47 protein-coding genes and 2 rRNA genes (1 of these 49 cut by a window edge) are annotated in these 57671 nt (G+C 61.1%); 6 read left to right on the top strand and 43 right to left on the bottom strand.

Annotated features, from left to right (window positions below):
* Positions 1-96 precede the first annotated feature (96 nt).
* The 5 genes from CORGL_RS01015 to CORGL_RS00995 all read right to left on the bottom strand — a co-directional run bounded on the left by CORGL_RS01015 (position 97) and on the right by CORGL_RS00995 (position 8322).
* A 23S ribosomal RNA gene (locus CORGL_RS01015) occupies positions 97-3090 on the bottom strand.
* Between the two features lie 415 nt (positions 3091-3505).
* Positions 3506-5016 (bottom strand): 16S ribosomal RNA (locus CORGL_RS01010).
* The 16S and 23S rRNA genes sit together here, the layout of an rRNA operon.
* A 435-nt stretch (positions 5017-5451) precedes the next feature.
* The gene (locus tag CORGL_RS01005) at positions 5452-6852 is read right to left on the bottom strand and encodes a phosphohexomutase domain-containing protein (RefSeq protein WP_013708066.1); all 1401 of its coding nucleotides are present in this window, start codon (positions 6850-6852) and stop codon (positions 5452-5454) included.
* 87 nt (positions 6853-6939) lie between these two features.
* Complete coding sequence (locus tag CORGL_RS01000) at positions 6940-7869, bottom strand: homocysteine S-methyltransferase family protein (RefSeq protein WP_013708065.1); 930 nt, start codon at positions 7867-7869, stop codon at positions 6940-6942.
* Positions 7870-7896: 27 nt separating this feature from the next.
* Positions 7897-8322 (bottom strand): metal-dependent transcriptional regulator, encoded by a 426-nt coding sequence (locus CORGL_RS00995; protein WP_013708064.1) that lies wholly within the window; start codon positions 8320-8322, stop codon positions 7897-7899.
* Between the two features lie 165 nt (positions 8323-8487).
* Here CORGL_RS00995 and pepT point away from each other — a divergent pair, with 165 nt between their 5' ends.
* The gene (gene pepT / locus CORGL_RS00990) at positions 8488-9738 is read left to right on the top strand and encodes a peptidase T (RefSeq protein ID WP_013708063.1); all 1251 of its coding nucleotides are present in this window, start codon (positions 8488-8490) and stop codon (positions 9736-9738) included.
* Positions 9739-9754: 16 nt separating this feature from the next.
* On the opposite strand, the gene murA is transcribed toward pepT, so the two are convergent.
* The 24 genes from murA to CORGL_RS00870 all read right to left on the bottom strand — a co-directional run bounded on the left by murA (position 9755) and on the right by CORGL_RS00870 (position 33846).
* Positions 9755-11038 (bottom strand): UDP-N-acetylglucosamine 1-carboxyvinyltransferase, encoded by a 1284-nt coding sequence (gene murA, locus CORGL_RS00985; RefSeq protein WP_013708062.1) that lies wholly within the window; start codon positions 11036-11038, stop codon positions 9755-9757.
* Between the two features lie 88 nt (positions 11039-11126).
* Positions 11127-11519, bottom strand: coding sequence for an ATP synthase F1 subunit epsilon (gene atpC / locus CORGL_RS00980; protein ID WP_013708061.1), 393 nt, complete (start codon positions 11517-11519; stop codon positions 11127-11129).
* Between the two features lie 11 nt (positions 11520-11530).
* On the bottom strand, positions 11531-12985 hold the full coding sequence (atpD, locus tag CORGL_RS00975; RefSeq protein ID WP_013708060.1) for a F0F1 ATP synthase subunit beta: 1455 nt from the start codon (positions 12983-12985) through the stop codon (positions 11531-11533).
* Positions 12982-13893, bottom strand: coding sequence for an ATP synthase F1 subunit gamma (atpG, locus tag CORGL_RS00970; protein ID WP_013708059.1), 912 nt, complete (start codon positions 13891-13893; stop codon positions 12982-12984). Before atpG ends, atpD begins: the two co-directional genes overlap by 4 nt.
* Positions 13894-13898: 5 nt before the next feature.
* Positions 13899-15611, bottom strand: coding sequence for a F0F1 ATP synthase subunit alpha (atpA, locus tag CORGL_RS00965; protein WP_013708058.1), 1713 nt, complete (start codon positions 15609-15611; stop codon positions 13899-13901).
* Positions 15604-16089: a F0F1 ATP synthase subunit delta gene (locus CORGL_RS00960; protein ID WP_049777652.1), complete on the bottom strand. Its 486-nt coding sequence runs from the start codon at positions 16087-16089 to the stop codon at positions 15604-15606. The genes atpA and CORGL_RS00960 overlap by 8 nt, the downstream gene beginning before the upstream one ends.
* Positions 16079-16681, bottom strand: a complete 603-nt coding sequence (atpF, locus tag CORGL_RS00955; protein WP_013708056.1) for a F0F1 ATP synthase subunit B — start codon at positions 16679-16681, stop codon at positions 16079-16081. The genes CORGL_RS00960 and atpF overlap by 11 nt, the downstream gene beginning before the upstream one ends.
* 40 nt (positions 16682-16721) lie before the next feature.
* Positions 16722-16916: an ATP synthase subunit c family protein gene (locus CORGL_RS00950; RefSeq protein ID WP_013708055.1), complete on the bottom strand. Its 195-nt coding sequence runs from the start codon at positions 16914-16916 to the stop codon at positions 16722-16724.
* Positions 16917-17017: 101 nt separating this feature from the next.
* Complete coding sequence (gene atpB / locus CORGL_RS00945) at positions 17018-17815, bottom strand: F0F1 ATP synthase subunit A (protein WP_013708054.1); 798 nt, start codon at positions 17813-17815, stop codon at positions 17018-17020.
* A gap of 46 nt (positions 17816-17861) precedes the next feature.
* Positions 17862-18233, bottom strand: coding sequence for a hypothetical protein (locus CORGL_RS00940; RefSeq protein ID WP_041738464.1), 372 nt, complete (start codon positions 18231-18233; stop codon positions 17862-17864).
* A 105-nt stretch (positions 18234-18338) separates the two neighbouring features.
* On the bottom strand, positions 18339-18992 hold the full coding sequence (gene upp, locus CORGL_RS00935) for a uracil phosphoribosyltransferase (protein ID WP_013708052.1): 654 nt from the start codon (positions 18990-18992) through the stop codon (positions 18339-18341).
* Positions 18989-19480 (bottom strand): ribose 5-phosphate isomerase B, encoded by a 492-nt coding sequence (gene rpiB / locus CORGL_RS00930; protein ID WP_013708051.1) that lies wholly within the window; start codon positions 19478-19480, stop codon positions 18989-18991. Before rpiB ends, upp begins: the two co-directional genes overlap by 4 nt.
* A gap of 80 nt (positions 19481-19560) precedes the next feature.
* Positions 19561-21132: a glycerol kinase GlpK gene (gene glpK, locus CORGL_RS00925; protein WP_013708050.1), complete on the bottom strand. Its 1572-nt coding sequence runs from the start codon at positions 21130-21132 to the stop codon at positions 19561-19563.
* Between the two features lie 13 nt (positions 21133-21145).
* The gene (locus CORGL_RS00920) at positions 21146-21847 is read right to left on the bottom strand and encodes an L-threonylcarbamoyladenylate synthase (RefSeq protein ID WP_013708049.1); all 702 of its coding nucleotides are present in this window, start codon (positions 21845-21847) and stop codon (positions 21146-21148) included.
* Between the two features lie 186 nt (positions 21848-22033).
* On the bottom strand, positions 22034-23047 hold the full coding sequence (locus tag CORGL_RS00915; RefSeq protein ID WP_013708048.1) for a N5-glutamine methyltransferase family protein: 1014 nt from the start codon (positions 23045-23047) through the stop codon (positions 22034-22036).
* 101 nt (positions 23048-23148) lie between these two features.
* On the bottom strand, positions 23149-24990 hold the full coding sequence (locus tag CORGL_RS00910; protein ID WP_013708047.1) for a magnesium transporter: 1842 nt from the start codon (positions 24988-24990) through the stop codon (positions 23149-23151).
* A 158-nt stretch (positions 24991-25148) separates the two neighbouring features.
* Positions 25149-26474: a polysaccharide deacetylase family protein gene (locus CORGL_RS00905; RefSeq protein WP_013708046.1), complete on the bottom strand. Its 1326-nt coding sequence runs from the start codon at positions 26472-26474 to the stop codon at positions 25149-25151.
* A 154-nt stretch (positions 26475-26628) separates the two neighbouring features.
* Positions 26629-27963 (bottom strand): polysaccharide deacetylase family protein, encoded by a 1335-nt coding sequence (locus CORGL_RS00900; protein ID WP_245526921.1) that lies wholly within the window; start codon positions 27961-27963, stop codon positions 26629-26631.
* A 117-nt stretch (positions 27964-28080) separates the two neighbouring features.
* Entirely contained in the window at positions 28081-28827 is a 747-nt protein-coding gene (locus CORGL_RS00895; RefSeq protein ID WP_245526920.1) for a PRC-barrel domain containing protein, read from the bottom strand.
* 38 nt (positions 28828-28865) lie between these two features.
* Positions 28866-29258 carry a YtxH domain-containing protein gene (locus tag CORGL_RS00890; protein WP_013708043.1) on the bottom strand — a complete coding sequence of 131 codons (393 nt, stop codon included), beginning with the start codon at positions 29256-29258 and terminating at the stop codon, positions 28866-28868.
* 258 nt (positions 29259-29516) lie between these two features.
* Positions 29517-30128: a hypothetical protein gene (locus CORGL_RS00885; protein ID WP_013708042.1), complete on the bottom strand. Its 612-nt coding sequence runs from the start codon at positions 30126-30128 to the stop codon at positions 29517-29519.
* 74 nt (positions 30129-30202) lie between these two features.
* A complete protein-coding gene (locus tag CORGL_RS00880; protein ID WP_013708041.1) occupies positions 30203-31576 on the bottom strand; it encodes a hemolysin family protein in 1374 nt (457 codons plus the stop codon).
* 164 nt (positions 31577-31740) lie between these two features.
* Positions 31741-32553 carry a PAQR family membrane homeostasis protein TrhA gene (gene trhA, locus CORGL_RS00875; RefSeq protein WP_245526919.1) on the bottom strand — a complete coding sequence of 271 codons (813 nt, stop codon included), beginning with the start codon at positions 32551-32553 and terminating at the stop codon, positions 31741-31743.
* A 54-nt stretch (positions 32554-32607) separates the two neighbouring features.
* On the bottom strand, positions 32608-33846 hold the full coding sequence (locus CORGL_RS00870; protein ID WP_013708039.1) for a DUF362 domain-containing protein: 1239 nt from the start codon (positions 33844-33846) through the stop codon (positions 32608-32610).
* A 208-nt stretch (positions 33847-34054) separates the two neighbouring features.
* Here CORGL_RS00870 and CORGL_RS00865 point away from each other — a divergent pair, with 208 nt between their 5' ends.
* Complete coding sequence (locus CORGL_RS00865; RefSeq protein WP_013708038.1) at positions 34055-34516, top strand: GNAT family N-acetyltransferase; 462 nt, start codon at positions 34055-34057, stop codon at positions 34514-34516.
* Between the two features lie 8 nt (positions 34517-34524).
* Here the strand turns inward: CORGL_RS00865 and CORGL_RS00860 are convergent, their stop codons facing one another.
* Genes CORGL_RS00860 through CORGL_RS00850 form a run of 3 tightly spaced genes read right to left on the bottom strand, consistent with a single transcriptional unit; the run spans position 34525 to position 37846 of the window.
* Positions 34525-35721 (bottom strand): ABC transporter permease, encoded by a 1197-nt coding sequence (locus CORGL_RS00860; RefSeq protein WP_013708037.1) that lies wholly within the window; start codon positions 35719-35721, stop codon positions 34525-34527.
* Positions 35708-36865 (bottom strand): ABC transporter permease, encoded by a 1158-nt coding sequence (locus CORGL_RS00855; protein ID WP_280985030.1) that lies wholly within the window; start codon positions 36863-36865, stop codon positions 35708-35710. The genes CORGL_RS00860 and CORGL_RS00855 overlap by 14 nt, the downstream gene beginning before the upstream one ends.
* Positions 36866-36907: 42 nt before the next feature.
* Positions 36908-37846 carry an ABC transporter ATP-binding protein gene (locus tag CORGL_RS00850; RefSeq protein WP_013708035.1) on the bottom strand — a complete coding sequence of 313 codons (939 nt, stop codon included), beginning with the start codon at positions 37844-37846 and terminating at the stop codon, positions 36908-36910.
* 174 nt (positions 37847-38020) lie between these two features.
* Here CORGL_RS00850 and CORGL_RS00845 point away from each other — a divergent pair, with 174 nt between their 5' ends.
* From CORGL_RS00845 to CORGL_RS00835, 3 genes are all read left to right on the top strand, one after another.
* Positions 38021-39226 carry a sensor histidine kinase gene (locus tag CORGL_RS00845; protein WP_013708034.1) on the top strand — a complete coding sequence of 402 codons (1206 nt, stop codon included), beginning with the start codon at positions 38021-38023 and terminating at the stop codon, positions 39224-39226.
* A complete protein-coding gene (locus tag CORGL_RS00840) occupies positions 39223-39903 on the top strand; it encodes a response regulator transcription factor (RefSeq protein ID WP_013708033.1) in 681 nt (226 codons plus the stop codon). The genes CORGL_RS00845 and CORGL_RS00840 overlap by 4 nt, the downstream gene beginning before the upstream one ends.
* Positions 39904-40076: 173 nt before the next feature.
* Positions 40077-41633, top strand: a complete 1557-nt coding sequence (locus CORGL_RS00835) for a Mur ligase family protein (RefSeq protein ID WP_013708032.1) — start codon at positions 40077-40079, stop codon at positions 41631-41633.
* A 15-nt stretch (positions 41634-41648) separates the two neighbouring features.
* Here CORGL_RS00835 and asnB read toward each other — a convergent pair whose 3' ends face one another.
* The 11 genes from asnB to CORGL_RS00780 all read right to left on the bottom strand — a co-directional run bounded on the left by asnB (position 41649) and on the right by CORGL_RS00780 (position 56715).
* On the bottom strand, positions 41649-43529 hold the full coding sequence (gene asnB, locus CORGL_RS00830; protein ID WP_013708031.1) for an asparagine synthase (glutamine-hydrolyzing): 1881 nt from the start codon (positions 43527-43529) through the stop codon (positions 41649-41651).
* 189 nt (positions 43530-43718) lie between these two features.
* On the bottom strand, positions 43719-45125 hold the full coding sequence (locus tag CORGL_RS00825) for a PTS transporter subunit EIIC (RefSeq protein WP_013708030.1): 1407 nt from the start codon (positions 45123-45125) through the stop codon (positions 43719-43721).
* A gap of 113 nt (positions 45126-45238) precedes the next feature.
* Complete coding sequence (locus tag CORGL_RS00820) at positions 45239-46651, bottom strand: family 1 glycosylhydrolase (protein WP_013708029.1); 1413 nt, start codon at positions 46649-46651, stop codon at positions 45239-45241.
* A gap of 232 nt (positions 46652-46883) precedes the next feature.
* Positions 46884-47795, bottom strand: coding sequence for a MurR/RpiR family transcriptional regulator (locus CORGL_RS00815; RefSeq protein WP_013708028.1), 912 nt, complete (start codon positions 47793-47795; stop codon positions 46884-46886).
* 364 nt (positions 47796-48159) lie between these two features.
* Positions 48160-49197, bottom strand: a complete 1038-nt coding sequence (locus CORGL_RS00810) for an ABC transporter ATP-binding protein (protein WP_013708027.1) — start codon at positions 49195-49197, stop codon at positions 48160-48162.
* Entirely contained in the window at positions 49194-50312 is a 1119-nt protein-coding gene (locus tag CORGL_RS00805; protein ID WP_013708026.1) for an ABC transporter ATP-binding protein, read from the bottom strand. Before CORGL_RS00805 ends, CORGL_RS00810 begins: the two co-directional genes overlap by 4 nt.
* A gap of 5 nt (positions 50313-50317) precedes the next feature.
* Positions 50318-51334, bottom strand: a complete 1017-nt coding sequence (locus tag CORGL_RS00800) for an ABC transporter permease (protein WP_013708025.1) — start codon at positions 51332-51334, stop codon at positions 50318-50320.
* A gap of 5 nt (positions 51335-51339) precedes the next feature.
* On the bottom strand, positions 51340-52416 hold the full coding sequence (locus tag CORGL_RS00795) for an ABC transporter permease (RefSeq protein ID WP_245526918.1): 1077 nt from the start codon (positions 52414-52416) through the stop codon (positions 51340-51342).
* Positions 52417-52513: 97 nt separating this feature from the next.
* On the bottom strand, positions 52514-54154 hold the full coding sequence (locus CORGL_RS00790) for an ABC transporter substrate-binding protein (protein WP_041738459.1): 1641 nt from the start codon (positions 54152-54154) through the stop codon (positions 52514-52516).
* Positions 54155-54380: 226 nt separating this feature from the next.
* Positions 54381-55256 carry a class C sortase gene (locus CORGL_RS00785; RefSeq protein ID WP_172633501.1) on the bottom strand — a complete coding sequence of 292 codons (876 nt, stop codon included), beginning with the start codon at positions 55254-55256 and terminating at the stop codon, positions 54381-54383.
* Between the two features lie 7 nt (positions 55257-55263).
* Entirely contained in the window at positions 55264-56715 is a 1452-nt protein-coding gene (locus tag CORGL_RS00780) for a SpaH/EbpB family LPXTG-anchored major pilin (RefSeq protein ID WP_013708021.1), read from the bottom strand.
* Positions 56716-57357: 642 nt separating this feature from the next.
* Here CORGL_RS00780 and CORGL_RS00775 point away from each other — a divergent pair.
* Positions 57358-57671 carry the 5' portion of a hypothetical protein gene (locus CORGL_RS00775; protein ID WP_156789747.1) on the top strand. It continues 22 nt past the right edge of the window, so 314 of the gene's 336 nt are visible here — the first part of the coding sequence; its start codon is at positions 57358-57360; its stop codon lies off the right edge, out of view.

The raw sequence follows: 57671 nt of genomic DNA, 5'->3' as shown, positions 1-57671 counted from the left end.
GGGCCGCACAGCACATGAGAAGGGAGACCCGATCGGGGATCTGATGGTGTATCGCGGCACCCTCGGGCGTGGCGCCCTCGGGGCCCTTGTGAGGGATGCGGGTAAGAGCTCGGGCGATTAGTGCCGCTCGGCTGAGGGGCTCGCGCCCCTTGCACCTGCGGCCTATCGACCAGGTGTTCTGCCTGGGCCCTTACCATAAGGAGAACTCATCTCGGGAACGGCTTCCCGCTTATATGCCTTCAGCGGTTATCCGTGCCGGACGCGGCTACCGGGCGATGCCGTTGGTCGACAACCCGTGCACCGGAGGTCCGTCCACCCCGGTCCTCTCGTACTGGGGGCAGCCTCCCTCGATTCTCCTGCGCCCGCGGAGGATAGGGACCGAACTGTCTCACGACGATCTGAACCCAGCTCGCGTACCGCTTTAAGCGGCGAACAGCCGTACCCTTGGGACCTGCTCCAGCCCCAGGATGCGATGAGCCGACATCGAGGTGCCAAACCTTGCCGTCGATGTGGACTCTTGGGCAAGATCAGCCTGTTATCCCCGGAGTACCTTTTATCCGTTGAGCGACGGCCCGCCCACATGGGGCCGCCGGATCACTAGAGCCTGCTTTCGCATCTGCTCGACGTGTCCGTCTCGCAGTCAGGCCCGCTTGCGCTCTTGCACTCTCAAGGACGGTTGCCGACCGTCCCGAGCGGACCTTCGCGCGCCTCCGTTACTCTTTAGGAGGCGACCGCCCCAGTCAAACTGCCCACCTGGCACGGTCCCTGCGCCGGATCGCGGCCGCAGGTTAGGACGCCGGGCGCGCGGGGGTGGTATTCCAAGGGCGGCTCCGCCGGGGCTGGCGCCCCGGCATCGATGCCTCCCACCTATCCTCTACGCGCGCGCTCGGCGGCCAATGCCAAGCTGCAGTGAAGGTTCACGGGGTCTTTCCGTCCTTCCGCGGGAAGGTCGCATCTTCACGACCAGTGCAATTTCACCGGGACCATGGTCGAGACAGCGCCCAAGTCGTTGCGCCGTTCGTGCAGGTCGGAACTTACCCGACAAGGAATTTCGCTACCTTAGGACCGTTATAGTTACGGCCGCCGTTTACCGGGGCTTGGCTTCGGGGCTTCGCGCTCGCGCGCTGACCCCTCCGCGTGACCTTCCGGCACCGGGCAGGCGTCAGACCCTATGCGTCGCCTTTCGGCTTGTGCAGAGTCCTGTGTTTTTGGTAAACAGTCGCTTGGGCCTCTTCACTGCGGCCGCCTCTCGCTCGGGGGGCTGAGCCCCTCCACGATGACGCGGCACCCCTTCTCCCTAGGTTACGGGGCCATTGTGCCGAGTTCCTTGACCATGGTTGACCCGATCGCCTCGGTATGTTCTACCCACCCACCTGTGTCGGTTTGCGGTACGGGCGCGCGCGCGCCTTCCTTAGGGGTTTTTCTCGGGACCCGGGCTCGCTCGCTTCACTCAGTCGCTTCGTCCGGAGCCTCGCCCTCATGACGGGGGGATTTCCCTCCCCGTCGGGCCGCGCTCCATCACGGGGACGTCCAGAACCCCGCCGAGCTACCCCGATCCGTCGCCCCGTCGGTCACGCGGCGCGCGCGCGGTGCAGGAATATTCGCCTGCTGCGCATCGGCTACGCCTTCCGGCCTCGCCTTAGCCCCCGACTGACCCTGGGAGGATTAGCCTCGCCCAGGAAACCTCGGGTTTACGGCGGACGAGTTTCTCTCTCGTCTCTCGCTACTCATGCCAGCATTCTCGCTCCCGGGCGGTCCACCGGCGGTCGCCCGCCGGCTTCGCCCCGCTCGGGACGCTCCCCTACCACGACGCCACGTCAGTGGCGCCGTCCGCCGCTTCGGTTCCCGGCTTAGCCCCGTGTATTGTCGGCGCATGTCCACTCGACCAGTGAGCTGTTACGCACTCTTTCAATGCGTGGCTGCTTCTGAGCCAACATCCTGGTTGTCTGCGCGGACGCACATCCTTTGCCACTCAGCCGGGAATTGGGGACCTTAGCGGGCGGTCTGGGCTGTTTCCCTCTCGAGCGCGCGGCTTAGCCCACGCGCTCTGACTGCCGCGCTCGCGGCCGCCGGCATTCGGAGTTCGGTTCGGCTCGGCAGGCGGTGAGGCCCCCTCACCGATCCGGTGCTCTACCTCCGGCGGCGATCGCGCGACGCTAGCCCTAAAGCTATTTCGGGGAGAACGAGATATCTCCGGGTTTGATTGGCCTTTCACCCCTATCCGCGGGTCATCGCCGCCGTTTTCAACCGACGTGCGTTCGGCCCTCCACGGGGTCTTACCCCCGCTTCAGCCTGCCCGCGGATAGCTCACCCGGCTTCGCGCCTGCGGCGCGGGACTTCACGGTCGCCCTGTTCGGACTCGCTTTCGCTGCGGCTCGCTTCAAAGCTTCGCCTCGCCCCGCGCCGGCAGCTCGCTGGCTCATTCTACAAAAGGCACGCCGTCACGGCTCCCGAAGGGGCCGCTCCGACTGCTTGTGGGCGCACGGTTTCAGGTGCTGTTTCACTCCCCTCCCGGGGTGCTTTTCACCTTTCCCTCACGGTACTCGTTCGCTATCGGTCATAGGGGAGTATTCAGGCTTGGATGGTGGTCCACCCAGATTCGGACCGGGTTTCACGTGCCCGGCCCTACTCAGGGACCGCGTTCGGGGGACATCCGAGGGTGCGCCTACGGGACGTCTAACCCTCGTGCCGTCGGCCTTCCCACTGCCGTTCGGCTCCCCTCGATGCCTCCCCGGGCAGGGCGGAAGGCCCTGCCGCGCGCGGCCCTGCAACCCCCGGGGCGCCGGGCCCCTCCGGCCCGTCGGCGCTCCCAGGTTTGGCCTAGGCCCCCGTTCGCTCGCCGCTACTTGGGGGATCTCGAAATTGATTTCCTCTCCTCCGGGTACTTAGATGTTTCAGTTCCCCGGGTTGTCCTCCCGGGCCCTATGTGTTCGGGCCCGGGATGCATGGACTGCTCCATGCGGGTTCGCCCATTCGGAGATCCGCGGGTCGCAGGGCATGTGCCCCTCACCGCGGCTTATCGCAGCTTGTCGCGTCCTTCGTCGGCTCCCTGTGCCAAGGCATCCGCCGTGCGCCCGTGACATCTTCCCGTCCCTCGGACGGGCCCTGGCCACGTTCGCGCCATCATCGGCGCCTCGTCTCGTCTCTCGGCCGGCTCCCGCCGGCCGCTCAATCGAATTCGTTGGGCGCCCCTCGTCGGGGCGCCCGGGTGTCGCATACCGCACCCCCTCTCGGGGGCGCGATCAGATCTCTCTCAATTCCTGATGAATCATAAGTCGAAGATGATCTTCCACTCGCTTTTCAAAAAAATGGAGAATCGATCGGGTCCGATGCCTCTCGGGCATCGGCCCTTCTCGTGCTATGCGGCTCTCAGGGTGCGCGGGGTCGACCCCCGGGGACCGGACACCGCGAGGATGCTGCCAGGACAGAACCGGCCGGGCGCGCTGCGCCGAGAAACGGTCCTGAGTATCGAGTATCTGTCTTCTAGTTCGAGGTCTCTCCCTAGAAAGGAGGTGATCCAGCCGCACCTTCCGGTACGGCTACCTTGTTACGACTTCACCCCCCTCGCCCTCCACACCTTCGACGCGTCCCCCCATCGCTGGTCGGGCCCGCGGCTTCGGGTGCAGACGACTCGGGTGGTGTGACGGGCGGTGTGTACAAGGCCCGGGAACGCATTCACCGCGGCATGCTGATCCGCGATTACTAGCAACTCCGACTTCACGGGGGCGGGTTGCAGCCCCCGATCCGAACTGGGGCCGGCTTTGTGGGATCCGCTCCGGCTCGCGCCATCGCATCCCGCTGTACCGGCCATTGTAGCACGTGTGCAGCCCAGGGGCATAAGGGGCATGATGACTTGACGTCGTCCCCGCCTTCCTCCGGCTTGACGCCGGCGGTCCCGCATGGGTTCCCAGCCATTACCTGATGGCAACATGCGGCGGGGGTTGCGGCTCGTTGCGGGGACTTAACCCAACATCTCACGACACGAGCTGACGACAGCCATGCACCACCTGCGCAGCCTCCTTCCGGCCACCGGGTCTCCCCGGCTTCAGCTGCATGTCAAGCCCTGGTAAGGTTCTTCGCGTCGCTTCGAATTAAGCCACATGCTCCGCTGCTTGTGCGGGCCCCCGTCAATTCCTTTGAGTTTTAGCCTTGCGGCCGTACTCCCCAGGCGGGACGCTTAATGCGTTGGCTGCGGCACGGGGGGATCGTCCCCCCACACCTAGCGTCCATCGTTTACGGCTGGGACTACCAGGGTATCTAATCCTGTTCGCTCCCCCAGCTTTCGCGCCTCAGCGTCGGTACCGGCCCAGAGGGCCGCCTTCGCCACCGGTGTTCCTCCCGATATCTGCGCATTCCACCGCTACACCGGGAATTCCACCCTCCCATACCGGACCCGAGCCGGGCGGTTCCGGGCGCGAGCGGGGGTTGAGCCCCCGGATTTGACGCCCGGCCTGCCTGGCCGCCTACGCGCGCTTTACGCCCAATGAATCCGGATAACGCTTGCCCCCTACGTATTACCGCGGCTGCTGGCACGTAGTTAGCCGGGGCTTCTTCTGCAGGTACCGTCTGATCTCTTCCCTGCTGAAAGCGGTCTGCGACCCGAAGGCCTTCCTCCCGCACGCGGCGTCGCTGCGTCAGGGTTCCCCCCATTGCGCAAGATTCCCCACTGCTGCCTCCCGTAGGAGTCTGGGCCGTGTCTCAGTCCCAATCTGGCCGTTCGGTCTCTCAACCCGGCTACCCGTCGTCGGCACGGTGGGCCCTCGCCCCGCCGTCTACCTGATGGGCCGCGACCCCATCCCGCGCCGCCGGAGCTTTCGCCGGGCCGCCATGCGGCGGTCCGGCGCATCCGGTATTACCCGCGGTTTCCCGCGGCTATTCCGGAGCGCAGGGCAGGTTGGTCACGTGTTACTCAGCCGTTCGCCACTCGCTTCCGCCCGAGGGCGGGTGCCGTTCGACTTGCATGTGTTAGGCGCGCCGCCAGCGTTCATCCTGAGCCAGGATCGAACTCTCCGTCCAATGAGCGGCCCCCGAGGGGGCCGCGATTCGGCGAGGCGCCCGACCGGCCAGCGATGAGTTCTCGCTGATCGGATCCATCTCGTAAAGTCTCATCAGTCCCTGGAAAGGAATCGTTGCGGGGCCGCCCCGTGGGGCGGCTCGCAAAGATCTTCTCACAGTTCATAACATTTGAACAAAATGGTCTGTCTGTCCTGGCGGGACCGGCATCTCGCCGTGTCCCACCTCGCAGTATCCGGTTCTCAGGGTACCCGCCGCGGTCTCCCTCGCGTCAAGCTCGGGGCCACGCGGCAAGGAGATATAATGCCAGACTCGAGACCACAGAACAGCGTGTATTTTCGTGTTCACAAGTGCTCCACAAACAATCCCACCCGAAGGGTCCCCTGGGATTGCCTCCCGCGCGCCGATTCAGTGCTCCATACGAGCGAATCGGCGAGATCACGCGTCCAGATCACCCCGTGCGAGGTCGCATCCGACCTCTAGAAGCTCATCGCGCAGCTCGATGGTCGCGGCCTCAGCGTATACGCGAACGACCGGTTCGGCGCCACTCGGGCGGAGCAGCAGCCATGACTCGTCATCGAACTCAAGACGAAGGCCATCCATATGGCTGACATGGATCGGTGCCCTCCCCGCGACGCGCTTCGGGTTCAGCCCCGGAAGCAACGTGCGAAACGTCTCTATCACCTCCGCTTCGAGCCTCAGATCGCGGCGGGTGTAGAATGTGCTTCCGTAGACGCCCTCCATCTCCTCGACGAGCGCTCCGAGCGGCTTGTGGCTCATTGCCATCATCTCGCACAGCAGAAGGTTCACGAGAAGCCCGTCGCGCTCCGGCACATGCCAGGGGATGCCGATGCCCCCGGCCTCCTCCCCGCCGATCAGGACATCTCCCTTTCGCATCTCCTCGTATATATATCTGAACCCGACCGGCTTTATGGTCACACGACATCCGAGCGCTCGAGCGACTCTGCGCGTGAGAGCGGAAGCGGAGAGATTCAGGACGACCCTGCCGCTCTCGTTGCGATTTCTCACCAGGTGCGTGGCGAGCAGGGCGATGATCTTATGGGGGTTCACGAAACGGCCCCGCTCATCTATCGCGCCCACGCGATCGGCGTCACCATCGTTCACAAGGCCCGCATGCGCACCGAAGCGCAAAACGGCCTGTTCGCAGTCGTCGACCCACGGCTCGATCGGATCGGGATGAACCTCATCGACCTCATCATCGTTCTCCCCGTGGATCTCGGCGACCTCCACCCCGAGCTCGCCGAGAACCCGCGCTAGATAGCCGCGCGCTGATCCGTACATCGGGTCGCATACGATCTTGAGGTTCGCCCGCGAGATCGCATCGTGGTCCACGAGCCTCGCCAAGCTCTTCAGATACGGGGTCATGATATCGGCGCGACCGATGGGCCCGCGTCTCTCCGTGGGCTCGACCTCGATCATGCTCTCGAGCTCATCTGTGTTGTCGGAGGCCGCCGTGCCGCCATCGGCGTGACGCAGCTTTACCCCCAGGTAGTCTACCGGGCTATGCGAACCCGTGATCATGAAGCCGCCGCAGGCTCTGAGGTCATGCGCGACGGTCCAAGACAGGGCAGGCGTCGGAGCGCACCTATCGCTGACCTTGACGGCAAGTCCATGGCCTGCCAACACCTCTCCCGCCAGGCATGCGAAGCGCTCGGCACCCGGTCGCGTGTCAAAACCCACATAGGTAATGGCACCGGGAGCGCAGCGCGCCCAGAGTCTGCCGGCGGCATCCGCGATGCGCACGAGATTATCATCGTTGAAGTCGCCGTCGAGGCGAGCGCGCCAGCCATCTGTTCCGAAATGGATCATTGCACCCATAGAGCAAGCACCCCTCAAGCGATCCGTTCACCGTGCCGGATATCGAGCGCCGCGCCCGCGACCGCGCGGGACGCGAGGCGCGAGGCCTCATCGTCCGCGATCGAGAGCCTCCGCCAGCGAGGCGGTCGTTCGCGCGGTCGTGCCGCAGCAGCCTCCGATAAGATGCGCACCGCCCTCGATCCAACCTCGGCAGGCTCGTTCAAACGCCTCTGGATCCTCGGCCCAGATCAGACCCTTGTCATCGTCTCGAACGGGAACATCTCCGCCGGGACGAACCATGATCGGAGTTCGGGCAGCCCGGGCCATGCGACGAACTGCAGCGTTGGCGGCGTCGATCGAACAGCTGTTCACGCCTACAGCGGAGGCGCCGTGCTTCTCTGCAAACAGAATCGCGCCCTCGATGCTGAGACCGTCGCCCACCAGGTCCGCGGAACCGTCGATCGCGAAGCTCACGAGCAGCGGCATCCCATCTGCGACGTCACCCGCACCGAGAAGCGCGGGCTCCAAGTCCCGCACGGAGGTGAACGTCTCGAGCATGAGCGCATCGACCCCGCAGGCCAGCAGCGCATGCGCCTGCTCGCGATACGCGTCGCGCGCCCGACGGAACTCAGCCGATCTGACGGTCAGCCAATCGACTCCGCACGGTCCGATCGATCCGGCGAGATGCTGTGGGCACGCGACGCGCGCGCAATCGACTGCAGCACGATTGACCTGCTGCGCCGACGACGAGATCCCCGCGCGTCCGAGTGCGGGGGTGCTCGCCTGAAAGGTGTTCGTGATGAGTAGTTGAGCACCTGAGGCTGCGTAGAGCTCATGGATGCGCGAGACCTCTTGGGGCTCGACCTCATTCCAGTACGCAGCCGGAACATCCGAGGCGCCCTCCTCGCTCATGAGAACGCTGCCCATGGGGCCCTGAGCGAGCAGGACCTCATCCACAAGACGGGACATGAGCTCCTCCGCGCCTGAACGATTGTAGTAGGCCGTCTCGAAGTCGGCCTGAATCTCTGTGCTCGGCATGATGGGAATGCTCCTCATCTCCCTCGATCAGCTATCGACAACCACGATACCCTGTCTCTCGAGATAGCCCAGCCATCTGTCCATGGTATCCTCTGAAAGCGCATGCTCCATGAGGCACGCCTCCTCGTCGGCCCGCTCGAAGGAGACGCCGAGCTTTTGCGTGAGGAACGTTCGAAGCAGGCGATGACGGTACCATACGGCGCGACCGATGGCGCGACCCTGCTCGGTGAGCATGACCTTGCCGTAATGCGACTGCTCGACGAGCCCTTGCGCTTTGAGAGCGGCGACGGCCTTGTTGACCGAGGCCTTCGAGACATCCAGACGCAGCGCGATATCGACGGATCGGACCCCGTCCGCAGCAGAGCCCTCCTTCTCGATTCTGACGATGCACTCCAGGTAGTCCTCGTTGGCCATAGTCAGATTCAGCTCGTGCGAGCGCTCGGTGGTATCCATGAAAACCTCTTTCGTTGCGACTCAGATGATTCTACCTCAATAGCGAGCCGGGGGTGGCGCAGCCGGGCAGGCGCGCGCCGTCGTACCGAGTCCTTCGCGCTCCACAACTCACTCGTCTCGTGCTAGAGTAGCTAGCTGAACCCCTTTCAACGAAACGGAGAACCAATGAGCGACGCAGCCTCTCAGCAACCCGATGTTCTCGAGCGCTTCTTGCGATACGCGAGGATCGACACCCAATCAGCGGAGGAGCACAGCGATGAGGTGCCCTCGACTCCGGGTCAGTTCGAGCTGGCCCGCTTGCTCGCGCAGGAGCTGCGCGATCTCGGCGCTGCCGATGTCCGCGTGTCCGATCATGCCTACGTGACCGCGGCGATCCCGGCGAGCCCGGGTGCCGAGGCCCAGCCCGGCCTCGGCCTCGTCGCGCATATCGACACCTCTGAAAGCGCCCCCGGCGCGAACGTGTCACCTCACATCGTCAGGTATGAAGGCGGCGAGCTCGTGAGCGGCGCGGTCGGCAGCGATGTCATCTCGATCGGACCCGAGGAGGTCCCCGGACTGACCGAGCTCATCGGCGAGGATATCGTCGCGAGCGACGGCGCGACGCTTCTGGGGGCAGATGACAAGGCGGGCGTCGCCGAGATCATGGCGCTGGCGGCACGACTCATCGCGGAGCCGACCCTGCCTCACCCGCGCCTCGGCATCTGCTTTTGCCCCGATGAGGAGATCGGCCATGGTGCGAGCCTTCTGGACATCGAGGCCTTCGGATGCGCGTGGGCCTATACCGTGGACGGCGGGCCGATCGGCGAGCTCGAATGGGAATGCTTCAACGCCTGCAAGGCGACGGTCACGTTCCAGGGTCGCTCGATCCACCCCGGCGATGCAAAGGGAAGCATGGTCAACGCTTCCAACCTGTTCGTCGACTACCACAACCTTCTTCCGGTCGCGCAACGGCCCGAGCACACTGAGGGACACGAGGGATTCATATTCTTACGAGGCGTCTCCGCGACCTGCGAACACGCTGTCGCCAGGTACGAAGTGCGCGATCACGACGCGAAGCTGCTTGAGCGCAAGGTCGATCTGATGCGGCGCGCCGCAGCGTTCATAAACGAGCGAGAGGGCGAGCAGCGAGTGAGCATCTCGGTCGATGCTCAGTACCGCAATATGGCCGAGGTCATAGGAAAGCACCCCGAGCTGATAGAGTTGGCGAAAGAGGCGTTTGCGGCAGCGGGCGTCGAGGCGCGCGTCATCCCCGTTCGCGGAGGCACCGATGGGGCGCAGCTCTCCTTCCGAGGACTGCCCTGTCCCAACTTGTCAACGGGCGGTTACGCCTTCCACGGCGTGAACGAATTCATCCCCGTCTCGTCGCTCGTCAGAATGGTCGATGTGCTCACCGAACTCGTCGGGCGCTTCGCCTGAAGTGATCGCTCGCGCCTCATCCCTCGACGGGATCGGGAACCGTGGTGCGTGCGACCGCGGCACCGAGTGCCGCGAGCTTCTCGGTGAAGTGCTCATAGCCGCGGTCGATATGGTGGATCGATGAGACCTCGGTCGTACCCTCCGCAACAAGACCGGCGACGACCAAGGCGGCCCCACCGCGCAGATCGGGAGCGACGACTTGGGCCCCCGAGAGGTTGCCGACCCCATGGATGACGGCGTGATGGCTCTCGATGCGAATGTTTGCACCCATCCGCACGAGCTCTGAGGCGAACATGAAGCGGTTCTCGAAGATGTTCTCCGTTATGACGGACCCTCCACGTGCAAGAGCGGACAGGATCATGACCTGCGCTTGCATATCGGTCGGAAAGCCCGGGTAGGGCAATGTCTGAATGTCGACCGGTTCAAAGGCGGATGCACGTCGGATGCGCACGCCGTGATCGCAGCGGCGGTAGCTCACACCCATCAGCTCGAGCTTCTTGAGGACCATTCCGAGATGAGTCGGATTGAAGCCGACCACCTCGATGCCGGCTGCATCGGCCATGAGCGCGCCAGCGACGAGAAACGTACCCGCCTCGATCCGATCTCCGATCACGCGATGCTCGACAGGATGAAGCTCCGAGACTCCCTCGATCGTGACGACAGGCGTTCCCGCGCCCCTTACGCAGGCGCCCATCTCGTTCAGCATGGTAGCGAGATCGGTGATCTCGGGTTCGCACGCCGCATTGTCGATGATGGTCTCGCCTTTTGCACGTACAGCTGCCATGATCAGATTCTCGGTGGCACCGACGCTCGGAAAATCAAGAGCTACCGACGAGCCGACAAGGCCCTCCGTGGCTCTTGCGTGAATATAGCCGTGATCGGTGTCAAATGAGACACCAAGGGTTTCCAGACCCAGGATATGAAGATCGATCTTGCGCGCTCCGAGATTGCAGCCGCCTGGCATGGCGATCTTCGCCCGACCGAAGCGTCCGAGCAGGGGACCCATCACCGCTGTCGAGGCGCGCATCTGCGCCACGAGCTCATAGGGCGCCTCCCATGAATCGACCGCAGAGGTATCGATCTCGAGTGTGTGCTCGTCTATGACATCGATCTTGGCGCCTATTCCTTTTAGGACCTTGCCCATCACATGCACATCCGCTATATCGGGAACGTTGGTGAGCGTGGTCCTTCCGCAGGTGAGCAACGTGGCCGCCATGAGTTTGAGCGCAGAGTTCTTGGCACCCGATACCGAGACGGTGCCCCCGAGGGCGTGGCCGCCCTCTACGCGAATGATATCCAACATCTCTCCTTGTCGCCGCGCTGCGTCAAACCCTGTGACGTGACCGACGCTGAGCGCGGAATAGGCCTTCAGGCGGTGCGGGCGGCATCTAGGATGCCAGAAGGAGCTTGCACCATGAGATCTTATTATAGAGGTAGGCACGGTGGGCGTCATCGCTTTCGAGCCCGTCCAGCTGATCCTCAAAATCGCGAAGATGGGCAGAGACATCATCCTTGTCGACGGTCGCCAGATCGACTGCGCGATCGGCGAGCACGATGATCGCGTCATCGGCGATCTCGACGTATCCGCTCAGCACCGCGAAGGTATGATCGATCCTCCCCATCGTCTCATCAGATACGCGAACGTAACCCGCTCTGATCGTCGCGATCTCGTTGGAGTGACTCGGCAGCACGCCGATCTCGCCATCCGAGGCCGGAACGGCGACAAAGGCCGCATCGCCCTCGTAGATGAGCATCTCGGGCCCCACGATTCTGATTCTCATGGCGCGATCCACTACTTCGCCCCCATCTTCGCAGCGCGCTCGCGCACGTCATCAAGGGTGCCGGCGAAACGAAAGGCTTGCTCGGGAAGATCATCGACATCGCCGTTGACGATGGCGGCAAATGAGTCGACCGTGTCTTCGACGCGAACGTAGACTCCGGGGTTGCCGGTGAACTTCTCCGCGACATGGAACGACTGCGAGAGGAACTGCTGAATCTTGCGTGCGCGGTTCACGGTCGTGCGCTGCTCATCGGACAGCTCATCCATACCCAAGATCGCTATGATGTCCTGCAGGTCGGCGTATTGCTGCAACAGCTCCTGGACCTTGGAGGCAACGCTGTAGTGGCGCTCCCCGACGATATCGGGATCGAGCGCGTCGGAAGTCGAGGCCAACGGATCTATCGCGGGGTACAGACCGAGCGATGCGATATTGCGGGAAAGCACGGTTGTGGAATCGAGGTGCGTGAAGGTCGTTGCGGGCGCGGGATCGGTGAGATCATCGGCCGGGACGTAAACGGCCTGAACCGATGTGATGGACCCCGTCTTCGTGGAAGTGATGCGCTCCTGGAGATCTCCCATCTCGGTCGCGAGAGTCGGCTGGTAGCCCACTGCGGAGGGCATCCGCCCCAACAGGGCGGAGACCTCCGAGCCAGCCTGCGAGAAACGAAAGATGTTGTCGATGAACAGCAGAACATCCTGTCCCCGGTCACGGAAGTATTCCGCGGTCGTCAGGCCCGCGAGCCCCACTCGAAGGCGCGCTCCCGGCGGCTCGTTCATCTGCCCGTACACAAGGCAGGTCTTGTCCAAGACGCCGGATTCCTTCATCTCGAGATATAGATCGGTGCCCTCGCGCGTGCGCTCTCCGACGCCGGTGAACACCGAGGTTCCACCATGCTGCTGCGCGAGATTGTAGATGAGCTCTTGGATGAGCACCGTCTTGCCTACTCCCGCGCCGCCGAACAAACCGGTCTTGCCACCGCGAATATAGGGCTCGAGCAGATCGACCGCCTTGATGCCGGTTTCAAAGATCTCCATGTTCGTCGTCAGCTCGTCGAAGGTCGGAGCAGCGTGATGAATCGGATAGCGCTCCTCTATCTGCCCGGCGGGTTTTCCGTCAACGGGCTCTCCGAGCACGTTCCAGATCCTGCCCAGCGTGGCCTGACCGACCGGCATCTTCATGGGTTCTCCGGTGTCCTGCACCCGCAAGCCGCGACGCAGGCCATCGGTCGAGGTCATCGCAACCGTGCGCACGACGCTACCGGGCAGCTGCATCTCGACTTCCAAAACGGTGCTGATATGCCCGATCGGCGTGTCCGCGTCGATCGTGAGCGCATTGTAGATCGTTGGAACCACGTCGTCGAATTTGACGTCGACGACAGGCCCGATGATGCGAACGATCCGCCCCTCCCCGGCGGTGCGTCGCACGCCGGCATCCTTGATCGCGGTCTTGACGGTAGTATCGGTCATTGCTGCTCCTCCAATGCTGAGGCCCCGCCGACGATCTCATTGATCTCGGTGGTGATCGAGGCTTGGCGCACGCGGTTGTAGGTATGCGACAGCGTTGAGATGATCGCTGTGGCGTTCTCTGTAGCCGAGTGCATCGCCGTGCGACGAGCCCCCTGCTCTGCCGCTGCGGAATCGATCAGGGCCTGATGGACAACGGTCAGGACGTACGAGGGGATCAGCTCCCCGAGCACGCGCTCCGCTGAGGGGACGAATGTAAACGACGCCTGGAGACGCTTGGGGCCCTCGTTGGCGTTCTTTCTGGGGCCGTGCGCCATGGCGAGCATCTCAGGATCAAGCGGCAGCAGCCGCTCGCAACGAAGCTGCTGGACGACGCGGTTGCGAGCATGATGGTAGACGACCTCCACCTGATCTATCTGCTCCGAGGCGTACCCGTCGCAGATATAGCTGGCAATCATGCGCGCCTGCTCAAGCGTCGGGTCAGCCGAGCTGCCCGTGAAGTTCATGACGACATCAGCCCGGGAGCCGAAGTACTCGCTCGGCTTGCGGCCGCAGGTGATGATCTCTGTGTCGATGCCGCGCCGACCCCAGTCGCTCATGATCTGCTCGACCGAGCGCACGACGCCGACATTGAATCCGCCCGCGAGACCGCGATCCGATGCGACGGCGACCACAAGACCGCGCTTGACGGATTCACGCGGACGCATCAAGGCGTTGTTGCCCGCACTCTGCGCGTCTTGGGCGACCGTGAGCATCACGTCGGTGAGCGCCTTCTTATAGGGCTCGGCTCGCCGGGCGCGGTCGAGCGCGCGACGGATCTTCGCGGTGGAGACCATCTCCATCGTACGGGTTATCTGCATCGTGCTCGAGATCGAGGAGATGCGCTTCTTTATGTCGCGGAGGTTCGCCATGAGCCCTAGCTCTTCTCGGAATCTGCATCGGCCGAAGCGTCCTTTTGCACGCGACCGGATTCTGTCCGAGCGCTCCCATCCGCGGACCCACCTTGCGACTCGGCGGCGTGCTTCGAGCAGAAGTCCTTCTTGAAGTCGGCGATAGCCTGTTTGAGCCGATTCTCCAGATCCCCTTGGATCTTTTTATCTCGCAGCTCGTTGAGCAGCGGACCGAAGGCGGCATCCAGGTGCCTCACGAGATCATCGCGAAAGCTCGTCACCTGAGCGATGGGCAGATCGTCAACAAAGCCCTCGTTACCGGCAAAGAGCGCGGCGATCTGGTCAACGACATCAAGTGGCTTGAAGCGGGGCTGCTTGAGCAGCTCGGTCATGTGCGAACCATGCGTGAGCTGCTTTTGCGTCGCGCTATCGAGATCGCTTCCAAACTGCGCGAATCCCGCGAGCTCCTGATAGGAAGCGAGATCGAGTCTGAGCGAACCCGAGACCTGCTTCATGGCCTTCGTCTGCGCGGCTCCGCCGACACGCGACACCGAGATGCCGACATCCACTGCCGGCCGCTGCCCCTGGTGGAACAGCTCGCTTTGCAGATAGATCTGACCGTCGGTGATCGAGATCACATTCGTCGGGATATAGGCCGAAACATCGCCATCCTGCGTCTCGATGAGCGGAAGCGCCGTCATGGAACCGAAGCCGTTCTCCTCGGAAAGCTTGCAGGCGCGCTCCAGCAGACGGGAATGCAGATAGAAAATATCACCGGGATACGCCTCGCGTCCGGGTGGACGACGCAGGGTCAGTGACATCTGACGGTAGGCGACCGCCTGCTTGGACAGGTCGTCGTAGATGATGAGCACGTGTCCGCCATGGTTATCCGCCGAAGCGGGCCTGTCATCCTCACCGTTGTACATGAAGAACTCACCGATTGCAGCACCGGCCATAGGGGCGATGTACTGCATCGGAGCGGAATCAGCCGCCGTGGCCGAAACGATGACGGTGTAATCGAGAGCATCATGGGCCGCAAGCGTCGCTCGGATGTTGGCAACGGTCGATGCCTTCTGACCGATGGCGACGTAGATGCAGATCATATCCTTGCCGCGCTGATTGATGATCGCGTCCACGGCGATCGAGGTCTTGCCGGTCTTGCGATCGCCGATGATGAGCTCGCGCTGCCCGCGACCGATGGGAATCATGGAGTCGATTGCAAGCAGACCGGTCTGAACGGGTTCGGAAACCGGTGTGCGCGCGATGACGCCGGGCGCCTTGAACTCGATGGGACGCCGATGGGTCGTCACGATATCGGGACCGCCATCGATGGGCTGGCCGAGCGAGTTGACGACGCGGCCGAGCATCGAGCGGCCGACCGGGATATCCATGATCCTGCCGGTGGTGCGGCACTCATCGCCTTCGCGGATGAGGGAGACCTCGCCGAACAGGACGGCGCCCACCTCGTTGCGATCGAGGTTCTGCGCCAGACCGAAGACCGTCTGTCCGGTCTCATCGCTCTTGAACTCGAGCAGCTCGCCTGACATCGCGCTGCGAAGACCCGATACCCGCGCGATGCCATCCCCGACCTCGTCGACGACCGAGACCTCCTGAGTATCGACCGCCGCGGTGAGCGTGTCGAGTCGCTCGGAGAGCTCGCGTGCGATCGTCTCGGCGTTGATCTTGCCTGTGTTGACGCTGCTCGCATCAATGCTTTTAGCCTTCATGGAATCAGGCATGCTCAGCGTCACCTCCGTTCTTCGATTTGGCGCCGCCGAGAATACTTCGAGCGGCGCGAAGCTGCGTTCTCACCGAAATATCGCGTCGCTCTCCGCGTGCCTCGATGACGATGCCGCCGATGATCGAGGGATCGATCTTTTCGATGAGATAGACCCTCTTGCCGAAATCTTCCTCGCACTTCTTCGTGATGATCGCGCGAAGATCGTCATCGATCTCGATGGCCGTCGTCACCGTGACACCGACGATGTCGACCTCCTCCTCTGTCATGGAGCGATACATCTCCGCGACACGGGGAAGAAGATCGAGCTGATCGCGGTCGAACATGGCACCGACGATAGCGAGCACCTCGCGCGAGGCGCCGGCGAGCACCTCGAGTTCATGCAGATCGCGAAATACGTGATCTTCCGCCTTCGCCGCCTCGATGAGCGAGCGCGCGTAGGTCTCGAGCACCCGATTCTCCATACGGCTAGTCGGCATTCAGGCTACCCGCTTCCTTGATGTAGTGCTCGATGAGCCGGCGCTGCTCGCCGTCCTCATCGAGCGTCCTGCCGACGATCTTGGATGCGACCGAGACGGACAGCTCGGCTATGGAGTCCGCAGCGCTCGCATAGAGGGCGCCTCGCTCCTCCTCGGCGTTCGCATGCGCCTTGGCGATGATGTCTTGCGCCTCAGCGTGCGCCTGCGCCTGGATGCGCGCTCGCTCCGCCTCGGCGTCCCTGCGAGCCTCGAGTACGATATCGGCCGCTTGGCGGCGGGCGTCGACGACAAGATCATCGGATGTCTTCCGGTCGGCGATCGCCTTCTGCTTGGTCTTCTCCGCCTCATCCAAGCTCGCTTTGATGCGCGCGCCGCGCTCTTCCATCATGGAGAGGATCTTCGGCCAGGCGAACTTGGCGAGCGCGATCCAGATGACAAGGAAGACGAACAGCGACGCGAAGAACTCCGCAGGCTTGGGAATGAGGATGTCAACCTTGTCGGAGGACTCCTCCGCCCAAGCGGACGCCGGCATCGCGCATGAGAACCAGCTCAAAGCGACTGCGACGGTCATGACGCGTTTCATGAATTTCATGTTCTGCTCCTTCTGGAACAACATACGGATTCCGTGAGGATCAGCGCACGATGAGCGCTACGACGAAGCCGATGAGGGCCAGCGCCTCGGTGAACGCGGATGCCAGGATGAAGACGGTGAAGACGCGTCCTTGCACCTCCGGCTGACGAGCCATCGCGCTCGCGGCACCCATAGCCGCAAGACCGATCGCGATGCCGGCTCCGATGACGCCGAGACCAAATCCGATTACTCCCACGATTCCTCCTTTGACGTGCGCTGTCGCGCATGCTTCTCCGAAATATCGCCAAAACGCACAGCCCTGGGCGGCGCGTCCTGAACACAACCTGACAGGCGAACTCAGTGCTCGTCTGCTTCCGCGATCTGAATGTAGACGGCGGAGAGCACGGTGAACACGTATGCCTGAACGAACGCAACGATGAGTTCCACAGCGTAGATGATCAAAAGAATGGCAAGCCAACCGATGCTTGTAAGCGACCAGCCGGCGACTACCAGACTGAAGTGAGTGAACACGGGCTCGATGAACAGGGATGCGAGTATCGCGAAGGATCCCATCACGACATGGCCGGCAAACATATTGCAGAACAGTCGGACAGCGAGCGTGACGAGCCGCAAGATCAATGAGAGCAGCTCGATGACCCACACGAGCAGGTTCATGGGAAAACCGACGCCGGCTGGAGCAAGGCTCTTGATATAGCCCCAGACGCCATGCTTCTTCACGCCGAAGTAGATGAAGTAGACAAACGAGATGAGCGCGACTGCCGCGGTGCAGCCTATGGCACCGGTGCCGGGCTTGGCACCCGGAATGAGCCCTATGAAGTTGTTGACGAGGATGAAGAGAAACAGCGTGGCGAGAAACGGAAAATGGTGACGCCACGTGGAGCCGACGACGCCTTTGGCCACATCGTTCTCAACATACTCCACGATGGACTCGACACCGTTGACGAACACGCCCTTCGGGACCAACGTCTGCTTCTTCAAAAAAACCGCGACGATGATGACGAACACGGCCGCTGAGACAAGGAGCCAAAACGAGTACTGGGTCAGACCTACATCCAGATTCCCGACGACCGGCGTCGACGAGAACTCGGAAACCAGCTGAGAAATCTCACCGGGCAACTTGGTAAGTGCATCCAAGATTCCACCTCTCCCGCGCTTCGAGCGAACCCCGTCGCAGCGCTACCTAACCTTTGCGAACCATCACCCACGCGGCGGCACATGCCCAACAGGCGATAAACCCAACGAGCTCACCGGCCACGAACGCGAGTATCTGTTCTTCGAACAGCGAATACCCGAGAAGCGTCGCGATGACGAGCATGGCTGTCGACAGGCAAATCACCAAAAGACCCCTGCCGATTCGGGCGGTGCCACCACCGAGCGCTTCGCGAATCTCCCGCAACAGCGGGATGAACGCGCAGACACCCGCAACGACCCCGGCGCAGCCGAGACAGCCGCACCCAATGAGATCACAGGCTGCCACAGTACCAACGATCATGACGACCTCGGATCTCCGAGCGATGAGAACGGTGCCGACGGGTATGTACGCGTCGCTCAATCATTGTAGGCGTCCCGCACAAAATTTCAATCCTTTAGATGCCCATCCGAAGCGTCGAGATGGTCAAAATGCATAAAACGTCATTGGACCAGCAGGTGAGATCGGTCATAGCGTTCCGAATATGCGGTCTCCGGCATCCCCCAGACCCGGAACGATATAGGCGGAGGCGTTCAGCCCGTCATCGACTGCACATGTGAATATCCTCACCTCCGCGTCAGCTTTCAGTACGGCGTCAAGACCCTCCGGGGCTGACACGATCGAAAGCAGCCGCACGTCTTGGACGCGCTGCGCTCTGAGGTACTCGAGAGCGGACAGCGCCGAGCCGCCGGTTGCAAGCATGGGATCGACGAGCAGGCATATTCTTTGCTCCACGTCAGCGGGGAGCTTGCAGTAGTACTCATGAGGCCTGTGCGTTCGCTCGTCGCGATACATGCCGATGTGACCGACACGCGCCGCAGGGACCAGCTCGAGCAGGCCGTCGACCATACCGAGGCCGGCGCGCAGGATCGGGATGATCGCGAGCTTGCGTCCCGTGAGCCGGCGACACACCGCCTGGCAGATAGGTGTCTGTATCTCTGTCTGCTCCAGCGGGAGATCCCGGGTCGCCTCGTAGCCCTCGAACATGGCGAGTTCCCGGACGAGGTCGCGAAACTGCTTGGTTCCCGTCGCCGTGTCGCGCAAGATGGAGAGCTTGTGCTGGACCAGCGGATGATCGATCAGCGTCACCCGAGAGCGGTCGTAGTCGATGACGTCGCTCATGCGTCGCACCGCCTGTTGCCCGCGGCTGAGCCCGCACCCCTTTTGCCGGTCTCATCGATTCGCATGATCTTGTCGACTCGCTCGGCGTGGCGGCCTCCCTCGAAATCCGTCTCGAGAAAGACCTTGACGATCTCCTCGTTCACCTCGAGATCGATGAAGCGGCCTGAGAGACCTATCACGTTGCCGTCGTTATGGCGACGGAACAGAGCGGCGAACTCGGGTGTGGTGATCGAACTCGCGCGGATGCCGGCGACCTTATCGGCTGCGAGCGCGACGCCGATACCGGTGCCGCACAGCAAAACGCCGCGCTGCGCCTGTTCAGACGCTACGGCGCGCGCGACCTTCTCTGCGAAATCGGGGTAGTCCACCCTCTCCGCGGTCTCAGGGCCGAGGTCGACGACGTCGCATCCGAGCTCCTCCGACAGATACCTGTGAAGGGCCTGCTTCTGATCGAATCCAGCGTGATCGGACGCAAGGGCTACGCGCATAACGGTTCCTTTCATCGATGGGCGGACGGCGGGGCGCATCGCGATGCACATAGCAGCGAAGAGCTCCGAGGCCCACTCTACTACAGTTGCGATGCGGACGCACGCTCCCGCGCCCCGTCAGGCGATCCCGCCGCCTTGGCGACCGCAGCGTGCCATCCCGCGAGATCGCGAGCGCGGCTTTCATCAGCTTTCGGCTCGAAGCGCTTAGAGGCGCCGCAGCTCTGCTCGAGCTCCTCGCGATCCTCCCAGTAGCCGACTGCGAGCCCAGCCAGAAAGGCCGCGCCGAGCGACGTGGTCTCGATCGATTCGGATCGCACGATCGGTATTCCGAGGAGATCCGCTTGAAACTGCATGATGAAGCCATTGCGAGATGCCGCGCCGTCGACGGACAGGCTGCTCAGCCTGATGTCGGCGTCCGCCTCCATGGCGCGCAGCACATCATAGCTTTGGTAGGCCATCGACTCGCATGCGGCGCGGACCAGGCATGCGCGATCCGAAGCGGACGTGAGTCCCCAGATGAGCGCGCGGGCATCCGGATCCCACCAGGGCGCACCGAGACCGGTGAACGCCGGAACGAGGTAGCATCCATCATTGGACTGTCGCGATCTGGCGATCATCTCGGTGTCGGCAACGTCGGAGATGATCTGAAGCCGGTCGCGCAGCCACTGCATCACCGATCCGGCATGGAAGATCGAGCCCTCCAGCGCATAGCTCACCGACCCACCCTGAGCGATGCCGATCGTCGAAACGAGGCCGTGATTTGACTCGACGACCTGCTCGCCGGTATTCATGAGCATGAAGCATCCGGTACCGTAGGTGTTCTTCGTCTGGCCGGGCGCGAAGCAGCAGTGGCCGAACAACGATGCCTGCTGGTCTCCGGCGACCCCGGCGATAGGCGGCGTATGGGTCATGATGTCGCTGCAGACGCGCCCGAACTCCCCGGCGCTCCAGCGGACATCAGGCAGCATGCAGCGGGGGATATCCATGATGCGCAGCAGCTCGTCATCCCAATCGAGCGTATGAATGTTGAACAGCATCGTGCGGCTCGCGTTGGTGTACTCCGTCGCGAAGACCTTCCCGCCCGTCAGATTGTAGATGAGCCAGGTATCGATGGTCCCGAACATGAGCTGACCGGCTTCGGCGGCCTCCCGGGCACCCGAAACGTTCTCGAGGATCCAGGCGATCTTCGTGGCAGAGAAGTAGGCGTCGGGACGCAGGCCGGTTTTCTTTCGGATCATGTCCTCCATGCCGTGTTCTTTGAGCGCCTCGGCGATCGGCGCGGTCCGGCGGCACTGCCAGACGATGGCGTTGCAGATCGGCTGAGCGCTGTCGCGCTCCCACACCACGGTGGTCTCACGCTGGTTCGAGATCCCGACGGCAGCGATGCCGTCCGAGTGGATACCGCTTTTGAACTGGACCTCGATCATCACCGCAAGCTGAGAGGCAAGAATTTCAGTGGGGTCTTGCTCCACCCAGCCCGGATGGGGATAGCTCGTCTTGACAGCGCGCGACGCCGCGGCGACGATGCAGCCGTACTGGTCTATGATCGATGCCCGCACCGAGGTGGTTCCGCAGTCGAGCGCCATTATATAGGAGCTCCCCGTCGCGCAGGCGCTGTCGACCAGATCAAGGTCATTGAGGGTAAACATCATGTGTCCGGCCCTTTCAGCTCTCTTTCGGAGATCGCAGGTGCACGTGGCGGCTACCGAGCGCATCCTCGATCGCACGAGACGGCAGAGCGCCCTCTCGCAGCACCATCGGGGCCCCATCCGAGATTCGGATAACGGTTGATGCGTCTGCGCACGGCGTCGGTCCCGCGTCGATCGCCACGTCGACACCATCCAGAATTCGAGGTTCAACTTCAGCGAAGGAGGCTGGCGCCGGCATCGCGTGGGTGTTTGCGCTCGTTGCAGCAAGAGGGCAACCGCATGCATCGATGAGGTCGCCGACGGCCGGCGAAGAGGATGCGCGCAGCGCGATCGTTCCGTCTGCGGCGCGCATGAATGCGGGCACGCGCTCAGCGGCGTCTACGACAAGGGTCAGCGCGCCCGGCCAGAACCTCTCGGCCAGACAGCGGGTCTGCGAATCGATATCGAGCCCGAAGCGATCGAGATCGGCTGGCCCGGATACGAGAAGGGGCAGCGTCTGGACGAGATCGCGTCGCTTGAGCGAGAAGATGCGCCGATATCCCGATCCGGGATCGGGAAGCATCGCGCCTGGTCGAGCGAAGGCCGAAATCGCAACCGCGATCCCGTAGACGGTCTCGGTCGGGATCAGAGCCACCCCGCCTGCGGTCAAGACGGCTGAGCCGGCCTCCACGGCGCATCTTCGCTCGGATGCGCTCCCATATCGATACGTGCTCGGCATCGTGTGTGCCCGTCCCTCCTATCTTGAACCCCTCATAGTGCGCAACCGCTGTGAGTATGCGACGCGAGCGAGCTGAGAAGCCATCGCCCTCGACGCGCAGATTATGCAAGCATAGCCAAATCCTTGATCAAACGAGCGGACGCGTCGGCAAGGGGCTGCCCGCGGCAGCCAGATGGCGCATACGGCTCAGCGTCCCGTCGACAGAGACCGGGCCGGGGCGTGGGCGAGCAGGACCCGGGGGCGCCCCGCAAGATCCTCGACGATGCTCACATCGACGAGATCGGCGCCGCGCGCGAGCTCTGCCGCCTCCTCGAGCGATTCCTCGTACAGTTCGCAAGCGAGGAGACCACCGGGGCGCAACGCCATGGAGGCGAGCCGCAGCAGGCGCCGGTAGATCTGAAGACCGTCCGCGCCCCCGTCGAGCGCGAGCTCGGGCTCGAACGCCGAGACCTCGCGCGGCAGATCCGCCATGACCGCTCGCGGGATATACGGAGGGTTCGAGACGAGAACGTCGAATCCTGCGAGCTCATCAGGGGCGACCGGTTCCGCCAGATCTCCTTCTCGGAAGCTGATCGTCTCCTCATCAAGGCCGAGCGCGACTCTGTTGCGCTGCGCGAGCGCAACAGCACTCGGGTCGATATCGGTAGCGACGATCTTCACCTGTCCGGGGCGCTCCGAGGCGATCGCCAGCGAGATGCAGCCGGTGCCGCATCCGATCTCCAAGATGCGAGCCGCGTCACGCGGGACGGTCTGCGATGGGTTCGGCATGCCCTGCTCGTCCGTGGAAGATCCCACCTCATCGTTCCACGGAAGCTCCACGCGCTCACGGTGCGCGAGGACCTCGGGAGCCCGTTCGTGATCAAGAAAGGCGAGAACCTCTCCGACCAGCACCTCCGTCTCCGGACGCGGTATGAGCACACCGGGCTCGCATGCGATGGCGATCGTGCGAAACATAGCCTGCTCAGTGATGTACTGAAGTGGCTCGCCGGTCGATCTGCGTGCGACGAAGCGATGCATCACGTCGAGCTCGGAGGCACCAAGCGGCCTGTCGAAACTCATGTACAGCTCGATGCGGGCAAGACCGGTCGCCGCGCTCAGAAGCCATTCGGCAGCAAGGCGCGGACGCTCCTCCCCGTGGGCGGCGAGAAACCGCTCCGTCCAATCCAGGCACCGCTTGATCGTCCATGTCTCGGCCGCCACGCAACCCTCCTCGCGTCCCCTGTTCGATCTCTTTGACACACTCGATTCTACTGCAACAAGTCCGCGGACGCCTCCGGGGACGGGTCTCGTTTCGTCATGGCTCACGCCATGGCGATAACGGCGGCGATCGAGATCGCTGTGAACAGCACCGCCGATATCAGCGTGGAGATCACGCCGAGTGCGGTGCCCGACGTGTTGAGATCGTGCTCATCGCGCCAGCGCAGCAGTCTCAGGCATCCGATCGCACCGACGGCGCTGAGAAGCGTCACCGCGGCGGCGGCTGCGAAGCAGGCCAGGAAGAGATCCCGCTCGGCCTGAGTGGCATCTGGGAGCGCGATATCGTCGACAAGGTACGCGCACGCCAGAACAAGTGCTGCAAGAACAACGCCGACCACCGTGGTCTTCAAGAGAAACGCACCGTATGCGCTCTGCGTGCCCTCACGGTCGTCGTGCTCGAGAAAGTAGTTCTTCACGAACGAGACCATGCCGCCGGAGGCGAGCAGCGCCACGGGCATGGCGCACATGGGGTACAGGATCAGCGCCGGATCTGCATCGAGCGCCCCGAGGGCGGCGGCTCCTGCAGCGGATGCCAGCGCCCAAATGAGCACCCAGTACTGACGTTGAGCGAACCAGACCAGCATATGCGTCGACTCGCCGGTCGCGTTGTCGCCCCTGCCGATGCCGGCGATCCTCAGATCTTCGTCGTGCTCCTCGGCGATGACATCGAGGGCATCGTCGACGGTCACGATGCCCAGGATGCGACGATCCCCGTCACAGACGGGAACCGCGACGAGATTGTACTTCGTCATCTCGTCTGCCACGTCCTCCTGATCGAGCTGCGGAGCGACCCAGACCAGATCGCGAAAGGCCAGATCCTGCAGACGATCGCTCTCCTGGGCTGAGATGAGCGTCCTGAGCGAGAGAACGCCGGTGAGCGCACCCGCTTCGTCCACCGTGTACACATAGTAGATGCTCTCGAAGTCCTCCTCGAGCCTGCGGATCGCTGCGAAGGCATCGCAGACCTTGGCATATCCCGGCAGCGCCACGAACTCCGACGTCATGATCCGGCCAGCTGTGTTCTCCTGATAGCTCAGCAGTCTTTTGATCGCGTGCTCATCTCGCTCATCCATGAGCTGCAGCAGGGCGTCGCCTCGCTGCTGATCGAGGTCCCCGATGAAAGCTGCGGCGTCATCAGGATCCATATGCGCGAGCATGGCGGAAATCTCGCCGTCCGCCACACCTTTGAGCAGCTCTTCGAGAAGGTCCTCATCATCGATCTCGGCGATCGTCTCGGCCGCCTGCGCGGTATCGAGCTGAGCGAAGATCGCGCATCCCGATGCCGGATCGACCTGTTCGATGATATCTGCGATGTCTGCCGGGTGAAGCTCGTTGATCGTCTTGTGCGACACCGAAGCGCGTATCTCATCGATGTTGCGATCGAGAAGATCCATGTAGGACCACGCGACGATTCTCTCGGTGAGCGGCTTGCCCACCGATGAGCAGATTCGGCAGGCGATTCGCTCGACTGCGGGACTGAGGGCGCGGAGAAGTCCCGAAACGCCGATCTCGGCACCGAGAAGCCGCAACTGTCTGGGACCCGATTGCGACAGCTTGAGATCGTTCGCGCGTGCGACCTTCACGGCCTGCGTGTCCACGAACTGCTTGTTCAGAATGTCACGGGCGAGCAGAACCTGTGCCTCCTCCCGTTCCGCCGGCCTGATCTCGTCGGCCGTCACGGCGAGGTGGACGCCTTGAGCATCCACATGATCGACGCACCCCTCCCAGCACACGACTGCAGCGGCCTCCTTCACCTTGTGGAACACGATTGAGGTGACATGGGGGAACACCTCGGCAGGGGCGACTCCGAGATCCTGCAGAACCCCGAGATTCTCGCCGTGGCTGTCCAGAACGGGAAGGTCGATCATTTCAGAGAAGTATTTCATCGGGCTCCCTTATCGCCAAGTCCTGGACTCGCACACATGATCAGCCAGCTGAGACACGCGAGACGCATCGCGGCGCACGGCTCAGCTCATCGCCTCGCAGGAGCCCTCGGCGCACCAGCGTGACGCAACGAAATCCACTATAGCATCCGTCGAGGGCGCTAGGAGTCGGGCATGCCGCAATCATCAGGCAATCTGGTTGTGCCCCCCACAACCGCATCAGGGATCCTGCCGTCGAGTTTCATCATCTCGGGCACCGTGACGAAGGCAAATCCCCTCTTGTGCAGCTCGTCGATGATACCGGGCAGCGCCTGTACGTCTTGAGAGCGGTCCCCGCCTCCATCGTGCATGAGAATGATCGATCCGTTCTTCGCGCCGTCGAGCACCGCCCCGGCGATCTTGTTCGCCCCCGGTCGCGTCCAGTCCCTGGTATCGATGTTCCACAATATGTTGGATCCGATGAGATCGCCTGATCGCGCCCATTCGGCTGCGGTAAAGGCACCGTAGGGCGCTCTGATCATCTGCGGCGAGGCGCCGGTCCCCCTCAGGATGTCAGCGGAGCGCGAGATCTCGCTTCTGAGCGTGTCGCGGTCGACCGTCGTCAGATTCATATGCGTCATCGTGTGATTGCCGAGTGCGCAGCCGGCATCCGTGATGGCGCGGGCGGCAGCGGGGTCGCGCATCACGTTGGCACCCAAATTGAAAAATGTGGCCTTCACGCCTTTCTGAGCCAGGATGTCGAGCACCTTCGGTGTGAACGAGCTGGGACCGTCATCGAAGGTGAGGGCCACACAGGGACGATCGGCCTTCGGCTCGAGATTGATCGAGCGCACGATCATGTCAACAGGGAGTTTCGTGATCTGTCTATCGATCACCTCTTTGGACCTCCGACCGGTCCATACGGTCTTCACGCCCGCCTTTCCCCATCGGGACACGAACTGCACGGCGCCGCCGCGATCCATCTGTATGCCCGGGGGGACATCCACCGTGGTCTCGATGTGGCCCTCTTGCACATCCTTGCCATCATCCACCGTGAGCTCGTCTCCCTCGTGCAGACGGTATGAAGCGATCTGGGCGGGATCCAGCTGCGCTCCACCATATGTCACGGAACAGGAGTTTCCGCCATCTTCCGAGAGAACGTTGCCTCCGATGGAAAGCAGCTTGCCGGGCTTGGCCCCGAAGTATGCGTTCTGCTCGAGGAGGTCTCGGATCGGTGTGGCGATGCGGACGATCCGCTGCCGGCCGTTGACGGTCACGGGCACTTCGCGCCACAGGAGGCACCAGCACACCACGAGTCCGAATGATATCAGCGCATATGCTGCGAACATGCAAGACAGCTCTGAGCGCCTGCGTCCTCTGGAAGCATTCGCGTGGGGACGCTCGGCGACTCGCGCTCTGGCTGACACCGCTGCAGCTCGATCAGACCGGTTCGGTGCGCTGTCCGCCTTCGATGCGATCGCGCGCCCATCCAGCTCGGATCTGCTCATGGCCTGCCCCTCCCCTCGGACTTCGGCTCGATGCGAACAGGCCGCTCGATCTTTGACGCACCCCTCATGTGTAGCCTAGCCGTCTCGACGCGCGCAGGCAAACCCGAATGCGCTCAGCGATCCTCGCGAGAGATTTCAGATGAGTGCGCGCGTCTCATTTGCGACCTTGCTCGGCGGGCACCCGGGGCAATACGGCATCCTCGGGCTTGGATACCTGAGACAGGTCGAGACCCGCTGCGAGCTCTTTGTCCGTGGCCACGAGATCGGAGAGGGTGAGCAACTCATAGCCCTGAGCCTTGAGGCCGTCGATGAGCGCCGGCAGCGACGCTGCTGTCTGCGCTGAGACGCTTGAGTTGTCTGTCAGAAAGATAATGCTGCCGGGTTGCACCGATCCGATGACCGTATCGGTGACGCTTTTCGCGCCCTTGAGCAGCCAGTCGCCCGAGTCGATGTTCCACCCGACCATCGCAGACACCATATCCATCGAATCTGCCCAGTTCTGGGCCGAAAATGAGGCGTACGGCGCGCGCAGCAGGGCGCACTTCTCGCCTGTCGCCGACTCGATGGCATCGAACCCGCGCGACAGCTGAGATCGCAGAGCATCCCCCTTGAGCTTGGACAGGCGCTCGAAGGCATATGAGTTGGATCCGATCTCGTTGCCCGAATCGGCGATCGCCTTCGCCGCGTCCGGATTGGCCTCGATCCCCTCGCCTGTGAGAAAGAAGGTGGCCTTCGCGCCTTGTTGCTCCAAGATATCCAACATCTGACGGGTATGCGCGCTCGGTCCTTCGTTGAAGGTCAAGGCGACGCATTTGCGCCCGTTATCAGGTTTGACCGATACGCATTCGACCTCGCAGTTCACCGGTTGCTTGACGACTCCGCGATCCGCTCGCCTGCCGGACTCCTTGCCCGTCCATATCTCAGAGCGCCCTTTGACGCCCCATGTCTTGACGTATTGGACCGGCCCGTCCCCGGTCATGCTCAACGTCGGTTCGATATCGCTTGCCGTGACGTCATGCGCCTCATAGATATCTGCGCCATCGCTGACCTTGAGTTTCTCACCGCCTGAAAGCTTTGTCGAAGCGACATCGCCGATCGCCAGCGTGGAGCCGTTGAGCTCGACGCTGTACGCGTCGCCTCCTCCCTTTTTGAGTACCGAATCATCGACTGCGAGCAGGTTTCCCGCCTTGAGCCCATCTGCGAGCTCTTGATCGTCGATCAGCTGCTCGACGGTCTCGCCGACGCGAACGGTCGTGCTCTCGCCGTTGAGAGTGATTTCGACTCCGCGATTGGCATACCAGATTATGCTCGCGACAAAGAACAGGAACGCGCAGCAGACAGCGATGAGCGCATACGGTGCGCGCGAGCCGTTCCCAGCGGGACGCGATTTGCGAAAAGAGCGCTTCGGACGATGAAGATACGCCTCCCCGTGACGCCTGCGACGGGATCCGGCAGCAGGCGAGCGGAATGCCCTGGCCTGCTTTAACACTGCGCGGGTGGAGCGCTTTCGGTGGGGGCGGGAGATGGCAAGATTCAACAACAGTTCTTCTCCTCGGTTTTCAGAAGTCAGCCGAGCGGCCGGCGACGGCGCACGTGCTCGATCGCGTCATCGCTTGCGCTTCTGGTTACCGGCCGCCCTGTTGTACTCATGCTTGAAAGCTTTGAACATACCTCGTGTTCGGCCGAGTTGCCTGCCGAGTGCCACCGAGCCCTTCGAGACGGCTGCGGACCCCTTGTCATCGACGATCTTCGCCCCTTTTTTGACTTTCGATCCGATGACGGTCTTCGCCTCGGCGGCCCTCGTGCCGATGACCACGCTTGCCTCGGCTGCCCTCGCCGCAGCTCCACCAGAGAGCTCGAGGTCACGAACAACATCGTCTACCAGCATGGCTCCATTGCGATAACCGACCAGATGATCGGCGGACATTCGAATCGAGCCCACCAGCATTTTTGAAGCGGTTCCCGATATGATGAGAAAGCACGACACCGTGCCCGATGCTCGGTCGAACTCCGCATCGCAGCAGTAACCGAGATCGCACCCGGAGACGGTGCGGACATCCATTCCGGTCCAGATCAGGCAGCGGTCGAGATCGACCCCCAAACGCGCTGCCGCAGCGGCGTCGAAGGAATCCCGTTTGCTCGCAACGCAGAGGGCTCCCTCATAGGTTTCCAAGGCATCCAGAGCGACGAAGCGATCCGCCTGCTTGATCATGCCGGCAACATCACGCTGTTTCACCATGAAACCGATGACCCGCCGTCCATCGGCGGTGAACACGGGGAAATGGATCGAACCCAGCCTTGAGGGGCGACGAGGCGTTCCGTCTCTTCGGATCCTGCGACCCTCAGGCGGCATGCGGTACACCTTTCGGCCCTGAAACTCTTGGACCAGCATTATGCCCCAGCGTTTGCCTTCGCCTCGGCAGCTGCAGCCGCGCAATCAGCCGTCTCGACCACGACATCGGCAGCCGGTTTCACCGAGCCGCCCGACACCGCCTCGTTGAGCGACTCCCGCAGACGATCCATCCGCTCGCGCGCTAAATCGACTTTCTCGCGCAGCTCATCCGTCTTGCTGTCAACCATCGGACCGAAATCGTCAACGGTCTCGCGCACCTGCTTGGCACCCTGCTCATACAGATCGCGCGCGCTATCCCATGCATCGTTTGCCATGTCGGAAGCCATGGCGCGCGTCTCGGCCCCCGCGCGGGGAGCGACCAGAATACCTATCGCGGTGCCCGCGGCCGCACCTATCAGCGAACCTGCGATGAACCCTAGCGATTTACCCATGATTCTGCTTCCTTTCAAGAGGGGATGCCATCATTTGCAGTACACCATTATACCCGCAAGCCGGCTGTTTCGTCGTGGGTTCCGTGCTGCATCTGTCGTCTTCGCAGATCGCCTTCGCAACAGGTGGTCCGCGGGCTCACGTGCGCACATCCTGAAGCACCGCCGACCGATAGCGGCTGAGACGCATCGGGGCAGCCCTTGAAAGCCGGCTCCTCGCAAGGTCGCTCCCGAACAGAGTCGCGTACGCTCATCGCCTGATCAAGACATCGCGTCATCCCAAGCTGAGCCGTCGCGTTCGCGCCCATCGTCCGCATCGAGTGCCGCGTAGCGGACATCGGTGGCGTCCGCAGATTCACTCGCGTCGGCGGCGGAGACGACCGGCGGCGCGCTCTCACCCCTCAAGCTCGAAACGAGCTTGGCGAGCGCTGAGACCGTGCCCGCGAAATCCGGCGGCGTCTGGTCGGCATGAAGATAAGCCCATTCCATGATGTGGGAGGCTGAGGACAGCGCACCGATCGCCAGGATATCGTCTGGGCAGCTCAGTTCTATATCGAATAGACGCGCCTTACCGGCGACCCCATGCGTTCTGCCACATGAGATCCTGCCTGCGAGACCCGTTTCGTTCATGATCTCGACTGCCAGGTGCTCCAGCAGATGCGCCACCTCCGTATCGCCCATGCAATCCTTGAACTCCCCTGCCGTGTCACCCAGACAGACGTGGGAGGCTATCGCGGGAGCAAGATAGTAGACGCGGGCGGTCGCCTCGATATCCCCAGAGGTCATGAGAGGCATTCCCGGGTTCACGAGCACGCGCGCGCACAGCTTCTCCGGACCAACCGTGATCTTCATGATGTTAAATAGCTCTGCCATGCGAAATCCGTTTCTCGAAAGCCGTCTGTTTCCGATGCGATCCCTAGATGTTACCACGCGCGCGCGGCGAAGCGTCAACCGTCTGAGCCGCTCCCCTGGGCCGCGGTCGCCTCGGCAGCCGCTTCGGCGCTGGCCGCCTCGTCCTGTTCGACCCCGGGCTTCCTCGCAGCCCGAACCACGCGAATGAGCGAGATGCGCTGTCCGCGCATCGATTGAATCTTGAACTTGTACCCGTCCACCTCGAAAACCTCACCGATATCGGGTACCGAGCCGCACATCTCCAGAATCCAGCCGGCAACGGTCTCATACTCGTCGCTCTCTTCGATGGGCCAGCCCAGATCTGCGGCGTCATCACATGGGAACCGACCATCCACGAGCCATTCGGTCGACGAGAGCCGCGTGAGGTACTTGTTGTCGGGATCGAACTCGTCTTCGATTTCGCCGACGATCTCCTCGACGATATCCTCTATCGTGATGATGCCGGCCGTGCCACCGTATTCGTCGACGACCACGACGATCTGATCATGAGCTGTCTGCATCTCCGAGAGCAGCGGCAAGATGTCCTTTGTGTCGGGCACGAAATCCGCGTCACGCAGATGTTCGCCGACCGGCGCATCGCCCTGCCCGTTGAGAGCATATCTGATAAGGTCCTTGATATGGGCGATTCCGACGATTCGGTCCGGGTCGTCACGATAGACCGGTATGCGGCTGTAGCCGGTTCTGCGCATGGCCTCCATGACATCGTTGATGGTGTCCGTGTCCTCAGCCATGGTGATATCCACGCGCGGAACCATGACTTCTCGAGCAACCGAGTCTCCGAGATCGAAGATCTCGTGAATCATGCGCTTCTCTTCGTCGAGCAAGGTCGCCTGCTCGGATACCATGTACTTGATCTCGTCCTCGGAGACCTTCTGCCGGTCGTCGGGACTTTTGACGCCCAGCACGGAGCACACCGCGTTCGCCGAGATACCGGTCAGCCAGACGAACGGTCGCGCGATCTTCTGAAAGACGGTGACCGGTCCCGCGACGCGCTTGGCGACGCGCTCAGCATCGGCCAGAGCCATGCGCTTCGGCACGAGCTCGCCGACGACAATAGAGAGATATGACACGATGATCGTGATGATGATCGGTGCAGCCGCCGGCGCGATGAACGTGATCGAGCTGTTGTCAAACGATTGCAGCCAGGCGGTGAGCGGCTTGGAGAGATTCGTCGAAGCGACCGTCGCCGAGAAGAAGCCGACGAGTGTTATCGCCACCTGAATCGTCGACAGAAAGCTCGTGGCATCCGATGACAGCTCAAGCGCGCGCTTCGCACGCGGATCACCGGCGTCGACATCTCGCTCCAGAGCGGCGCGTCTAGCGCTCACCAGCGACATCTCGGACATGGCGAAGAAGCCGTTCGCAACAGTGAGCAGCAGCGTTGCGAGAATACTGATGAAGATTTCCATGGGATGAAATCGAACCTCCCGGTTGCGTGTAAGTCAAAGGAGCCGTATGCGCTGATCGCTTGATGCTTCCTCTGATACCCCAAAGACTATTCCACGAGAATCGGTGAGGCGCCATCGAGCGAAGGGACCGATTCCCACAGCTGCAAGAGCCAATGCGTCGTCCATCAGATCACGAACAGGACCACGGCCATGAACTGGAAGATGCTTCCGGCGAGCACCCACAGGTGAAATACGCTGTGCATGTAGGGAATGCGCTTCATCAAATAAAACGCCGTCCCGATCGTGTAGGAGATACCGCCGGCGACGAGAAGCGCCACGGCGGCGGAATCGAGCAGCGCGAGCAGCTGCGGCAGGCGAAACACGATGATCCAACCCATGACAAGGTAGATCCCGGTCGTGAGCCAGCGGGGCTGCCGCTCACGCATGGCGACCTCGAACACGATACCCGCAAGAGCAGCCAGCCAGATTACCGCGAACATGACGATTCCCCCGTCGGAGGCGAGCGTGACGAGTAGAAACGGCGTGTAGGATCCCGCTATGAGCAGGTAGATGCAGCTGTGATCGATGACGCGCAGGACGCGCTTGGCTGCGGGTGCCGTGATGGCGTGATAGAGCGTCGAGGCGAGATACTCCGCAATGAGCGTCGAGCCGAACACGGCTGCAGAGACCACGGCTTGCGCGTGCGCGCCATCTGCGGCGGCCTTCACGATGAGAAGAACCAGGCCCGCGATGGAAAGAGCGGCCCCGATGCCATGTGTGATCGCGTTCGCGATTTCCTCGCCGATCGTGTAGCCGAACAGATCGTGGGGATTTCTCGGCTTTCCCACGTCATCGGGTGCCGATGACCGAGGACGCTCGCACTGCGGCGCACAGACCGCTGATCCGTCGCCGCAAGCAGTGCCGTCAGCCACGGAGCCGCCCTGCTGAGCCTCGGAGGTTCCGCTCGGACCGTTCATTTGATGGATGATGCCTCCCAAGAATAGTTGGAGCATACTATAGCAGAAGAGGCGCACTCTTCACGCCATCGCGCTCTATTTCACCTCGATGAGCTCATAGCGGCTCGTGCCCAGCCCGATCCTCTCGGCGTGCTCGATGCAGCTGCGCCAGTCCGTGTCCGGATGGGTCATGAAGAAGTGGTCGTGCGAGCGCTCCTCGTCAAGGTCCGCGCCCGTCGCCTCAAGTATGTCGCGCATCTCGGTGAGCACCGTGTCGGGAAGCGCCGGCTGCGCGAGCACGGCATCGATGCACGCCTGATCGATCGCGACGGGATCGAAGCTCGCGAACATGCCGATGTCGCCGACGATGGGCGTGTCGTTCTCCGAATGGCAGTCGCAGTTGGGAGAGATATCGAGGGCCAGGGAGATGTGAAAACTCGGACGATCCTGCACGACAGCCTTCGTGTACTCGGCGATCTTGCAGTTGAGGACCGCAGCGGCCTGATCGTAGTCCGGCACGATCGCGTCTTGGTTGCACGCGCCGATGCACCGCCCGCAACCGACGCAGCGGGTCTGGTCGATGCCGGCGACCTGGATCTGCCGGGTGGCGCCGCCCGCCAGCGCGCGCTCCCGGGTCTCGGTGAACGAGATGGCGTCGAAGGCGCAGACGCGCGCGCAGGCCCGGCAGCCGATGCAGCCGGCCGACGACACGCTCGGTTTGCCGGCGGCGTGCTGCTCCATCTTGCCGGCGCGCGAACCGCCGCCCATGCCGAGGTTCTTCATGCAGCCGCCGAATCCCGCCTGCTCGTGCCCTTTGAAATGGGTGAGCGAGATCACGATGTCGGCGTCCCTGAGCGCTCGTCCGATCTTGGCGCTGCGCACGTACTCGCCGCCCTCGACCGGCACCTCCACCTCGTCGGTGCCCTTGAGCCCGTCGGCGATGATGACATGGCAGCCCGTCGAGAACGGCGTGAAGCCGTTCTCGTACGCCGAGTCGATATGATCGAGTGCGTTTTTGCGCCCGCCGACATAGAGCGTGTTGCAGTCCGTGAGAAACGGCCTGCCGCCGAGCTCCTTGACGACATCGGCGACGGCCTTGGCGTAGTTGGGGCGCAGAAACGAGAGGTTGCCCGGCTCGCCGAAGTGAATCTTGATGGCGACGTATTTGTTCTCGAAGTCGATCTTGTCGATACCCGCGTGCCTCATGAGCCGCTTGAGCTTGTCAAGCTGACTCTCGCGGCCGTGCGTGCGCAGATCGGTGAAGAAGACAGGTGCCGGCTCGGCGCTCGCGTGTCCGCCTGCGGATGCGGAGCCCGTCTCGATCTCGTTGCCCATGGCTCGATCCCCTCTGCTCGCTCGATGATCCGGATGGTGATGCGGAATAACACTCCCATCGTATGCCCTGCGGAGCATACGAAGTCAAATCAACACGAATCCTATCGCCATCAAATCGAGGATGGTCCCGATTTCGAATTTGATTCGAAATCTGAGATACTGCTATATGTTTCTGAATCGCAGCTCATGTGAGCAGAAGGAGCCTTCGATGAAGCTCTGCCCTTGGACCGATCGCTATTCCGATGAGGTCACCAGCTGGAGATATCCGCCCCCGTATGACCTCTACAATCTTCCCAGCCTATCTGAGATGGTGAGCGCCTCGCTCGGGTTCGCAGACCCCGGTCAGCGCCAGAATTTCACAGGTGTCGAGTGCGACGGGGCGCTTGTCGGGTTTTTCAACCTCCAAGACTGCGGCGACACCGTGTTTCTCGGCATTGGGGTGCGCCCCGATGCGTGCTCGAAGGGGTACGGCACCGTCATCATGCGCGCAGCGATCGAGGAGAGCCGCCGACGGTTCGCGACAAAGCCCATCGAGCTGGATGTCCGCGAGTGGAACGAGCGCGCCATTCGCTGCTATGAGAAGGCGGGGTTCACCGCCGTGGGCAGTGTCTCGCAGGAAACCTATGCGGGCGAGGGCGTCTTCGTCCGCATGAGATACGAGTTCGGCTGACGCTCGGATCACGCGGAGCGCTCACGTTGCCGGACATGTCCCACCGCCAGCCCAACCGCCGCGATGGCGCAAGCGATGAGCACTGTGAGACCGATGTCGACGCCGACGCGAGAGAGCACGTCGGCTGAGAGCGAGGGTGCGCCGATCGCGGTCGTGATCGCCTCATTCATCCAAAACGTCGGCATGAGGTGCGCCACCGCCCGCGTGACTCCGCCCATGAAGGAGACCGGCATCCATATGCCGCCCAGCAGCGGCATCAGAAACGAGACGGTGTTGCCGGCCGCATTGAGGCCGAGCTCCGAAACGCCGAGCTGCGCGAGCAGAAACGCGATCGCCAGCGGCGTCAGCGAGAAGGCGAACAGGGCGCTGAGCGCCAGAGCGATCTGAGCCGGACCGGCGGTGTCGGCACCAACACCCGGACCGAACGGTCCCAAGATGACGAAGCTGAAATACGCGCAGATCATCACGGTGACGAGAGCGCACGCCAACAAGGAGAACGCGCTCAGGCGCGCCGGACCCACGGGGGCTGCGCACATGCGCTGCCGCACACCCCTGCGGCCGAGCGTGACCAACGCCAGCCCCCCGCACACGATGACCGCGGCGGATACGGCAAACGAGATCGATGAGAGCTGATTGACCGGGGCGTCATCGCCGTCATGTGAGACGGCGCGCACCTCATGCACGTCGGCATGGGCCCGCGCAGCATCGGACGCCAGATCGGAAATCTCCGAAACGCTCGCACCCGGGCGCAGCGACAACGAGGCCGCAGCGAGCGAGAGCCAACGGGAGACGCCTTGGGAGACCAGAGAGCCGACTTGGGGGAAACTTCCATAATCGGCCTCGACCTCGGGCAGATCATCTCCCTGACGCACGGCACCGGTGAACGCCTTCTCGAAACCTTTCGGCACGATGATGACGCAGTCGATGAGCTGCGTGGCGATCGCGTCCTGAAGCTCGAACGGATCATCGGCAACGGAAACGCGCGTGCACATCCGGCCGATGTGACGGATAAGACCGCGTGAGAGGGCCGAGCCGTCGCGATCGACCACAGCCACCCGCGCCTCGAGGTTGGTGGGACCCGCCGTCTTGGATGCATCCGACGAAGAGTATTGAACCATGACCAGGATTGCCAGAAAGCCGGCGTACACCATCAGGTAGATCTTATGGCGCATCACGATGCGCAGCGCGCATCTAAAGATGTTCATAGCGCTGCCTCCTGAAAAATCGAGTTGCCGCCACGAGCAGCACGACAGCCCAGCCCAAGCATGCGATCAGACGCCAGGTGAACGGTGCGAGCGCGTCATAGCAGTACAGGGAGTAGAACACATCCGAGATGAGCTTCACCGGGTTGAGCCAGGCGGCGAGCGGCACCGCTCGGGCGACTCGATCGGCGAACGCCATCGTCGAATCTCCGTAGAGTCCGGTGAAGGCCGAGAGCAGCAGCGTGACAGCGGAGATGACGGCCTCGCGCGCGCCGCGGCCCCCGGGTATGGGCAGAGAGCCGAGCAGCCCTCCGACGGCGCTCGCCACGAGCGATCCCACCCCGACCGCCACCAGACAAAGCGCATCCCGACCGCCGAAATCGACACCACATACCAGCCGAAGATAGCCGACGAGCACCCCGCCGCATAGAAACGAGACCGTCCAGGCACCCAGGAGCGCCCCGATGAGCTGTCGGGCCCGCGAGATGCCGCCGATGCCGCGGCGTGCCCCGAGCCGCGAGATATTGGGCTGAGCCTCGCCCACCGCGCTCGATGCCAGCTGAGCAGCCAGCATCGTCGCCATCGCCAGCAGGGCATAAAAATAGCGCGCCGCTGGATCGGGAGCGACATGGGTGAGCGAGACGCGTCTGATGGAGGCGCGGCTCTCCAGCGCATGGCGCGTCTTCGCAAAATCGGCGAGGGCGGCGGGATCCTGCGCCGCGATGCCGCGCAGAAGCCACGCGTGCTGCACGTATGAGCTCGCCAGCATCTTGAGGATAGCCGTGTTCAAATCAGAGACGCTCGGGGAGCCCGACGATCCCGAGGATGGGCCGATCGTGAGCGTCGGCTCACCGGTGCCGTCCACCTCGAAGACGCCGTCGACCTCGCCGGCGCGCAGGAGCCTCGCACCCGCTGCCGCGTCACCGACCTCGCGCACCCCGAGCAGACCGGCCCCCGACAGTTTCGTCATGCCGTCGATTACCTGCGCGAACGCAGAGCCGTCCCACCTCCCATCCCGGACGATGGCGACCGGCACGGGCTTGACCGCGCCCTCGGTTCGCACGCTCGAGAATATGAAAAAGAAGCCTGTCGAAAGAAGGAGAGGAAAGAAGAGCACCCAGAAAAGCGTTCGCGGCGTTCGCAGCATAACGCGAACCGTCATCGCGTACGTGGTCCACATGACCCCCGCCTACTCTCTGAGCTCGCGGCCGGTAATCTCAAGGAACACATCGTTCAAGGTGGGCGGCTCAGAATAGATGCGGCCCATCGCCACCCCGGCCGCCTGCAGGACGCCGAGCACATCGACGAGATTGTGCGGGCTCGTCTCACAGGAGACGATGAGCGTGTCGGACGCGAGCTCGGCGGTGAGGACGTGTCCGAGCGCTCGCAGGGATGCGAGCACCGACTCGGGAGCCTCGCCGACCTCGACGACGATGCGCTCCCCGGTCGAGATCATGCGCTTGAGCTCATCGCCGGTGCCCTGCACTAGGGCGCGGCCCGCGTCCATGATCATGATGCGGCCGCAGATCTGCTCGACCTCCTCCATGTAGTGGCTCGTGTACAGGATCGTCGCGCCCTCGTCGCGCAGCTCTTCGATGCCCGCCAGGATGGCACCTCTGCTCTGCGGATCGACGGCGACGGTCGGCTCATCGAAGAAGATGAGGTCTGGGCGGTGCGCGATGCCGCAGGCGATGTTCAGGCGGCGGAGCAGACCGCCCGAGAGCTTCCTCGGACGAAACCTCCGGTACTCCTCGAGCCCCACGAATTCTACGGCCTGACCCACAAGCGCCCGGCGACGCGCGCTCCCGGCGACGTACAGCGAGCAGAAGTAGTCGATGTTCTCCTGAACCGTGAGCTCGTCGAAGACGGCGACCTCCTGCGGGACGACGCCGATGCGCGCCTTGAGATCGTAGCGTGTCGGTTGCATGTCCTCACCGAACAGGCACACCTTTCCGGCGTCGAAGCTCAGCAGCGAAAGCATGCAGTTGATGGCCGTCGTCTTGCCCGAGCCGTTCGGCCCCAGCAAACCGAAGATCTCCCCGGGCGCGATGCGCAGATCGAAATGATCGAGCGCGATGAGATCACCGTAGCGCTTGACGAGATCCTCGACGAGAACGACATCTTCCATGGAACCCTCTTTCCCTCGATCCTGTCCGCTCGGCTGTGATGGCCAGTCGAGCGCGCGGACCTGATCCGATTGCTGTACCCAGTCTGGAGCATCGCACACACACGGGGAAGTGAGTTTTGTCACGGTTCGGCCGACTCTGAGCGGTAAGAGCGTGCGCTGTCGTACAATGCGGGCATGGAGCGACTTCTCGACAAGACGATCGTGCTCATATGCTGCGGCGGGGTCCTCGCGCTCACCGCGATCGATGCCGGGGCGGTCGCGACGCTGTGCTGCGCGATCATCATCGCGGCACTCGTCGAGGTGCTCCGCGAACCCGCGCGGATCGCGCCCGGCGGCGCCAGCCCGCTCAAGAAGATGGCCGCCGCCCTGTCCGACGTCTTGCCCGTCGCCTGGTGCGCGCTTGCCCTGTTCGCTCCGCCCGCCGTTTCCCTCACGCCACTTGCCCTCTATGATCTGGCGCGCAGCAGATCCCGGGTGCTCTGCGTGATCGTCGCGGCGCCGCTCGCGGTGGCCCTGGCGCGCGAGAGCGAAGCGGCCGGCACGCGCGACGCGGGATCGCACCCGCTGTCGCTCGTGCTCACGATATGCCTGTGCGCGATCGCGCTGCTGTGCTCGCTGCGCACCTCCCAGACCATCGCGCAGCGGCGGCGCAACCGTCGTGAGCGCGATGATCTCGCGGCCCGCGCATTCGCGCTCGAGGAGCGCAATCGGGATCTCATCGATCGACAGAGCTTGGAGGCGCAGGTCGCGACCTTGTCGGAACGCGCGCGGATCGCCCGGGAGATCCACGACAGCGCGGGCCATCTGCTCACCCGCGCCGTGTTGCAGGTCGAAGCGCTGCGCGTCGCGCATGAGGGCGAGCCGCGCGTGCAGGCGGACTTCACGGATGTCGAGGCGACACTCGCCTCGACCCTTGAGACCGTGCGGGCGAGCGTTCACGCGCTGCGCGAGGACTCCATTGATCTCGCGGGCCAGATGCGAAGAATCGCCGAAGACATCACGCATGGCACCGCGGTTGGCGTGCGAGCCGACATCTCCGTCGATCGGGTCCCCGCCGCGGTCGCGTCCTGTCTGCTCGCGATCGCGCGTGAGGCGATCTCGAATGCGCTGCGCCACAGCGACGCCGATCTGATCCGCGTGCGATGCCTCGAGCATCCCGCGTTCTTCCAGCTCATCATCTCCAACAACGGATCGGGGCCCTCCGAGGCACCTGCGGAGGGGATGGGGCTCGCCTCGATGCGCGAGCGCGTCGAGGCGCTCGGAGGCCATCTGAGCGCCGGCGCGGCGGCTGAAGCGCTCGACGACCCCGGCTGCACGTCGGGATTTCGCGTCTTTGTCACGATCCCCAAACCCACGACGGAGGAGGAAAGCCGTCAATGAAAATCGTCATAGCAGACGACGACCGTCAGGTGTGCGATGCGCTGCGGGTCATCCTCGAAGCGCAGAACGACATCGAGGTCGTGGGCACGGGCCTGGACGGCGACGACGCGATCCGGCTCTTCGGCGAGCTGGGGCCGGACATCGTGCTTATGGACATTCAGATGCCGGGCCGCGACGGGCTCTCCGCCGCCGAGTCGATCCTTTACGCGACGCCGAATGCGCGCATCGTGTTTCTGACCACCTTCTCCGATGAGGAGTACATCGTGCGCGCCCTGCGCGCCGGCGCGCGGGGCTACCTCATCAAGCAGGATGTCGCCTCCATCCCGCCGGCGCTGCGGGCGGTCATGCAGGGACAAAGCGTGCTCGAGGGCGAGGTGCTCGAGCACATCTCGCTTCTGCAAGTCCCCGATCGGGCGGATTCTCGCAGGACGGAGAGCGCCTCGCGACGCGCTTCGACCGACGGTGCCGCGTCTGCGCGTCCCGCTCCGTTCGGCGCGCTCAGCGACCGCGAGTTCGAGGTGGTGCTCGGTATCGCGCGGGGGCTCGATAACCGCGAGATAGCGGCCGCCGCCTACATGGGCGAGGGAACGGTGCGCAACCATATCAGCATGATCCTGGCAAAGCTGCACCTTAAAAGTCGCACGCAGATCGCCATCGCATACTGGCGGGCGCGCTGAGAGGCGTCACCGACCGCTCGCCCCGCCGAGTCATTCCGCTCCGTTTTTCGACCAAACTCGCCGTCCGGAGACGGACGCAGCGCAAATCGTGCAGATCCGAAGCGAACGAGTCTTGGGGGCGCGCACACGGATACAATGCGTTGAGAACCGTTTTATCGTTCGGGAAGGATCCCATGACTCGCACAGCTGACTCAGCCCGCCCGGGCACGCCGACCGTCACGCTCGAGCTGCTCGCGAACGAGCTGAGGGTGCGGGGCATCGCCTGCCGCGTCACCGGAGGGCCCGCACTCGTGCGCGGCATGTCGATAGACTCGCGAGCGACCGAGATGGACAATCTCTTCGTCTGCAAGGGCGCCGCCTTCAAACCGGCATACCTCACGGCGGCCATCCGACGCGGAGCATCGGCGTTCCTGTGCCAGACGCAGGCGGCGGCACCAGCCTGCGATCTCAGCGCACCCGCGGAACTCGCTGCGGCGGCACCCGATACGCCCGGCCTCATAGTGTCCGACCTGCGCGCGTCCATGGCACTCATCGCTCCGATCATCTACGGGCACCCGGATCGCGCCCTTCGGATCGTCGGCGTCACGGGCACGAAGGGAAAGACCACCGTCACGTTCATGCTGCGCTCGATTCTCAGAGCTGCGGGCATGGAGCCCTCGATGGTTGGGTCCATCGAGGTCGATGACGGCGTCGAGCGGCACGAGAGCCATAACACCACCCCCGAGGCACCGGACCTATGGCGTCACCTGCGCAACACCGTCGACTCGGGACGCAGCGTGATGATCATGGAGGTGTCGAGCCAAGCGCTCAAGTACGATCGCGTCCTGGGAATCACGCTGGACGTCGGTTGCTTTTTGAATATCGGAAGCGACCACATCTCCCCGATCGAGCATCCGAACTTCGAGGACTACCTGGCAAGCAAGCTCAGGATCTTTGATCAGAGCGAAACAGCCGTGGTGAATCTGGATACCGATCATCTTGTCGAGGTGCTCAAGCGCGCCCAAACGGCGGGCAAACTCGTCACGATCAGCTCGCGGCGCACAGACGCGGATCTGCGTGCCGACCAGATCTCGGTCGCGTCAGAGCACATCGGCTTCGATATCGTCGAGCGCGCGCGGCGGCACGAGATCGCTCTGGGCATGTCAGGCCTGTTCAATGTCGACAACGCGCTCGCGGCGGCAGCCCTCGCCCGCGAGCTGGGCGTCGACTACACCGCGATCGCGACGGGGCTCTCGCGGGCGCGCGTTCCCGGGCGCATGGAGCGCTTCCGCTCCCCCGACGGTCGCATCGTGTCGCTCGTGGACTATGCACATAACGAGCTGTCGTTCCGCTTGCTGTTCGAGTCGATCGAATCCGAGTATCCCGATCGCTACGTCATCGCGGTATTCGGCGCGCCGGGCGACAAAGCATTTGATCGGCGTCACGAACTGCCTCGGATCGCTGGCAAATCGGCAGATCTGCTCATCTACACCGAAGACGATCCCGGCGGCGAGCGCGTCGAGGACATCTGCGCGCAGCTCGCCGACAACACGCCAACCGGTACCGCTTTCGAGATCGTTGTCAATCGCGAGCAGGCGGTCGAACGCGCTTTCGAAGCGGCGAGGTCGCACGAGGGACCTGCCTTGGTGCTTCTACTCGCCAAAGGGGATGAGCATCGGCAGCGGCGCTCCGATGGATACGCCAGAATCGCCAGCGATCTCGAGTTGGCGCGCCGCCATCTCGAGAGCTAGAACGACGCCTGAGATTCAGGCTGCTGCCGGATGCGACCGGGACTCGTCGATGAAGAACCGCTTGTACCAGATGAGGAACACGAGGGCGGTGTAGATCTTGCGCTGGTTCATCGCCTTGCCCTCGAAATGGTCGTCAAGCAGGCTCATCAGCTTGTCGGTGTCGAAGAACTCACGTGCCCAGTCAGCCGAGAAGTAGGCCTTCACCATATCGCGGTACCTCGGCTCACGCAGCCAGAATCTAAAGGGCACGGGAAAGCCCTTCTTGGGGCGCGTGGCCCACTCATCGGGAAGAATCCGGTTTGCAGCATGTCTCAGCACCTGCTTGTTGCCGTGTTCGTTCACGCGGAACCGTTCGGGGACGCGCTCCGCGAGCGCCATCACCTTGCGGTCCAAGAAGGGAACGCGCAGCTCAAGCGAATGCGCCATGCACATCTTGTCGGCCTTGAGCAGAATGTCCCCGGGCAGCCACATATTCATGTCGAGATATTGCTTTTTGGACAGCTCCCGATAGCACTTCGCCCTCTCATAGACGGGCGCACAGAGCTCGAAGGCGTCCGGGCCCCTATCGTAGTCGCGCTTCAATATCGCGTCCGCCTCATCGGTGTCGTAGACGAACGCCTGCCCAACATACCAGCGCTCGGGAACCTCAGCGCATTTCAGAAGGAAGCTGCGACCCTTCACATGCGGCAACCGCGCGGCCAGCTTGCCGAGCGCGCGGCGCACAGAGAGAGGCATCGCCCGTTTGAAGCCCGCCATCGGTGGAGTGTCCTCGTACCATTCATATCCGGCGAACAGCTCGTCTGCGCCTTCGCCCGAAAGGACGACGGTCACCTGCTCGGCGGCCATCTGAGCCAAGAAGTACAGCGGCACGCTCGAAAGATTCGACTGGGGCTCATCCATATGATATTGGATGTCGGGAAGAGCTTGGAAAAACTCCTCGGCGCTCACCATCTTCCGGTGGTTGGTGATACCCAGTCTCTCCGACAGCTCGGCCGCATAATCCGTTTCATTGAACCCCTGATAGTCGAAGCCCACCGAGAAGGTGCTGTCCGGCATGAGGCACGCGGTGATGTAGCTGGAATCCACGCCCCCTGACAGGAACGATCCCACCTTGACATCGGCGATGCGGTGCGCGGACACGCTCTCGCGAACCTGCGCGTCGAGCTCCTCGACGTAGCGCTCGAACGGCTTGTCGACCTCAGAGAAATCACAGTCCCAGTAACGACGGATGTTCATCGCGCCTGTTTCAAGCTCAAACGTGAAACAGTGCGCCGCCGGAAGCTTGAACACTCCAGCGAAGAACGTCTCCTCGGTCGCGGGATACTGCAGCGTGAGATAGGGGCGCAACGCCGCGCGATTCACCGCTTTCACGAAGTGAGGGTGCTCGAGAAAACCCTTGATCTCGCTTCCGAACAGCAGCTCGTTTTCACCGGGCGTGCGGTACCAGTAGAACGGCTTGATGCCGAAGATGTCGCGCGCGCCGAACAGGCGACGGCGCCTGCTGTCGTACACGACGAAGCTGTACATGCCGCGCAGGTGATCGACGAGAGTCTCGCTCCACGCCTCGTAACCGTGGACGAGCACTTCGGTGTCCGTGTTGCTGTGAAAGACGTATCCGGCGGCCTCGAGCTCGGCGCGCAGCTCCCGGAAGTTGTAGATCTCGCCGTTGAACACAACTTGGACCGTGCCCTCCTCGTTGCCCATCGGCTGGGCTCCGGCCTCGGAGAGATCCAAGATCGAAAGTCGGCGGAAGCCGAGTGCGACATCGTCTGAGAAGTATTGGCCGCCCATATCGGGGCCGCGGTGGATGATGCGGTTCATCATAGCCTCGAGAACCTCGGCTCTCGCATCCTGCTCCATATCGAGCGTGCCGGTGAATCCGACGAATCCGCACATGGGAAATCCTTCCTGCACCCGTGTCCGCATGGCGGGAAAGACGGGGAAACACTCTGCCGACGCGTACCGAAAAACTGTAGCACGTTTGCGCGCCCAAGATCGGACCTGCGCGCGATCTCCAGCAGGGTCGTTATTGCCTGACAAGAAAAGGCGCGCGACCACTATAATGCATCTCCCCTTAAATTCCGGTTAGGAAGCAACGGCTGTCTTGGACCCTTCGTCTGATACCTCAGTCGAAATATCATCGAACCCAATGAACCATGTCAAAAGAAAAGTCACGAGGAAGGCAATCACGCATGAAACAAGAGCATTCAGAATATTTAAAGGATTCTCGCCCACATAAAGACCAAGCGCTGCTAATCCAGCACCTCCACCTCCGAAGCGCATCACGCCTGTAATGCCAGCATACAAGCCACCCATTCCGCCGCCGATGGCAATTGCTATCAGGGGTTTCTTCAGTCTGAGATTCACTCCGAACAAGGCTGGTTCAGTGATTCCGAGTAAGGCTGATATTCCAGAAGTAATGGAAAGTTGTTTGAATTCCCGATTTCTAGATTTAAGGGACACGCATAGGCAAGCGGCACCTTGTGCGATATTTGAAGGCAGGTTTCCCGGCCCTATGACGGTTTCGTAGCCGAGCGATGACAAAGAACTGACATAAGCCGGAAGCAGACTGTAATGCATTCCAGTCATCACTAAAAATGGCATGAATGCACCAATGACCATTGGTAAAATCCAAGGTGCAATTTGTTGAATAGCAAGAAGTCCTCCTACGATTACATCACCTAAAAAGCTGCCAAGCGGGCCGAGGACTAGAAATGACAAAGGAGCCATTATCATCAACGAGCAAAGTGGTTTTGCGATAAATTTGATCGCTGATGGCAGTCTTTTTTCGAGAAACTGCTCTACGAAGGAATATGTAAACACTATCATCACAATTGGAATCACAGAAGATGAATATGTCACAACACGAACGGGGAGATTTAAGACCGATATGAAGTCTCCGGACTTTCCAAGTGCTGAAAAGCTTGGGTGCAGAAGAATCCCGCCTAAAAACATTGCCATATACATGTTACAGCGGAATTTCCTTGCAGCTGAAGCCGCTAGATAAATCGGAAGAAAGTAATACCCTGCGTCGGCGATAAAATTCAAAAAGTAATAGGTACGACCATCAAGATCGATGAGTTTAGCCAGTACGAGAATTGATAATAGCGCCTTGATCATTCCCGAACCCGCGACAACCGGCATAATCGGTGTAAAAATGCCCGCAATCGTATCAAGTGCCTTGTTGATAATTCCACCCTGTGTCGGATTTCTCCTGTGATCAACCTCTTGAGCTGAAGGGGAAAGATCTGGTATGTCATTAATGATTTCGTTGTATACCACTTCGACGCTTTGACCGATGATAACTTGAAACTGGCCGCCTTGTCTCACGACGCCCAATACGCCAGGTATCTGCTTTACACGCGCTTCGCTTGCTGGGGCGAATGAATTGAGCGAGAAGCGCAATCGTGTAACACAATGTGTCAGACTTTTGATATTATCTTTTCCGCCGATTTCTCGAAGTATGCACAGTGCAGTTTCTCGTGTATTCATGAGTACTCCTTTTGCGCATTGAAAGGCCCGAAATGTGTGATCGATCCGGTCAGAGATTTATTTGTTTTATCAAGTCGGACATACTTAAAACTATATGAATGCAGAGGCTGTGCTTACGGGATTGAGGTATCGCTCCCATTGGTTGCAATTACCTTCTGATACCAATAGAAGGATTTCTTCCGCCGCCGTGCAAGAGTTCCTCTGCCATCATCATCTTTATCAACGTAGATGAATCCGTACCGTTTGCTCATTTCGCCGGTGCCTACAGAAACGATATCTATCGGAGCCCAACTTGTGTAGCCAATCACTTCGACTCCGTCGAGTTCAATTGCCTTTTTCATCGCTTCGATGTGACTGCGAAGATATTCTATTCGATAATCATCTTGGATGAGTTCGTTAGGAACGGGAACATCAGTCGCTCCAATGCCGTTTTCTACGACAAATAGAGGCATTTGATACCTATCAAACAACTCATTTAATGCGATACGAAGGCCTATGGGATCAATTGGCCAACCCCAGTCCGTGCGTGATACAAATGGGTTGGAGCGCTCAACGGCAATGGACTCATTGTTTTTCATTGATGCAATCGATGAAAAATAGTAACTAAAAGCGATGTAATCAACCGCACCTTTCTGCAGAATCTCGGCATCCGATGGATCTGGATGGAATGAACGAACATCTAGTCGCTTAAGCTGTGCTGTACAGAGATTTGTGTAGCATCCTTTGCACATAACATCTGTATAGTAGTAATTGGGCAACATGCTTAATCGTTGGGCAAGCACATCATCGGGTTTGCAAGTTTTCGCATAGGTTGTTGGATACTGCACCATGCATCCGATTTTAAACTCTGGATTAATTTGGTGACCCGCAATGACTGCCCGCGCACTGGCAACAAACAGATTGTGGCTTACTTTTATTTTGACTTCGTTCACGCTCTCATCTTTACAAAAGCGAATACCTGCTTGGTGATAAGGCTCGCGCTGATTCATAACTTCATTAATCTCATTGAACGTCATCCAATACCGAACTTTTTTCTTATATCTTTTGAACACTGATATGCAGAAACGTTCATAAAAATCAATAAGCGTACGATTGCGCCACGAACCGTATTTTCGAACTAAATTCAGTGGCATCTCATAATGAGACAGTGTCACTATCGGTTCTATACCATGGGAATTCAAACAATCGAAAACGCGATCATAAAATGCAAGGCCTACTTCATTCGGTTTGGACTCATCACCAAGGGGGAATATACGTGTCCACGCAATAGACATGCGCAAACAATTAAACCCCATCTCAGCGAATAAATCGATGTCATCATGATATCGATGGTAGAAATCAATGCCATCGTGACTCGGATAATAACTGCCTTCTTTGACTCTATCATGAATTTCCCTTGGCGCGCCAGAACGCGACCCTTTTTCAACATCGGCGATAGACAGACCCTTGTTGCCCGCTAAGTAGGCGCCCTCCATTTGATTTGCCGCAGTTGCCCCGCCCCAAAGAAAACCATCGCGCATTTTCATCAAAACCTCCTTTTCCCTAGCTCTATTCGGTATATCGGAAATTTGACGCGATGAAGATGGGGCTCGGTCTCTCTGGAACAATGTTTTAATTCATTTCGATAAATTAAATGGATATCGGAAAGCAAGTTCCAGATAAGACGAAAGGCTCAATTCTCCGCTGAACGGTAAGCAAAACGAAGTTCGATACATTACTCCATAGCGGCTCTTAAGTTCGGTCCTGCAATTAATACATTCAGCAAGTTTTTCGTTCCGGATTCCATAGATCGCCGCGCATTAAAGCATCGGTTTGCGAATGTCTGTTGAATTCAAATTGCTTAGTCACATCGATCTTATGCCTGTAATTTGTGTCATAATCAACTAAAAATAGACCTGAGTATAAAACATCAAGTAGCAGGTTAATAGAAACATGCATACTGAAGTTAGCCATATTATCGAATAGATGCTCCTTGGTTGATATAGTCAGCTTACAATCTGAATACGAAGTAAGTGTGTTCTCGCCATACGATGAAATGGCAATCAAAGGTACGTGATTCTTATGACAAATCTGGGCAATAAATAGAATTTTTTCTGTCTCACCTGAATAGGATATCGCTATCGCCAAGTCACGTGCAGACATACATTTTGCCTGATAAATCTGATAATTCAGATTGCTCTGGATTACAACTTCCCGACCGATTTTCAACATATTCTCTAAGAATGACTCTGCTTGATTTAATGATGTTCCAAACGAAAAAACGTAAACACGCCTGCTCTGCTGCAGTAAACGAATTGCCTTTTGAAGATCCCCAAATCGCAAGAGTTTCATGGTGTCCGCAACTGTCTGCATATGGAGCTGGGAAATACGATTAGCAGTCCTCATTAGTGAATCTTCGCGAGAAAAGGGAAAGTTTGCATCGACTTCGTCTTGTTTCTGTTCAAAATAGGCAAGTTCGTCCAAAAGGCGACTTTTCAGCTCCGTAAACCCAGACAGACCAAGCTTCTTGCATAACCGCACTACCGTGGCAGGAGAGGCATACGCGGAGTCAGCAAGATCGCGAATCGAGTATCTTTTCAGATCTCTACCATGTTCCAAAAGATAAGCGGCGATCGCCGCTTCCGCCTCGGACATCTCTTCTGTTACCTTGAGCTTCTCAATAATAAGCATGTTGCACTCCTTCAGACAGCCTAAAGGATAAAAAGACTGATTGAGAATGCAAGCCTCCTTTGCAACTCTTTGACAGGCAAATATATTGACTTAACTGATCGGCCGATAATCCACCTCTTGTATCTCTCATGGGGTATCCGCATACCGCTGAACTTTGCATGATGTATGAACGCTGTCACGAGATCAAATGTTGGCGAGAGCCGCGATAAACGATAATATCACCTTAAATGCAGTCCCGCTTGCGCTTATAGTCGCACTGCGCAAGGCAGTTCAGCTCCCCAACTGTGAGATAGGAGATCAAGTCGTATCCCCTACTTCATATCCCTAGAACGACCTCGGACAACCCATTGGACTTGCCTCGATGTCAAGAGTTCGCGTCGCACAATGGGGAATCGCAAAAGCGATGGCATGCCGCCCAGTGCCCAGGACGAATCTGCGTGAGCGCCGGCATGACGCTACCGCAGCGGTCGACCTTGGCGAAGCATCTGCTGGCGAAACGACAGCCGGCGGGCGGGTCGATCGGCGATGGGACATCGCCCTCCAAGATGATGCGCTGGCGCTTGGAAGCCGGGTCGACAGAGGGGATAGCCGAGAGCAGCGCCTGCGTGTAGGGGGACAGCGGCTCGGCATAGAGATCTCGCTTCGGTGCGATCTCCATCATCTTTCCCAGATACATGACGCCTACGCGGTCAGAGACGTGCTTGACCACGTTCAGGCCGTGCGCGATGAACAGATAGGTGAGCCCGAACTGCTCTTTCAGATCGGCCAGCAGATTCAGCACCTGCGCCTGAATGGAGACGTCGAGTGCGCTCACCGGCTCATCGCAGACAATGAGCTTCGGCCTCACGGCTAGAGCGCGCGCGATGCCAACCCGCTGACGCTGACCGCCGGAGAACTCATGTGGATAGCGGTTGCGCATATAGTTCGCCAGCCCTACGCACTCCAGCAGCTCGCACACCCGCTCCTCAACCTTCTCGCGCGGCAGGATCCGGTTGGTGATGATCGGTTCCGCTATGATATCTCCGATGCGCATGCGGGGGTCGAGCGACGAGTAGGGATCTTGAAAAATCAGTTGGATGTCGCGACACAGAGCGGTGCGCTGTCGGGAGCCCATCGCTGTGAGGTCCCGGCCCTCGAAGATGATCTTGCCCGATGTGGGCTCGAGCAGATTGACGAGGAGCTTGCCCACTGTCGTCTTCCCGCAGCCCGATTCCCCCACGAGGCCGAACGCCTCTCCGCGACGGATGCGAAAGCTCACATCGTCAACGGCGTGAACGTGTGAGAGCGTCTTGCCCAGAAAGCTCGACTTCCCCACGAAGCGCTTCGTCAGATGCTGGACCTCAAGAAGGATATCTCGATCCGAAGCCGACGCAGGAACCTCTGTCTGTCTGATATCGCTCATCGCTTCACGCCCTCATGTTCCTCTATCTCGGTCTCTCGGATATCCTCGGCCTCCAGCAGGGCATCGGCCGCAGCGATCTGACGCGCCGTCTCGGCATCGGCGAGAGCTCGGGCCTCGCCTGCGGCGATGCCGTCATCGTCTTTGCGCGCGCCGTCGGAATCCTCATACAGAAAGCAGCGCACCTTATGACCGTCGACTTCCACGAGATCCGGCACCCGCTGGCGACAGATCTCCATGCATGAATCGCAGCGATCTGAGAAGTGGCATCCTGCAGGCATCTCAAGCGGATTGGGTACGGTGCCGCGGATCATGTAGAGACGCTTCGCATCGTCATCTTGAAGCCGCGGGATGGATCTCAGCAATCCCAGAGTATAGGGATGCAAGGGCCGATCGAACAGCTCTCGCACGGGGGCCTCTTCAACGACCTGAGCGCAGTACATGACCACCACGCGGTCGGCCGTCTCGGATACCACGCCCAGATCGTGGGTGATCAGAAGAACCGCCATGCCGGTCTGCTCGCGCAGCCGCCGCAGAAGATCGAGAATCTGAGCCTGGATCGTCACATCGAGCGCCGTGGTCGGCTCATCTGCGATGAGCAGCTTGGGGTTGCAGGCGAGGGCCATGGCGATCATGACGCGCTGACGCATGCCACCCGACATCTGATGCGGATAGTCGCGCACTCGCTGCTGGGGACAGGGGATCCCGACCTTGTCCAGCAGCTCGATCGCTCGCTCCAGAGCCTCTTTCCTGCTCAGCCGCTCATGAGCGCGGATGGCCTCGATGATCTGGTCCCCAACGCGATACACGGGGTTGAGCGACGTCATGGGCTCTTGAAAGATCATAGCGATATCGCGACCGCGCAGGCCGCGGTATTCCCGTTCGGAGACGGTCGCAAGATCTGCACCCATGAAATCGATCGTCCCCGCGGCAACGCGGCCGGGGTCGGAGAGAAGACCCATGATCGACAGGCTCATGACCGATTTGCCCGAGCCGGACTCTCCCACGATAGCGACGATCTCGCTCTCCCCCACCGTGAAGCTCACGTTTTCGACCGCATGAACGACGCCTCGCTTCGTCGGGAAATCGGTGGAAAGGTTTTCGACCGATAGCAGCATCTGCCTCACCTCTTCCTCGCCTTGGGATCCAAGCCATCCCTGATCCCGTCGCCCAGCAGGTTGAACGCAAGGACGCTCAACGTGATCGCAAGCCCGGGATACAACATGAGCCAAGATGCACGAAGCAGATCGTTGCGACCGCGCCCGAGCATATCGCCCCACTCGGCGCAGGGCGGCTGGACACCGAGCCCGAGAAATCCCAGCGCTGCCGCATCGAGCACGGCCGAGGATATGCCGAGAGTCGCGCGCACGATGATGGACTGCATAACGTTGGGCAGGACGTGTCTGAACACTATTTCGAAGTTCGAATCGCCGATCACGCGCGCTGCGGCGATATAGTCATGCTCTTTGATCGAGAGGATCTCGGATCGCACGATGCGCGCGTACTCTGGGATGGACACCAGCCCGATCGCGATCACAGCCTTCTCGATGCCCGGACCGAGCGCAGCCATGATGGCGATAGCGAGCAGGATCGAGGGGATAGCGAGCATCATATCCATGACACGCATGATGATGGTGTCGACGCGACCACCCTTGTAGCCCGCCACCGCCCCCAGGAGCACACCCGCGGAAAGGGAGAACGCGACCGCAGCGACACCGACGCTCAGCGTGATCTGCGTGCCGACGAGCACGCGGCAGAAGATATCGCGGCCCTGCAGATCGGTCCCGAACAGGTGAGCCGCACTAGGTGCTTGCAGCGAAAGGCTGAGATCCTGCACGTTCGGATCAAAGGGTAGGATCTGGGGGAACAGCTTGGTCACGATGGCGACGAGCGCCAAGAGGGCGATGAAGATTCCGCTCGCAAGCGATGCTCGGTTCGATATGATGCCCGTCGCGACGTCCTTCCAGATGCTTTCTCGCACCTCGCGCTCACCGACGCCGGTCGGTCCGAGCGCGGCGCGGACCCCGCCAGCTCCGAGCCCAACCGCCGATTCCGCGTCGTCTGAATCTGCCGCCCTGACGGCAGCTTGGCTGGCAGATGCCGACTGGACAGTCGAAGCGACCATCTCACTTCTCTCCATTCCGATCACGCCTCCTTTGACGCGCCGTATTTGATACGGGGATCCAGATAGGCGTAGATGATGTCCACCAGAAGATTCATGAACACGAAGATCACAGCGATCAGCAAGACGATGCCCTGGACGCAGGGAAAGTCGCTCTTGAGCACGCTATCAACCGCAAATTTGCCGATCCCGGGCCATGAGAAAACCGTCTCGGTGAGCAGCGCGCCTCCGAGCAGACTGCCGAACTGCAAGCCTATGACCGTTGAAACCGGGAGCATCGCGCAGCGCAGCGCGTGCCTGATGTTGACGCGACCCCGTGTCAGACCCTTCGCCTGTGCGGTGCGCACATAGTCCTCGCCCAAGGTATCGAGCATACTCGAGCGGGTCATACGGGTGATGATCGCCATGGAGTACAGCGACAGGGCGATCGTGGGCATGATGAGATGGACGAGTGCATCGGCCAGAGAGGACCATCTACCCTGGATGAGTGCGTCGATGAGGAAAAACCCGGTCCCCCCGGTCGGCTGCAGCAGCGGGGATATGCGCCCGCTCGAGGGCAGCACGTGCAGCATGCCGGCAAAAAGCAGGATGAGCAGGATACCCGACCAGAATATAGGCATGGAGACGCCGATGAGAGCGATGATCATGCTGATATGATCTGCCGCCCTGTTCTTCCTGACCGCTGAGATCACGCCGAGCGCCACTCCGATGATGGATGCGAAGATGATGGCGCAGACGGCGAGCTCGGCGGTCGCCGGGAAGCGCGAACCTATCTCGGCGGTCACCGACTGATGCGTGTAATAGGACATGCCAAGATCGCCGCGGATCGCACCGGAGACGAAATTGATGAATTGCATCCAGATCGGATCGCTCAGTCCGTTGTCGGTGCGCCATGCCGCCATCGCCGCCTCGGTGGCGTGCTCGCCCAAAACCACCGGAGCCGGGTCGGGGGCGAGTACGCGCGTGATGAGAAAGATGATGACCGTCACACCGAGAAGAACCGGAATCACCATGAGGATTCGCTTGAGAACATAGTTGAACACGACGATTCCCTTCTCATGCGATGCTCGGATGCGATCGATGGCGAAGCGCGTTCGCACCGCAGCGACGGACGCGTCCGATACCCGCTCGCCAGCCGCCCGAGGCGGATCGCTACATCTTCTGGACAGCTCTTCAGCTGGTGGGAGCTCCGCGCCCTCAGGCCTGCTTGCTCACGTCTTTGAGGAACACCGCGCCTGTGGGATGGTAGTAGAAGTCCTTCACCTTGGGGCTCACGCCGCACAGATTCTGCGCATGGGAGATGAGCAACCAGATCTGTTCGTCCGCAACCATCTGCTCGCACCGCCGGTAGATCTCATCGCGCTCCTCACCGTCGGGCGTCTCGAGCCCCTTGGCGATGAGAGCCCTGTAGTCCGCATCATTGAAGCGCGAAACATTCATTGACCAGTTGGAGTCCGCCAACAGGTTCATGAAGTTGTCCGGGTCACCGTTGTCGCCCTGCCATCCGTAGAAGCACACGTCGAACGGATCGGTCGCGACTTTGTTCTTGTAGGTCGTCCAATCATAGGTGGTGATATTCAGCTTCACGCCGACCTTCTCCAGATAGCCCTGGATGGTCTCGGCGAGAACCTGGCCGCCCTTGGCGTTGTAGGGACGCGGATTGGAGTAGGTGATGCAATTCAGCTCGGTGATGCCCTTGTCCTTGAGCGTCTTCTTGGCCGCATCGGCGTCGAACGCGGTCTGCTTGATATCCTTGTCATAGGATGCCATCCAAGTCGGCATCACAGAGTTTGCGACCGTGGCGTACTTGCCGTAGACGGCCTGGACGATCTCGGAAACGTTGATCGCCTGGGCGATGGCGCGGCGGACATCCCGGTCGACGCACTTGCCGCTCTCGGTATTGAACGCCATGTAGTTGAGCGTCATGCCGTCTTCGGCGAACAGATCGTAGCCTCCATCGGTGATCGTGGTGGTGCTCGACAGGTCGATGCCGTCGATGACGTCGCACTCGCCATTGAGCAGCGACGTCACCCGCGTGTTGTTCTCGAGGATGAATTTGAACACCACGTTTTTCGTCTTGGGCGCATCGCCCCAGTAGTCGGGATTGGCCTCGAGCGTGATGGAGTCGGATTTCGTCCACTTCACGAACTTGTACGGACCGGTGCCACAGGGTGCCTCTCCGATATTGCCCCCCGTTGCCTTCTCGACGGCTGCAGGTGACACGATCGGCGCGGCGATTGACATAGCAAGGTTTTTCAGGAACGGGGTCGAGGGCGCACGAAGCGTGATCTTCACCGTGGCATCATCCGGTGCCTCGACCTTCTCCACACCCGTACCGATTGACTCCTCGCCGTAGACGAAGGTGGCATAGGGCATATCGGAATCTGCGTTGGGGGCCAGCTGGCGCTCAATGGACTTCTTCACGGCCTCGGCGTTGAAGTCGGTCCCGTCATGGAATTTGATCCCCTTTTTGAGCTTGATGGTGTACACGAGACCGTCGTCGCTGATCTCAGGGAGCGCCTCTGCCAGCGCCGGAGCGACCTTCGCGTCCTTGGCGCCGTAGCAGTACAGCCCATCGTAGATGTTGCAAGCGATCTTCGCCGACTCGCCGTCATCATAATATGCCGGATCGAGCGAGCGGGGCTCGGCTCCCTGCCCGTACACCAGCGAGTCCGCGAGTGCACCCCCGCTGCCGGCAGCACCGCTCGAACCGCCCCGTCCGTCCCCGCCGGCATCTCCACCGCAGCCGGCAACCCCTATGAGGCCAAACCCGGCAGCGGAGATGCCGAGCATCTCGATGAACCGCCGCCTGCTGAACATGTTTCTGCTTCCAGGCATAGTGGCATCCCCTTTCCTCCGAATTCGGCGATCAGACGAGGCGGCTGCGTTGCCGCACCGCCGTACGCAATCGATCCGGAGCACCTCGCATGAGCGAGATGATCGTCAATACGTGTGGATGAACTTTAGTACGACAGAGCACCAACTGCTCCGAAAAGCGTATTTGGAAACAAAATGGTAATGAAGCGATCTATTTTATGGGGAAAGGCTCAAGAGACCCGTGAATCTAGCTACGATGGCGCCGAGAGCGCCGGCGCGACCAGAAGATGAGGAACAGACTGATGATGACCGCAGCCGCAGCCCCGATCGCCATCGATCGCAGCAGCTCTGCATCGAGCGATGCGCCACGACCTGCACGAGACGCTTCGCTCCGCTCGTGCCTGCCCCACTCATCGGGGACGGGGCAGCGCTCCCCGTGCACGAGAAGGCGATGCGTATTGACACCGTAGGGCGTGCAGGTCACCAGTGTGACGAGATCGGCGCCCTCGCGCACGCGCAGACTGTCGGTCTCATCGGGGCGCACGACTTCGATCGACGTGATGCGATACGCATGGTCCTCACCGAGAGCCGCTACGACGAAATAATCGCCGACCCGCACGCGGTCGAGGTCATCGAAGATCCTGGCGGACGGCAGGCCGGTGTGGCCGGAGAGCACGGCATGGGTCGACGGGCCGCCGATCGGCAGCGACGTACCCGGAAGATGACCGACACCTTGCTGAAGCGTAGTCTTTGCGACGCCATGGTAGATCGGCATCGTGAAGTCGATCGCCGGTATGATGAGCGTGCCCATGACGCCGTCACCGCTCAGATTCATGATCGCGTCGTATTCCGCGTCAGTCGAACGCGCGGCTGAGCTCCCAAAGGAATCGGACACGGACGGGCCACCGGCGCGCAGTCGTTCATTGTACGCGATGGCCCGCGCGCGTTCCTCAACGAGTTTGGTATCTGAATTCCTTCGGATCTCAGCTCCCTGCTGCTGGACGACGCGATTCTGCGCCTGCTGATGCAGCCACGAGCTCATCGCCGGGTAGGCGATCATCGCCGCTCCGATCAACAGTCCGAACGCGGCAAGGCAGATGCTCGCAGCGCGTTTGCGGCCCATATCAGATCTAGGCCGTCGGCACATCTCGACGTCGACGCGACCGGATGATCCATGCGGCGGTGCCCGCGACGATGAACACGCCGACAGCGGTCACAGCGATCGTTCCCGGCCCTCCCGTGGTGGGCAGCAGCGTATCGAAGCCGGTTGGCGTGTCCTTGATGTTGCCCAGATCATACTGGTAGCCTTTGTAATCTTGAACCAATCTGCTCTCAATGGTGAAGTGCATATCCGCTACCGGCGCGTACCCGGCCGGAGCTTTCGTCTCCTTCAGCGTGTAGTCCTTTTGCGCAGCGAGGGCACCGACGATGTTCACGTTGCCCTGGGCATCTGTTTTCGCGGTAGCGACCTCTGCGCCTCCGGGAGCTCGGACCGAGAACTCCGCACCGGCGAGCGCGTGGCCGTCCGTGCTTGATATCTTCTTGAGATGGAGACCGTAAATGGTGATGCTGACATTGCTGCTCACGATCTTTATCTCATCATCCGCGTTCGCTCCCACCGAGTTCGGTGAGAATTTCAGATAAACCGTATTCGATTCTGCTCTGGCATATACCGGACGATTTCCGGTGGTGACAAACTTTGCCGAATAGGTGATGGTGATCGGCTGATTGGCGTATTTTCCGAGCGCGCTGGGCAGAATCGTGATCGTGTGGAAGAAATTGACCTTGTCGCCGATCGCATAGTCGGTACCGAGCGTCAACTCGGTCGTGCCCGCTGCGACCTTGAGATCGTGCTGGTAGTCTAAGCCCATGGTCATCGAGTCCGAGAACATGAAGGTGCGCGTCGAGGGGTCGGCGTACTGGGGAATCACGCTGGTGATCGTGAATTTTGCGGTGTCGCCGTTATCAATCCGGTCCTCCCATTTTTTGCCGTTGACGAGCTTGTTGACGCCCGTGCCCGACAAATCCGTAAACTTGATAGCAGCCGAGACGTTTGCGGGCGCGAAGGAGCCGTCGGCCTGTTTGGCGGGCAGCACGGAGACGACGGTGTTCTGAAAGACGCGCGTCAAATCATCTTCGTTCGTGACGACGACCAGATACTGCCCCGCATAGAGCCCATCGAACTCGACGCTTTCACCCGGTGAGTTCTTCGATTTCTTATCGAGGGCCTGCGACCCGTCGTTGTCATGCACGTACTGTGCGATCTTGTTCGCATCCGCCTGCAGGTTCGTCGCATCCTTGGCATCGCGCTCCCACTGGGCTTTCGTTATGCCGAAATCTGCGGTGAACTCGTAGGATTGGACGTTGGTCTGCGGGTCGACCGAGATCGTGACGATCCTGTAAATGCTCACGGTGTCGAATTTGTGAAGGTTCGTTACGGTCAGCTTGTTGCCGGCGAAAGGCTGCGGTGCCGCCTGCGCGACGCTCGGGCCGATCGCCAACGCAAACAGCGCGGCGGCGAGAAGCGAGAGAATAATTTTGATGGGTGGTCTGAATCTGTTCGTGCGTTTCGATCTGTTCATGTCTACCTCCTTGTACGGTGCATCTTCGTTGTTTTTTACAGCACGCTTCATCGCTTTCTCTTCGAATCGACCTCCGAGGCGGCGCGATGGGTTGGCGCGACTTCATTCCGAGGCTCCCCAGCTGGTGAATACAGGGTTTCAAAAAGCCTTCGGGACCTTGTGAACAAGGTCCCGAATAAGTGAGGGAAAGCGATACGCAGTGATTGTCTTTCAGACAGTCCGGCGTGTATGTTGTTCTCAAACAACCTTGGAGGGGGTTCTACCCATTGAACTATCAGGCATGAAAAACTCACTGAGACTATTCACAGCACGGTCATACTGCTGGCACAAATGGTTGTACGGTTTCCAACCGCGTTCTTTAGACCCTGTCAAGAAAGATGACATACAGGGCGTTGTTAAAGTGGTGCTCTGGCACCCGCATGGCGATCAGTCGCACCAATTTGCAGACCGGCTGCAAGCTTGATGTGGGTCGGGCCCACGCGGCGGCGACGAGCAATCAGAACCGCCCGTGAACTCGATGATCTCTGCGGTCCCAGACAGTTTGAGCACAGGAGCAACTTCCGCTCCCATGCTCGTCAGCCATCGAGGTGCGAGAGGGAATGGCGACGGCGCGACGCCTCGCACCGCTCGGAGAACGATCGCGTGCGCGCATGCGTCGCCAAGCGCGCAGGCGAGGTCGCCCGCATGGCGATCTGCGACAACCGACCGCGCGAGCTCGCCCGGAGGCTCAGGGGCGATGGGATCGAGATGACGCGCGCGAAGTCGGGGGACCTGCAATTCCGCTTCAGGTCGAAGAGCCTCGAGCGCAGCGGGAGGGGCACCGAGCGCAGGGTGAACGGGGCGACCCTCGGTCGCGCCGTGAGCCGATCGGGCAGAGAGCTGAGGCTCGATCTCGGGAGCATGTCGCGCTCTCTCTCCATCGCCAGGCTCCTGGAGCGAGACGCGGAGCGAGCGGC

It is taken from the genome of Coriobacterium glomerans PW2, from assembly GCF_000195315.1.
In the GTDB taxonomy this organism is placed as follows: Bacteria; Actinomycetota; Coriobacteriia; order Coriobacteriales; family Coriobacteriaceae; genus Coriobacterium; species Coriobacterium glomerans.
Note: the sequence above shows the minus strand (reverse complement) of the source record. Positions and strands in the feature narration are given on the sequence as shown.

Excerpts from the sequence above, each read along its gene's own strand:
- CORGL_RS01005 (WP_013708066.1), bottom strand. The coding sequence starts at position 6,852 with ATGGGTGCAATGATCCATTTCGGAACAGATGGCTGGCGCGCTCGCCTC.
- CORGL_RS01000 (WP_013708065.1), bottom strand. The coding sequence starts at position 7,869 with ATGCCGAGCACAGAGATTCAGGCCGACTTCGAGACGGCCTACTACAAT.
- CORGL_RS00995 (WP_013708064.1), bottom strand. The coding sequence starts at position 8,322 with ATGGATACCACCGAGCGCTCGCACGAGCTGAATCTGACTATGGCCAAC.
- pepT (WP_013708063.1), top strand. The coding sequence starts at position 8,488 with ATGAGCGACGCAGCCTCTCAGCAACCCGATGTTCTCGAGCGCTTCTTG.
- atpC (WP_013708061.1), bottom strand. The coding sequence starts at position 11,519 with ATGAGAATCAGAATCGTGGGGCCCGAGATGCTCATCTACGAGGGCGAT.
- atpD (WP_013708060.1), bottom strand. The coding sequence starts at position 12,985 with ATGACCGATACTACCGTCAAGACCGCGATCAAGGATGCCGGCGTGCGA.
- atpG (WP_013708059.1), bottom strand. The coding sequence starts at position 13,893 with ATGGCGAACCTCCGCGACATAAAGAAGCGCATCTCCTCGATCTCGAGC.
- atpA (WP_013708058.1), bottom strand. The coding sequence starts at position 15,611 with ATGCCTGATTCCATGAAGGCTAAAAGCATTGATGCGAGCAGCGTCAAC.
- CORGL_RS00960 (WP_049777652.1), bottom strand. The coding sequence starts at position 16,089 with ATGCCGACTAGCCGTATGGAGAATCGGGTGCTCGAGACCTACGCGCGC.
- atpF (WP_013708056.1), bottom strand. The coding sequence starts at position 16,681 with ATGAAATTCATGAAACGCGTCATGACCGTCGCAGTCGCTTTGAGCTGG.
- upp (WP_013708052.1), bottom strand. The coding sequence starts at position 18,992 with ATGAGCGACGTCATCGACTACGACCGCTCTCGGGTGACGCTGATCGAT.
- rpiB (WP_013708051.1), bottom strand. The coding sequence starts at position 19,480 with ATGCGCGTAGCCCTTGCGTCCGATCACGCTGGATTCGATCAGAAGCAG.
- glpK (WP_013708050.1), bottom strand. The coding sequence starts at position 21,132 with ATGATGTTTACCCTCAATGACCTTGATCTGGTCGACAGCGCCTGCGCG.
- CORGL_RS00920 (WP_013708049.1), bottom strand. The coding sequence starts at position 21,847 with ATGCCGAGCACGTATCGATATGGGAGCGCATCCGAGCGAAGATGCGCC.
- CORGL_RS00910 (WP_013708047.1), bottom strand. The coding sequence starts at position 24,990 with ATGAAATACTTCTCTGAAATGATCGACCTTCCCGTTCTGGACAGCCAC.
- CORGL_RS00905 (WP_013708046.1), bottom strand. The coding sequence starts at position 26,474 with ATGAGCAGATCCGAGCTGGATGGGCGCGCGATCGCATCGAAGGCGGAC.
- CORGL_RS00895 (WP_245526920.1), bottom strand. The coding sequence starts at position 28,827 with ATGCCGCCTGAGGGTCGCAGGATCCGAAGAGACGGAACGCCTCGTCGC.
- CORGL_RS00890 (WP_013708043.1), bottom strand. The coding sequence starts at position 29,258 with ATGGGTAAATCGCTAGGGTTCATCGCAGGTTCGCTGATAGGTGCGGCC.
- CORGL_RS00885 (WP_013708042.1), bottom strand. The coding sequence starts at position 30,128 with ATGGCAGAGCTATTTAACATCATGAAGATCACGGTTGGTCCGGAGAAG.
- CORGL_RS00880 (WP_013708041.1), bottom strand. The coding sequence starts at position 31,576 with ATGGAAATCTTCATCAGTATTCTCGCAACGCTGCTGCTCACTGTTGCG.
- CORGL_RS00870 (WP_013708039.1), bottom strand. The coding sequence starts at position 33,846 with ATGGGCAACGAGATCGAGACGGGCTCCGCATCCGCAGGCGGACACGCG.
- CORGL_RS00865 (WP_013708038.1), top strand. The coding sequence starts at position 34,055 with ATGAAGCTCTGCCCTTGGACCGATCGCTATTCCGATGAGGTCACCAGC.
- CORGL_RS00860 (WP_013708037.1), bottom strand. The coding sequence starts at position 35,721 with ATGAACATCTTTAGATGCGCGCTGCGCATCGTGATGCGCCATAAGATC.
- CORGL_RS00855 (WP_280985030.1), bottom strand. The coding sequence starts at position 36,865 with ATGCTGCGAACGCCGCGAACGCTTTTCTGGGTGCTCTTCTTTCCTCTC.
- CORGL_RS00850 (WP_013708035.1), bottom strand. The coding sequence starts at position 37,846 with ATGGAAGATGTCGTTCTCGTCGAGGATCTCGTCAAGCGCTACGGTGAT.
- CORGL_RS00845 (WP_013708034.1), top strand. The coding sequence starts at position 38,021 with ATGGAGCGACTTCTCGACAAGACGATCGTGCTCATATGCTGCGGCGGG.
- CORGL_RS00840 (WP_013708033.1), top strand. The coding sequence starts at position 39,223 with ATGAAAATCGTCATAGCAGACGACGACCGTCAGGTGTGCGATGCGCTG.
- CORGL_RS00835 (WP_013708032.1), top strand. The coding sequence starts at position 40,077 with ATGACTCGCACAGCTGACTCAGCCCGCCCGGGCACGCCGACCGTCACG.
- asnB (WP_013708031.1), bottom strand. The coding sequence starts at position 43,529 with ATGTGCGGATTCGTCGGATTCACCGGCACGCTCGATATGGAGCAGGAT.
- CORGL_RS00825 (WP_013708030.1), bottom strand. The coding sequence starts at position 45,125 with ATGAATACACGAGAAACTGCACTGTGCATACTTCGAGAAATCGGCGGA.
- CORGL_RS00820 (WP_013708029.1), bottom strand. The coding sequence starts at position 46,651 with ATGAAAATGCGCGATGGTTTTCTTTGGGGCGGGGCAACTGCGGCAAAT.
- CORGL_RS00815 (WP_013708028.1), bottom strand. The coding sequence starts at position 47,795 with ATGCTTATTATTGAGAAGCTCAAGGTAACAGAAGAGATGTCCGAGGCG.
- CORGL_RS00810 (WP_013708027.1), bottom strand. The coding sequence starts at position 49,197 with ATGAGCGATATCAGACAGACAGAGGTTCCTGCGTCGGCTTCGGATCGA.
- CORGL_RS00805 (WP_013708026.1), bottom strand. The coding sequence starts at position 50,312 with ATGCTGCTATCGGTCGAAAACCTTTCCACCGATTTCCCGACGAAGCGA.
- CORGL_RS00800 (WP_013708025.1), bottom strand. The coding sequence starts at position 51,334 with ATGGAGAGAAGTGAGATGGTCGCTTCGACTGTCCAGTCGGCATCTGCC.
- CORGL_RS00790 (WP_041738459.1), bottom strand. The coding sequence starts at position 54,154 with ATGCCTGGAAGCAGAAACATGTTCAGCAGGCGGCGGTTCATCGAGATG.
- CORGL_RS00785 (WP_172633501.1), bottom strand. The coding sequence starts at position 55,256 with ATGGGCCGCAAACGCGCTGCGAGCATCTGCCTTGCCGCGTTCGGACTG.
- CORGL_RS00780 (WP_013708021.1), bottom strand. The coding sequence starts at position 56,715 with ATGAACAGATCGAAACGCACGAACAGATTCAGACCACCCATCAAAATT.